This is a genomic window from Blautia sp. MSK.18.38 (assembly GCF_024460535.1).
GTDB classification, from domain to species: domain Bacteria; phylum Bacillota; class Clostridia; order Lachnospirales; family Lachnospiraceae; genus Blautia_A; species Blautia_A fusiformis.
This window is the reverse complement of record NZ_JANFYP010000011.1, coordinates 57,672-114,522: the sequence shown is the minus strand read 5'-3', so window position 1 is coordinate 114,522 and position 56,851 is coordinate 57,672. Positions and strand designations below refer to the sequence as shown.

At 45.6% G+C, this 56,851-nt stretch carries 55 protein-coding genes, 2 tRNA genes and 2 pseudogenes (1 of these 59 running past the window's edge); 11 read left to right on the top strand and 48 right to left on the bottom strand.

The window, feature by feature from the left end; translation table 11 throughout:
* Window positions 1–117 precede the first annotated feature (117 nt).
* Entirely contained in the window at window positions 118–417 is a 300-nt protein-coding gene (locus NE638_RS08925) for a hypothetical protein (RefSeq protein ID WP_173746053.1), read from the top strand.
* Window positions 418–760: 343 nt separating this feature from the next.
* On the opposite strand, the gene NE638_RS08920 is transcribed toward NE638_RS08925, so the two are convergent.
* Together NE638_RS08920 and glgB are read right to left on the bottom strand one after the other, a co-directional pair.
* Window positions 761–833 (bottom strand) — tRNA-Thr (locus tag NE638_RS08920).
* Between the two features lie 126 nt (window positions 834–959).
* Window positions 960–3,233: a 1,4-alpha-glucan branching enzyme gene (gene glgB / locus NE638_RS08915; RefSeq protein WP_173746052.1), complete on the bottom strand. Its 2,274-nt coding sequence runs from the start codon at window positions 3,231–3,233 to the stop codon at window positions 960–962.
* 215 nt (window positions 3,234–3,448) lie between these two features.
* On the opposite strand from glgB, the gene NE638_RS08910 reads away from it, so the two are divergent.
* Window positions 3,449–4,420 (top strand): carbohydrate kinase family protein, encoded by a 972-nt coding sequence (locus NE638_RS08910; RefSeq protein WP_173746051.1) that lies wholly within the window; start codon window positions 3,449–3,451, stop codon window positions 4,418–4,420.
* 183 nt (window positions 4,421–4,603) lie between these two features.
* Here NE638_RS08910 and NE638_RS18430 read toward each other — a convergent pair whose 3' ends face one another.
* From NE638_RS18430 to tgt, 11 genes are all read right to left on the bottom strand, one after another.
* Complete coding sequence (locus NE638_RS18430; RefSeq protein WP_173746058.1) at window positions 4,604–4,804, bottom strand: pentapeptide repeat-containing protein; 201 nt, start codon at window positions 4,802–4,804, stop codon at window positions 4,604–4,606.
* A gap of 512 nt (window positions 4,805–5,316) precedes the next feature.
* The gene (locus NE638_RS08905) at window positions 5,317–6,480 is read right to left on the bottom strand and encodes a phosphoglycerate dehydrogenase (RefSeq protein ID WP_021651414.1); all 1,164 of its coding nucleotides are present in this window, start codon (window positions 6,478–6,480) and stop codon (window positions 5,317–5,319) included.
* Complete coding sequence (serC, locus tag NE638_RS08900) at window positions 6,480–7,562, bottom strand: 3-phosphoserine/phosphohydroxythreonine transaminase (protein WP_015527147.1); 1,083 nt, start codon at window positions 7,560–7,562, stop codon at window positions 6,480–6,482. Before serC ends, NE638_RS08905 begins: the two co-directional genes overlap by 1 nt.
* Window positions 7,555–9,237, bottom strand: a complete 1,683-nt coding sequence (ilvB, locus tag NE638_RS08895; protein WP_092068314.1) for a biosynthetic-type acetolactate synthase large subunit — start codon at window positions 9,235–9,237, stop codon at window positions 7,555–7,557. Before ilvB ends, serC begins: the two co-directional genes overlap by 8 nt.
* Window positions 9,238–9,252: 15 nt before the next feature.
* On the bottom strand, window positions 9,253–10,926 hold the full coding sequence (ilvD, locus tag NE638_RS08890; RefSeq protein ID WP_092068317.1) for a dihydroxy-acid dehydratase: 1,674 nt from the start codon (window positions 10,924–10,926) through the stop codon (window positions 9,253–9,255).
* A 119-nt stretch (window positions 10,927–11,045) separates the two neighbouring features.
* The gene (leuB, locus tag NE638_RS08885; RefSeq protein ID WP_173746050.1) at window positions 11,046–12,131 is read right to left on the bottom strand and encodes a 3-isopropylmalate dehydrogenase; all 1,086 of its coding nucleotides are present in this window, start codon (window positions 12,129–12,131) and stop codon (window positions 11,046–11,048) included.
* A gap of 266 nt (window positions 12,132–12,397) precedes the next feature.
* Window positions 12,398–13,198, bottom strand: a complete 801-nt coding sequence (locus tag NE638_RS08880) for a TPM domain-containing protein (protein ID WP_021651410.1) — start codon at window positions 13,196–13,198, stop codon at window positions 12,398–12,400.
* A gap of 13 nt (window positions 13,199–13,211) precedes the next feature.
* On the bottom strand, window positions 13,212–14,297 hold the full coding sequence (locus NE638_RS08875; protein WP_022426084.1) for a hypothetical protein: 1,086 nt from the start codon (window positions 14,295–14,297) through the stop codon (window positions 13,212–13,214).
* A gap of 84 nt (window positions 14,298–14,381) precedes the next feature.
* Window positions 14,382–15,737: an SPFH domain-containing protein gene (locus tag NE638_RS08870; protein WP_173746049.1), complete on the bottom strand. Its 1,356-nt coding sequence runs from the start codon at window positions 15,735–15,737 to the stop codon at window positions 14,382–14,384.
* A gap of 704 nt (window positions 15,738–16,441) precedes the next feature.
* Window positions 16,442–16,756: a preprotein translocase subunit YajC gene (gene yajC / locus NE638_RS08865; RefSeq protein ID WP_015527154.1), complete on the bottom strand. Its 315-nt coding sequence runs from the start codon at window positions 16,754–16,756 to the stop codon at window positions 16,442–16,444.
* A 157-nt stretch (window positions 16,757–16,913) separates the two neighbouring features.
* On the bottom strand, window positions 16,914–18,065 hold the full coding sequence (tgt, locus tag NE638_RS08860; protein ID WP_015527155.1) for a tRNA guanosine(34) transglycosylase Tgt: 1,152 nt from the start codon (window positions 18,063–18,065) through the stop codon (window positions 16,914–16,916).
* 302 nt (window positions 18,066–18,367) lie between these two features.
* Between tgt and NE638_RS08855 the strand changes: the two genes are divergently transcribed.
* A complete protein-coding gene (locus tag NE638_RS08855) occupies window positions 18,368–22,609 on the top strand; it encodes a 2-hydroxyacyl-CoA dehydratase (protein ID WP_173746048.1) in 4,242 nt (1,413 codons plus the stop codon).
* Window positions 22,610–22,744: 135 nt separating this feature from the next.
* Here the strand turns inward: NE638_RS08855 and NE638_RS08850 are convergent.
* From NE638_RS08850 to NE638_RS08750, 21 genes and pseudogenes are all read right to left on the bottom strand, one after another.
* Window positions 22,745–23,284 (bottom strand): annotated as a pseudogene (locus NE638_RS08850) (manganese catalase family protein); the annotation flags it as partial.
* Window positions 23,285–23,372: 88 nt separating this feature from the next.
* Window positions 23,373–23,867 carry a peptidoglycan-binding domain-containing protein gene (locus NE638_RS08845; protein ID WP_244094814.1) on the bottom strand — a complete coding sequence of 165 codons (495 nt, stop codon included), beginning with the start codon at window positions 23,865–23,867 and terminating at the stop codon, window positions 23,373–23,375.
* Window positions 23,868–23,884: 17 nt separating this feature from the next.
* The gene (locus NE638_RS08840; protein ID WP_059085971.1) at window positions 23,885–24,226 is read right to left on the bottom strand and encodes a DUF2625 family protein; all 342 of its coding nucleotides are present in this window, start codon (window positions 24,224–24,226) and stop codon (window positions 23,885–23,887) included.
* Window positions 24,227–24,254: 28 nt separating this feature from the next.
* Window positions 24,255–24,464, bottom strand: coding sequence for a hypothetical protein (locus NE638_RS08835; RefSeq protein ID WP_059085972.1), 210 nt, complete (start codon window positions 24,462–24,464; stop codon window positions 24,255–24,257).
* 412 nt (window positions 24,465–24,876) lie between these two features.
* Window positions 24,877–24,945, bottom strand: a tRNA-Leu gene (locus NE638_RS08830).
* 114 nt (window positions 24,946–25,059) lie between these two features.
* A complete protein-coding gene (locus NE638_RS08825) occupies window positions 25,060–25,482 on the bottom strand; it encodes a sigma factor-like helix-turn-helix DNA-binding protein (protein ID WP_059085973.1) in 423 nt (140 codons plus the stop codon).
* A 67-nt stretch (window positions 25,483–25,549) separates the two neighbouring features.
* Window positions 25,550–26,473 (bottom strand): SPFH domain-containing protein, encoded by a 924-nt coding sequence (locus NE638_RS08820; protein WP_059085974.1) that lies wholly within the window; start codon window positions 26,471–26,473, stop codon window positions 25,550–25,552.
* Entirely contained in the window at window positions 26,463–26,645 is a 183-nt protein-coding gene (locus tag NE638_RS08815; RefSeq protein ID WP_059085975.1) for a hypothetical protein, read from the bottom strand. The genes NE638_RS08820 and NE638_RS08815 overlap by 11 nt, the downstream gene beginning before the upstream one ends.
* Before the next feature lie 5 nt (window positions 26,646–26,650).
* The gene (locus NE638_RS08810) at window positions 26,651–26,839 is read right to left on the bottom strand and encodes a hypothetical protein (RefSeq protein ID WP_059085976.1); all 189 of its coding nucleotides are present in this window, start codon (window positions 26,837–26,839) and stop codon (window positions 26,651–26,653) included.
* Window positions 26,836–27,255 carry a hypothetical protein gene (locus NE638_RS08805; RefSeq protein ID WP_059085977.1) on the bottom strand — a complete coding sequence of 140 codons (420 nt, stop codon included), beginning with the start codon at window positions 27,253–27,255 and terminating at the stop codon, window positions 26,836–26,838. Before NE638_RS08805 ends, NE638_RS08810 begins: the two co-directional genes overlap by 4 nt.
* Before the next feature lie 216 nt (window positions 27,256–27,471).
* The gene (locus NE638_RS08800; RefSeq protein WP_059085979.1) at window positions 27,472–27,873 is read right to left on the bottom strand and encodes a hypothetical protein; all 402 of its coding nucleotides are present in this window, start codon (window positions 27,871–27,873) and stop codon (window positions 27,472–27,474) included.
* Between the two features lie 74 nt (window positions 27,874–27,947).
* Window positions 27,948–29,204: a hypothetical protein gene (locus NE638_RS08795; RefSeq protein ID WP_059085980.1), complete on the bottom strand. Its 1,257-nt coding sequence runs from the start codon at window positions 29,202–29,204 to the stop codon at window positions 27,948–27,950.
* Between the two features lie 10 nt (window positions 29,205–29,214).
* On the bottom strand, window positions 29,215–31,287 hold the full coding sequence (locus NE638_RS08790; RefSeq protein WP_173746047.1) for a PcfJ domain-containing protein: 2,073 nt from the start codon (window positions 31,285–31,287) through the stop codon (window positions 29,215–29,217).
* Window positions 31,284–31,778 carry a hypothetical protein gene (locus NE638_RS08785; protein WP_173746046.1) on the bottom strand — a complete coding sequence of 165 codons (495 nt, stop codon included), beginning with the start codon at window positions 31,776–31,778 and terminating at the stop codon, window positions 31,284–31,286. The genes NE638_RS08790 and NE638_RS08785 overlap by 4 nt, the downstream gene beginning before the upstream one ends.
* The gene (locus NE638_RS08780; RefSeq protein WP_059085983.1) at window positions 31,779–32,213 is read right to left on the bottom strand and encodes a hypothetical protein; all 435 of its coding nucleotides are present in this window, start codon (window positions 32,211–32,213) and stop codon (window positions 31,779–31,781) included.
* Window position 32,214: 1 nt separating this feature from the next.
* Window positions 32,215–32,973, bottom strand: a complete 759-nt coding sequence (locus NE638_RS08775; protein WP_173746045.1) for a rolling circle replication-associated protein — start codon at window positions 32,971–32,973, stop codon at window positions 32,215–32,217.
* Window positions 32,974–33,158: 185 nt separating this feature from the next.
* Window positions 33,159–33,320 (bottom strand): hypothetical protein, encoded by a 162-nt coding sequence (locus tag NE638_RS08770; protein WP_173746044.1) that lies wholly within the window; start codon window positions 33,318–33,320, stop codon window positions 33,159–33,161.
* On the bottom strand, window positions 33,317–33,496 hold the full coding sequence (locus tag NE638_RS08765) for a hypothetical protein (RefSeq protein ID WP_059085985.1): 180 nt from the start codon (window positions 33,494–33,496) through the stop codon (window positions 33,317–33,319). The genes NE638_RS08770 and NE638_RS08765 overlap by 4 nt, the downstream gene beginning before the upstream one ends.
* A gap of 11 nt (window positions 33,497–33,507) precedes the next feature.
* Window positions 33,508–33,645, bottom strand: coding sequence for a hypothetical protein (locus NE638_RS08760; RefSeq protein ID WP_173746043.1), 138 nt, complete (start codon window positions 33,643–33,645; stop codon window positions 33,508–33,510).
* Between the two features lie 311 nt (window positions 33,646–33,956).
* Window positions 33,957–34,130 carry a hypothetical protein gene (locus NE638_RS08755; RefSeq protein ID WP_173746042.1) on the bottom strand — a complete coding sequence of 58 codons (174 nt, stop codon included), beginning with the start codon at window positions 34,128–34,130 and terminating at the stop codon, window positions 33,957–33,959.
* Window positions 34,131–34,132: 2 nt separating this feature from the next.
* Window positions 34,133–34,336, bottom strand: coding sequence for a helix-turn-helix domain-containing protein (locus NE638_RS08750; protein ID WP_059085986.1), 204 nt, complete (start codon window positions 34,334–34,336; stop codon window positions 34,133–34,135).
* 210 nt (window positions 34,337–34,546) lie between these two features.
* Here NE638_RS08750 and NE638_RS08745 point away from each other — a divergent pair, with 210 nt between their 5' ends.
* Window positions 34,547–34,966, top strand: a complete 420-nt coding sequence (locus NE638_RS08745; protein WP_059085987.1) for a helix-turn-helix domain-containing protein — start codon at window positions 34,547–34,549, stop codon at window positions 34,964–34,966.
* A 63-nt stretch (window positions 34,967–35,029) separates the two neighbouring features.
* Here NE638_RS08745 and NE638_RS08740 read toward each other — a convergent pair whose 3' ends face one another.
* Window positions 35,030–35,194 carry a hypothetical protein gene (locus tag NE638_RS08740; protein WP_244094819.1) on the bottom strand — a complete coding sequence of 55 codons (165 nt, stop codon included), beginning with the start codon at window positions 35,192–35,194 and terminating at the stop codon, window positions 35,030–35,032.
* Between NE638_RS08740 and NE638_RS18225 the strand changes: the two genes are divergently transcribed.
* From NE638_RS18225 to NE638_RS08725, 3 genes are all read left to right on the top strand, one after another.
* Complete coding sequence (locus NE638_RS18225) at window positions 35,129–35,404, top strand: ImmA/IrrE family metallo-endopeptidase (RefSeq protein ID WP_334298093.1); 276 nt, start codon at window positions 35,129–35,131, stop codon at window positions 35,402–35,404. The genes NE638_RS08740 and NE638_RS18225 overlap by 66 nt on opposite strands.
* 18 nt (window positions 35,405–35,422) lie before the next feature.
* Window positions 35,423–37,015 carry an SIR2 family protein gene (locus NE638_RS08730; RefSeq protein WP_059085989.1) on the top strand — a complete coding sequence of 531 codons (1,593 nt, stop codon included), beginning with the start codon at window positions 35,423–35,425 and terminating at the stop codon, window positions 37,013–37,015.
* Between the two features lie 358 nt (window positions 37,016–37,373).
* The gene (locus NE638_RS08725; RefSeq protein WP_173746057.1) at window positions 37,374–38,798 is read left to right on the top strand and encodes a recombinase family protein; all 1,425 of its coding nucleotides are present in this window, start codon (window positions 37,374–37,376) and stop codon (window positions 38,796–38,798) included.
* Between the two features lie 19 nt (window positions 38,799–38,817).
* On the opposite strand, the pseudogene NE638_RS08720 reads toward NE638_RS08725, so the two are convergent.
* The 3 genes and pseudogenes from NE638_RS08720 to NE638_RS08710 all read right to left on the bottom strand — a co-directional run.
* Window positions 38,818–38,916: pseudogene (locus NE638_RS08720) on the bottom strand (manganese catalase family protein); the annotation flags it as partial.
* 3 nt (window positions 38,917–38,919) lie between these two features.
* The gene (locus NE638_RS08715; protein WP_110103245.1) at window positions 38,920–39,198 is read right to left on the bottom strand and encodes a spore coat protein CotJB; all 279 of its coding nucleotides are present in this window, start codon (window positions 39,196–39,198) and stop codon (window positions 38,920–38,922) included.
* The gene (locus NE638_RS08710; RefSeq protein WP_015527159.1) at window positions 39,198–39,443 is read right to left on the bottom strand and encodes a spore coat associated protein CotJA; all 246 of its coding nucleotides are present in this window, start codon (window positions 39,441–39,443) and stop codon (window positions 39,198–39,200) included. Before NE638_RS08710 ends, NE638_RS08715 begins: the two co-directional genes overlap by 1 nt.
* 244 nt (window positions 39,444–39,687) lie before the next feature.
* On the opposite strand from NE638_RS08710, the gene trkA reads away from it, so the two are divergent.
* Both trkA and NE638_RS08700 read left to right on the top strand, forming a co-directional pair.
* Entirely contained in the window at window positions 39,688–41,046 is a 1,359-nt protein-coding gene (gene trkA, locus NE638_RS08705; protein ID WP_118626171.1) for a Trk system potassium transporter TrkA, read from the top strand.
* 12 nt (window positions 41,047–41,058) lie between these two features.
* Window positions 41,059–42,498 (top strand): TrkH family potassium uptake protein, encoded by a 1,440-nt coding sequence (locus NE638_RS08700; protein ID WP_173746041.1) that lies wholly within the window; start codon window positions 41,059–41,061, stop codon window positions 42,496–42,498.
* Between the two features lie 182 nt (window positions 42,499–42,680).
* On the opposite strand, the gene NE638_RS08695 is transcribed toward NE638_RS08700, so the two are convergent.
* Entirely contained in the window at window positions 42,681–43,616 is a 936-nt protein-coding gene (locus tag NE638_RS08695) for a radical SAM protein (RefSeq protein WP_244094816.1), read from the bottom strand.
* 236 nt (window positions 43,617–43,852) lie between these two features.
* Between NE638_RS08695 and NE638_RS08690 the strand changes: the two genes are divergently transcribed.
* On the top strand, window positions 43,853–44,554 hold the full coding sequence (locus NE638_RS08690) for a response regulator transcription factor (protein ID WP_021651384.1): 702 nt from the start codon (window positions 43,853–43,855) through the stop codon (window positions 44,552–44,554).
* Window positions 44,555–44,596: 42 nt separating this feature from the next.
* A complete protein-coding gene (locus NE638_RS08685) occupies window positions 44,597–47,281 on the top strand; it encodes a sensor histidine kinase (RefSeq protein ID WP_173746040.1) in 2,685 nt (894 codons plus the stop codon).
* Window positions 47,282–47,367: 86 nt separating this feature from the next.
* On the opposite strand, the gene NE638_RS08680 is transcribed toward NE638_RS08685, so the two are convergent.
* The 9 genes from NE638_RS08680 to NE638_RS08640 all read right to left on the bottom strand — a co-directional run.
* Complete coding sequence (locus NE638_RS08680) at window positions 47,368–47,862, bottom strand: deoxycytidylate deaminase (RefSeq protein ID WP_173746039.1); 495 nt, start codon at window positions 47,860–47,862, stop codon at window positions 47,368–47,370.
* 38 nt (window positions 47,863–47,900) lie between these two features.
* Window positions 47,901–48,329, bottom strand: coding sequence for a ribose 5-phosphate isomerase B (rpiB, locus tag NE638_RS08675; protein ID WP_015527166.1), 429 nt, complete (start codon window positions 48,327–48,329; stop codon window positions 47,901–47,903).
* Window positions 48,310–49,392, bottom strand: coding sequence for an L-threonylcarbamoyladenylate synthase (locus NE638_RS08670; protein ID WP_059086902.1), 1,083 nt, complete (start codon window positions 49,390–49,392; stop codon window positions 48,310–48,312). Before NE638_RS08670 ends, rpiB begins: the two co-directional genes overlap by 20 nt.
* Before the next feature lie 12 nt (window positions 49,393–49,404).
* The gene (locus NE638_RS08665) at window positions 49,405–49,986 is read right to left on the bottom strand and encodes an HD domain-containing protein (RefSeq protein WP_059086903.1); all 582 of its coding nucleotides are present in this window, start codon (window positions 49,984–49,986) and stop codon (window positions 49,405–49,407) included.
* Window positions 49,987–50,122: 136 nt separating this feature from the next.
* The gene (locus NE638_RS08660) at window positions 50,123–52,381 is read right to left on the bottom strand and encodes a DUF2298 domain-containing protein (RefSeq protein WP_173746038.1); all 2,259 of its coding nucleotides are present in this window, start codon (window positions 52,379–52,381) and stop codon (window positions 50,123–50,125) included.
* Window positions 52,382–52,399: 18 nt separating this feature from the next.
* Window positions 52,400–53,110 carry a glycosyltransferase family 2 protein gene (locus NE638_RS08655; RefSeq protein WP_173746037.1) on the bottom strand — a complete coding sequence of 237 codons (711 nt, stop codon included), beginning with the start codon at window positions 53,108–53,110 and terminating at the stop codon, window positions 52,400–52,402.
* The gene (locus NE638_RS08650; protein WP_173746036.1) at window positions 53,100–55,097 is read right to left on the bottom strand and encodes a hypothetical protein; all 1,998 of its coding nucleotides are present in this window, start codon (window positions 55,095–55,097) and stop codon (window positions 53,100–53,102) included. Before NE638_RS08650 ends, NE638_RS08655 begins: the two co-directional genes overlap by 11 nt.
* Before the next feature lie 69 nt (window positions 55,098–55,166).
* Window positions 55,167–55,889 (bottom strand): N-acetylmuramoyl-L-alanine amidase, encoded by a 723-nt coding sequence (locus tag NE638_RS08645; RefSeq protein ID WP_021651390.1) that lies wholly within the window; start codon window positions 55,887–55,889, stop codon window positions 55,167–55,169.
* A gap of 82 nt (window positions 55,890–55,971) precedes the next feature.
* A protein-coding gene (locus tag NE638_RS08640; RefSeq protein WP_173746035.1) for a glycosyl hydrolase family 18 protein crosses the window boundary here: on the bottom strand, window positions 55,972–56,851 show its 3' portion. It continues 770 nt past the right edge of the window; the window shows 880 of its 1,650 coding nt (coding positions 771–1,650); its start codon lies beyond the right edge, outside the window; it ends in the stop codon at window positions 55,972–55,974.

Sequence of the window (56,851 nt, the reverse complement as noted above, 5' to 3'; positions counted from 1 at the left end):
AGTTCCGTAGCCCGAAGGCCCTCCCCCTGCACCCCCACCCTCTTGGGCACGGAAGTAATTCTTCGTTGTTGTGTGTGCTGCGTTGTTGACTTTTGTCTGTATGCTGCGGTACTCAAAATGGAACGTTGTGCCGATCTGGTTTCTGTATTCTTCGGTACTTATGGTGGTACGCTGTGCCGATCTGCGATCTGGTTCTGGGATTCTTCGGTACTTATAGTGGTACGCTGGGCCGATCTGGTCCCTGTATTCTTCGATATTTATGGTGATACGCTGGGCCGATCTGCGATCTGGTTCTGGGATTCTTCGGTACTTATGGTGGTATGCTGTGCCGATCTGGTTTCTGGATTCTTCGATATTTATAATGGTACGCCGTGCCGATCTGGTTCCTGTATTCTGGATTCTTTGATGTTTCTTTGATGTTTGCTTCTGTCCCATGCTCTGGCTTTTTTCTTGTCGGCTGGAAGCGTCAGCCAGAGGAAGGTGGCATCGGGCCGGGCTGCTGCGGAGGAGGGGTGATTACTACTTGGGCTGCGGGAGACGGCGTTATTGCGGCAGGGTCTGCTGTCTGAGCCGCAGGCGAGTTCTGGCCCTGCCGCAATGCTTTTAGCCGTCTCACGGAGCCCTAGTAGTATCCCCCGACGGAGTCCCTGCCCGGAGCGATGCCACCTTCCTCTGGCGTCCCTCAACCACATCCATACACACAAAAAAAGCCCGGCATCTTCATATTCCAAAGACACCGGACTCCTATCAGTCATATATAAGCTGGAAATGAGACTCGAACTCACGACCCCTTCATTACGAGTGAAGTGCTCTACCGACTGAGCTATTCCAGCTTGTGCTAAACACAACTGATATTATACCGTATTTTACAAAAAATGCAAGCACTTTTTCCTACAATCCACTCAAATCCTCACCACCCCAATCACCCCCAACCATATTCCCATTTAATTCACAAACCATCACTCATCCCCGGAAGCCCCCTTCCTGCGAGAAGCCACCCGTTTCACAACCTTTACCCCATCCTTTACAGCCACAGATTTTTCAACCACCGTCATTTTCGCTTTATCCATACGCTTTCCCCTGCTTTTCCCCACAGTCTTTTTCACATTTCCTTTCTTCACAGAGTTTTTCTTCACATCCCCCTTCTCCGGTGTACACCCAAATACCGCCACACCATAAGCCGGAAGCTTCAGCTTCAAAGAAAACTCCCTGTTATCACACTCCATATGAATAGCCGCTTTCGCCCGTGCGTTCACCACACCCTGTCCGCCAAACTTTTCACTGTCACTGTTGAAAATTTCCTTATATTTCCCCGCAAAAGGCACACCAACCCGGTAACTGTCATAAGATACCGGTGAAAAATTACACACCGCAAGAATCGTTTCTTCCTGCTTTTCCGTCTTACGAAGAAACGCAACCACATTCTCATCATAGCTGGTAAACTGGATCCACTCAAACCCATCCGAATTACCATCCATTGCATACAACGCCGGATGATTCCTGTAAAGTTCATTCAGATCATGCAGATACGCCCTCATTTCCGGCCCCACATCCCCATCCGGCGCTGTCATCTTCACACCCGGATGAAGCATCAGATAGCCATACGCAGCACGCAGCTGAGCATCCTTCTGCCTTGAAGATCCCGGAAGCTTCTCCTGAAACTCTTTTAACGTACCCACATCTCTCTTCCCCAGAGTCAGTACATAATGCTCACTATATGCATACATCATGGAAAGCGTCAGCTGATCATAATAATTTCGTCTGTCCAAAGGCTCTGCTTCCAGGTAAGAAAGAAGATCCTTTGTCCAGCCACCACTCCATTTATAGTCAAACCCCAGATGATCATTCTCCACACTGTCTGTAAGCTGCGGCCATAAACCATCCTCCTGTGCGATCAGAAGAATCCCCGGATACTGCTTCTTCACAATAGAATTCAGATGCTTCAGAAACTCCATTGCCTGAAGGTTCTCATTGGAACTATAAAGATTAGCCGTCCACTGTCCCGCCTCTCTTCCAAAATCCAGATACAGCATCGCATCTACATCATCCATCCGAAATCCGTCCACATGAAATTCATCCAGCCAGAAAAACGCATTGGAAATAAGGAAATCTTTGACCATAGGACTTCCGTAATTATAAAGCATGGTGCCCCACATCGGATGAACGGCCATAGCCGGATCCTGTACTTCATAAAGAGGAGTTCCGTCAAATTTCTCAAGCCCTGCATCAAACCGCGGAAACTGAGCCGGTGTCCAGTCCAGGATCACGCCAATCCCTGCCTGATGAAGATCCTCTACCAGTGTCCGGAAATCTGCCGCAGTCCCAAAACGGGTAGTCACAGCATAATACGCAGACGTAGAATATCCTCCTGAACTTCGGTCAAGATACTCCATCACCGGATGAAATTCTACATGCGTATAACCGGTTTCCTTCAGAAACTCCACCAATTCACCACTGTTTTTCCACTCTGTTACATCCGTTTCATAAATAGAAACCGGAACTTCACGGCTGGCAAACCTTTCACGTTCCTTCATCCACGCTTCATCCTGCCATAAAAACTCCCCCAGCTCTGTTACAACAGAAATCACAGACGGCGCTCCCTGGGTTCCATTTCCGTAAGGATCAGACTTCCGCTGTACATTGCCGCCTTTGATCTTGATCTCATACTGGTAAGAGGCCCCTGCCTGTACACCTGGAACAAAAATCTCAAAAATTCCGGACATTGGCATCCGATGCATCGGAAGACGCCTTCCATCCCACCTGTCAAAATCACCGACCACACTGACACGGATTGCATTGGGTGCCCAGACAGCAAAATATGTTCCTTCTACCTCGCCACAGGTCCCCGGATGCGCTCCCAGCTTCTCATATGCCTTGTAATAGACACCGGCACAAAAAGCTCGTTCCTCCTCTTCCGTGATCTGGCATGGACATTCATACGCATCGTAAAAAGTCTCTTTCCTGCTTCCTCTTATCACACGGAAACGATATTCCGGAATCCTTTTCAATGGAAGCATTACAGCATAATAACCAGCCTCATCTTCCAGGATCATCGGATAACTCTTTTCCCCTACAACAACCTCTGCAGCATCCGCTCCCGGAAAAAATCCCTGGATCAGAACGCCATCCTCTGTTACCCTTGGCTGCATCACATCACGAGGTGATGCCTCCTCCCCATAAACGATCGCCTCGATCCGGGGCCAATCCATATATTCATACGCTTTATCAGCCATAATCGTCTCCTCCATCATATTTGTTGTTTTATAGACTAAGTTTACCACCATTTTACAGAAAAATAAAGATAACAGTTCTAATCTTCGCAAAAAGCGCCACAAGTAACCGGTAACAGAACAGAAAATAATTCGATTTGGTTCTTCCCAAAATCATGTGTAACGATTATAATATGAAGCAGAATATGAAACAAATAACTTATCAGGAGGAATCATCAATGGAAAACAGACAGTATGATGTAACAGCTCTCGGCGAGCTTCTGATCGACTTCACAGAAAACGGTGACAGTTCCCAAGGAAACCCTACTTTCGAGGCAAACCCGGGCGGAGCTCCCTGTAACGTTCTTGCCATGCTGAACCGTCTTGGCAAAAAAACTGCATTTATCGGAAAGGTCGGAAACGACATGTTCGGCAAGCAGCTGAAGGCTGCCGTAGAAGAATGCGGCATTGATACCAGAAATCTTGTCATGGACGATGAAATTCACACTACCCTTGCTTTTGTACATACTTACCCGGACGGAGACCGTGATTTTTCTTTCTACCGTAATCCAGGTGCAGATATGATGCTGACAAAGGATGAGGTAGATGCCGATCTGATCCGCAATTCCAGGATCTTCCATTTCGGTACGCTTTCTTCCACACATGAGGGTGTCCGTGAAGCAACCCGCTATGCTCTTGACGTGGCAAAAGAATCCGGATGCATCATCACCTTTGACCCGAACTTACGCCCTCCACTCTGGAAGGATCTGAACGATGCCCGCAAAGAAATCGAATACGGCATGGAACGCTGTGATGTACTGAAGATTTCTGATAATGAAGTGGAATTTCTTTTTGACACAACAGATTATGATAAGGGTGCTGCTCTTATCGAAGAAAAATATCATATCCCGCTTGTGCTGATCACAATGGGAAAAGACGGAAGCCGCGCTTATTATCGCGGACGGAAGGTCGAGGCTGCTCCTTTCCTTCAGGAAAAAACCATTGAAACCACCGGTGCAGGAGACACCTTCTGTGCAAGCACCCTGAATTATGTGCTGGAACACGGTCTTGAGGATCTCACTGACGAAAACCTTGCAGAGCTGCTTACTTTTGCAAATGCAGCAGCTTCTCTCATCACAACAAAGAAGGGAGCACTCCGCGTAATGCCTGAAAGAGATGAAGTTCTTGACTTCATCGCATCCCGCAAGTAGTGTATGTTTTTCTTTTATTGAATTATTTTTTTGTTTATTGGCTTTGAAAAGCTGAGAAAACACCGCAGGGGGAGAAAGCACTCAAAGTTACGAAGCCCGTTTTTCTCCCCCTGCACCCCCTCTTTCCGGGCACGTACCGCAGAAACGACGCTTCGCGCCTATCCGCCAATTGTTGTGTATTCTTCATATTTTCCCTATTATATCATATATTTTTATTAATATCTTATCGTATAAAAATTTACAACCAATATCATTACGCATATTATATTTGCACATTATATTTGTATTTGATATATTTACATTTAATATATTTGCATTTAATATATTTGCATTTGATATATTTGCATTTGATATATTTGAATTTGATATATTTACATTTGATATATTTACATTTGATCATTTGATATATTTGAATTTGATATATTTACATTTGATATATTTACATTTGATCATTTGATATATTTGCATTTGATATATTTACCGCTCAAATTCACTTCTATATTATTCCAAAAAATCCGCAGATGTGCCCCGCACATCGAGACCTACCAACGCCCTCCCACCCTCACTCTCGGCTCAACCTTCCACATCCAATACCGTCACATACCTATAACGGCCTCAAGACTTTTTCACTCTCAACAACCCCGTCAGGCCGTTCTCCTCCATCGGCTCAACCTTTCGTTCCCAGCACCGTCGCATACAGACACAAGTCAACCAAACTCCCGTCCTCCACAACCAAGCACTCCTAAAAAAAGCCCGAGGGGTGTGCAGAGGGGCCGCGGCTTTGCGGCCCCTTTGCGGTTTTCCTTTTTTCCTCAAAAAAAATACTGTGCGTCATTCGCCAAAAAAGCAAACGCCACACAGTATTTAAAAAAAAGTATTTCTAACCTCTTGTTCCTTTACTTAACAACACGCACCCTGTACATTCCCTCAATCTCCTTGAGTTCATCCAACGCCTTAGCAGACGCCGCACTCTCAAGATCAATAAGAGTATAAGCAAACTCCCCTTTACTCTTATTCGTCATATCCGCAATATTCAGTCCCTCAGATCCAAGGATCTTGGTAACCTGACTGATCATATTCGGTGTGTTGCTGTGCGCAAGAGAGATTCTTCCGACAGCCACACAGGTACCCATATCACAGTTCGGATAATTAACAGAATTTTTGATATTACCATTCTCAAGGTAATCACGGATCTCTTTTACAGCCATCTCTGCACAGTTCTCTTCAGATTCCTCTGTAGACGCACCAAGATGCGGAGTTACCAGAATACCCTCGCGTCCTGCAACTGTCTCATTTGCAAAATCAGTTACATACTTCTTAACCTTGCCACTCTCAACAGCCTCGATCAGAGCATCCTCATCAACAAGAAGATCTCTTGCAAAATTCAGAAGAACCACGCCGTCCTTCATCTTATCAAAAGCTTCTTTGTTGATCATCTTCTTAGTGCTGTCAAGAAGCGGCACATGAATGGTGATATAATCGCACTGGCTGTAGATCTCATCCAGGCTCTTGCTGTGCTTGATGGTTCTGGACAGATTCCATGCCGCATCAATAGAAAGATATGGGTCATAACCATATACTTCCATGCCAAGACCGCATGCTGCGTTTGCCACCATGGCTCCAATGGCTCCAAGACCGATAATACCAAGCTTTTTGCCGCTGATCTCGCATCCTGCGAACTGTTTTTTCTGCTTCTCGGCAAGCTTGCCGATGTGCTCTTTATCTTTCTCCTGTGCAACCCACTCGATACCTCCTACGATATCTCTGGATGCAAGGAGCATACCTGCAAGTACCAGCTCTTTTACGCCGTTTGCGTTGGCTCCAGGCGTGTTGAATACAACAACACCCTTCTCTGCATACTCCTTAACCGGAATATTATTGACGCCTGCACCTGCACGTGCAACTGCGCAAACGCTCTTCGGCAGCTCCATGTCGTGCATTTTTGCACTTCTTACAAGGATTGCATCACACTGGTCAGCGGTCTCTGTTTTTTTATAATTATCGCCAAAAAGTTTCAGACCTTTTTCAGCGATAGGATTCAGGCAATGATACTGGAACATTATGCATTCTCCTCCTCGAATTTTTTCATGAATGCAACCAGTGCCTCTACGCCGGCCTTTGGCATGGCATTGTAGATGCTGGCACGCATTCCGCCAACAGTACGGTGTCCTTTCAGGTTTACAAGTCCTGCTTCAGTTGCCTCTTTAACAAACTTGGCATCCATTTCCTTGTCACCGGTTACGAACGGTACATTCATAAGGGATCTGTCTTCCGGAACTACAGTTCCTTTGAACAGCTTGCTGGAATCCAGGTAATCATAAAGGATTTTGGCTTTTTCCTCATTGCGCTGTTTCATCACTTCCAGACCGCCCATCTTCTTCAGCCATTTAAATACTTTTCCGCATACATAGATGCAGTAAGCATTCGGCGTATTGTAAAGAGAGCCTGCGTCTGCATGTGTCTTATAAGTAAGCATGGTTGGGGTTCCCGGAAGAACATCCTCTGTGATCAGGTCCTCACGGATGATCACGATAACCATGCCTGCCGGTCCGATGTTCTTCTGAACACCGCCATAGATAATACCATATTTGCTTACATCCACCGGCTCAGACAGGAAGCAGGAGGATACATCTGCTACCAGAGTCTTACCTTTTGTGTTTGGAAGTTTTTTGAATTTTGTGCCGTAAATGGTGTTGTTCTCACAGATGTATACGTAGTCTGCATCCGGGCTGATCGGCAGATCACTGCAGTCCGGAATATAGCTGAAGGTTTTATCTTCAGAAGAGGCGATCTTGTTTGCTTTTCCGTATTTCTGAGCTTCCTGATAAGCTTTTTTTGCCCACTGTCCTGTTACGATATAATCTGCGACCTTGTTTTTCATAAGGTTCATCGGGATCATGGCAAACTGCTGGGATGCTCCTCCCTGAAGGAAAAGTACCTTGTAGTTATCCGGAATGTTCATAAGCTCGCGAAGATCTTTCTCTGCAGTATCAATGATCTCCTGAAAAGCTGCACTTCTGTGGCTCATTTCCATAACAGACATTCCTGTGCCGTTATAATCCATCATCTCATCCGCTACTTCTTTGAGTACTTCCTCTGGAAGCACTGCCGGTCCGGCAGAAAAATTATACACTCTACTCATGTTTCTTCATATCCTCCTCGTCAAATACATCATCAAGGTTCGCACCAGCCGGTACCATCGGGAACACACTCAGATCCTGATCGATCCAGCAATCCAGAACGACAGGCCCCTCTGCTGCCAGTGCCATCTTAAGTGCAGGCTCCACATCCTCCATCTTTGTCACACGAATGGCTTTTGCACCCAGCGCCTCTGATAATTTCACAAAATCAACGGCGTCATCCAGTACTGTGGAAGAGTACCTCTTTCCATAGAAAAGCGTCTGCCACTGACGCACCATTCCCAGTACATGATTGTTCATAACAATCTGGATCAGCTGTCTGCCACAGCGTGCAGCTGTTGCCAGCTCATTCATATTCATACGGAAGCATCCGTCACCTGCTATATTTACAACTGTTTTTTCCGGTCTGCCCATCTTCGCGCCAATTGCAGCGCCAAGGCCGTAGCCCATGGTTCCAAGTCCGCCGGAAGTAAGAAGAGTTCTCGGCTCTTTGTATTTATAATACTGCGCCGCCCACATCTGATGCTGTCCAACATCTGTGGAGATGATCGCATCACCGTTGGTCAACTCATAAAGTTTCTCTATAATATACGGACCTGTAAGCTGTGTGTGATCATAATTCAGCGGATATTTTGATTTCAATTCCTGGATATGTGCGATCCACTCCGGATGTTCTTTCTTCGGAATTTCCTCCAGAAGGCGTTTCAGCACTTCCTTCACATCACCGATCACACTGGCATCCACTTTGATATTTTTATTGATCTCCGCAGCATCCACATCGATCTGAAGGATTTTTGCATTATGTGCAAAAGTTTTGGTATTTCCTGTTACACGGTCACTGAAGCGTGCACCGAGAACAATAAGAAGATCGCACTCTGTTACGCCAAGATCGGAAGTCTTGGTTCCGTGCATACCTACCATACCTGTATAGAGAGGATCTTCTCCCGGGAAGGTACCCTTGCCCATCAGAGTATCGCAGACAGGAGCCTGGATCCTGCGAGCCAGCTCACGTACTTCCTGGTCAGCACCGGAGATCACACATCCGCCGCCAACAAAAATAAACGGTTTCTCTGCCTCTCTGATCATTTCCAGTGCCTGATCAATATCTTCTTTACGGATACTTTTGATCTCACGGTTAACCATAGCCGGATGGCATGGCTCATATTCATATTTCATTCCTGTGATATCCTTCGGGACATCCACAAGCACCGGGCCGGGTCTTCCGCTTTTTGCAATATAAAATGCTCTTCTTAACGTATCTGCAAGATCTTCGATATTCTTTACGATGAAACTGTATTTTGTTACAGGCATTACGATACCTGCGATATCAACCTCCTGGAAAGAATCTCTTCCCAGGAGTGGTCTTCCTACGTTTGCAGTAATGGCTACCATCGGTACGGAATCCATGTATGCAGTCGCGATCCCTGTTACCAGGTTAGTTGCTCCTGGACCGGAGGTTGCCAGGCAGACACCTACCTTTCCGGTCGCTCTTGCATAACCGTCAGCAGCATGGGATGCACCCTGCTCGTGGGAGGTCAGTACATGTGTGATCTCATCTTTGTATTCATATAAGGCATCGTAAACATTCAGGATCGCGCCGCCCGGATATCCAAATACGGTATCAACGCCCTGTTCCTTCAGACATTCTACGATGATCTCTGCACCTGTAAGCTGCATATCTTTCGTTCCTCCTTATTTTGCTTTCGGTACTTCCAGGATCGCACCACGGTTTCCGGATGTTACCATGGAAGCGTATCTTGCCAGATATCCGGTTGTCACCTTCGGCTCTCTTGGCTGCCATTTTTCTCTTCTAGCCTGCATCTCTTCATCTGAAACCTTGATCTCCAGTTTCAGCTCCGGAATATTGATGCTGATGATATCGCCTTCCTCAACCAGTGCGATCGGGCCGCCTACTGCTGCCTCCGGTGATACGTGTCCGATAGCGGCTCCTCTAGATGCACCGCTGAAACGTCCGTCGGTGATCAGGGCTACGGAAGAACCAAGTCCCATTCCCACGATGGCAGATGTAGGGTTCAGCATCTCTCTCATTCCAGGGCCACCCTTTGGTCCCTCATAGCGGATAACCACAACATCCCCCTCTACGATCTTACCGCTCTTGATGGCAACAATTGCGTCATCCTCGCTGTCAAATACACGTGCAGGACCCTCATGTACCAGCATCTCCGGTACAACAGCAGAACGTTTTACAACACCACCATCCGGTGCAAGGTTTCCTTTCAGTACGGCAAGTCCGCCTGTCTTTGTATACGGATTGTCGATCGGGCGGATAACCTCCGGATTCAGGTTTACACAGTTTTTGATATTCTCACCTACTGTTTTTCCGGTTACTGTCATACACTCTGTATGGAGAAGTCCCAGCTTGTTCAGCTCATTCATGACCGCATAGACACCACCGGCCTCATTAAGATCTTCCATGTAGGTCGGGCCTGCCGGTGCAAGGTGGCAAAGGTTCGGGGTCTTCTCACTGATCTCATTTGCAAAGCTGATATCAAAATCCATTCCGATTTCATGTGCGATAGCCGGAAGATGAAGCATACTGTTTGTGGAGCATCCAAGTGCCATATCTACTGTAAGTGCATTTAAAACTGCCTCTTTTGTCATAATGTCTCTTGGGCGGATGTTCCTTCTGTACATTTCCATTACCTGCATTCCTGCATGCTTTGCAAGACGGATACGTTCAGAGTATACTGCCGGGATGGTACCGTTTCCTTTCAGTCCCATACCGAGAACCTCTGTCAGGCAGTTCATGCTGTTCGCAGTGTACATACCGGAACATGATCCGCAGGTCGGGCAGGTTTTGTTCTCGAATTCTTCCAGATCATCTGCTGTGATGGTTCCTGCTGCATAGGATCCTACTGCCTCAAACATACTGGAAAGACTGGTTTTGTGTCCTTTTACATGGCCGGCAAGCATCGGACCGCCGCTTACGAATACAGTAGGAACGTTGATCCTTGCCGCTGCCATCAGAAGGCCAGGTACGTTTTTGTCACAGTTGGGAACCATGACCAGAGCATCGAACTGATGAGCCAGTGCCATGGCCTCTGTGGAATCTGCGATCAGGTCACGTGTTACAAGGGAATATTTCATTCCAACGTGTCCCATTGCGATTCCGTCACATACTGCGATCGCCGGAAATACAACCGGTGTGCCGCCAGCCATTGCAACGCCGAGCTTTACAGCATTTACAATTTTGTCAAGGTTCATATGTCCCGGTACGATCTCGTTATAAGAACTTACGATTCCTACCAGTGGTTTGTCCATTTCTTCCTTTGTCATTCCAAGGGCATTGAACAGGGAACGATGTGGTGCCTGCTGTGTGCCTTTTCTTACGGTATCACTTTTCATTTTTAAGGTCTCTCCTTTTTATTCTTTACGATAGGATCCGGTATCTGTTTATAGACTTCCTCTTCCAGGTACCGGTTTTTTCTGTTCTGTTTCGTTTTCTTCTCTCTGTCCCGCTTTATTTATGCAATGGCATCTGCGATCAGATTGCCCATCTCTTTGGTTCCGACAAGCTTGCATCCGTCAGACATGATATCTCCTGTTCTGTAACCCTCTGTAAGAACCTTCTGTACTGCTGTTTCCACAGCATCTGCTTCTTTATCAAGATCCAGAGAATATCTCAGCATCATAGCAGCGGAAAGAATGGTTGCGATGGGGTTTGCCTTGTTCTGGCCTGCGATATCCGGTGCAGAACCATGGCTCGGCTCATAGAGACCAAGCTTTGTCTCATTTAAGCTTGCGGAGGAAAGCATTCCGATAGAACCGGTCACCATACTTGCCTCATCAGAGAGGATATCTCCGAACATGTTTTCTGTAAGGATAACATCAAACTGCTTCGGATCACGTACCAGCTGCATTGCACAGTTATCAACCAGCATATGCTCCAGTGTTACATCCGGATAATCCTTTGCCACATCCTCCACTACACTTCTCCAGAGTCTGGAAGAATCAAGAACATTGGCTTTATCTACACTTGTAACCTTATTTCTTCTCTTACGTGCGATCTCAAATGCCTTAATGGCAATACGGCGGATCTCATTCTCATTATAAGAAAGAGTATCTACTGCTGTGCGGACTCCGTTCTCCTCAGTAGTCTTTCTTGCTCCGAAGTAAAGACCTCCTGTAAGCTCTCTTACAATGATCATGTCAAAACCATCTCCGATGATCTCATCACGGAGCGGGCATGCATCACGAAGCTCATTGTAAAGATAAGCCGGACGAAGGTTTGCAAACAGGTTCAGCGCCTTACGTATCGCAAGAAGACCTGCCTCCGGGCGTTTGGACGGCTCCAGCTTGTACCACGGGGATGTCTTGGCATCGCCGCCAATGGAACCCATCAGTACTGCATCAGAAGCTTTTGCCTGGGCAATGGCTTCCTCTGTAAGAGGTACTCCGTGAGCATCAATGGATGCCCCTCCTAAAAGAACCTCTGTGTATGAAAATTTATGACTGTATTTCTCACATACTCTGTCTAAAACTTTTTTGGCCTCGGCAACAATCTCCGGACCGATTCCGTCTCCCGGAATCAGGGCAATCTTGTACTCCATTTTATTCACTCCTCCGATTTCCCCTGTGCTGTAAAATTTTAACGCACTGGTGTGGATAATTGTTATTATCATAACGCACTTTTCGACGGATTTCAACCTATTAAATAGATAAAGTTATTTCCGGAATGCAAAAAATAAACGGCAATTCCCTGTTTCTGCCGCCACAGAGACATACTTTCGCACACAGAAAAAAGAAAAACTGCCCTACCATTCCGGTACAGCAGTCTTTCTTTTTTTATCATATTCTGTTTTTCCTGATGATATTCTCAGAATTTCCCGCTGGAACCACCGAAGGTATCACCGGAAGATGAGGTATGGGTGCTGGAACCACCGTTATTATCCTCATTTTTCGGTTTTGCGGATTTTGATACCGTACTGTAGAGGTAAAAATCATTACTTCTGGTCACATTCATACTGCCCTGCCGCACATAAGAAGCCGCCCGATCCTGTTTTCGCACAGTTTTCAGCTTTCTTCTCATATTTCCGGTCACCAGTAATCCTGCCACAAGCCCCACAGCAAGAGCGATCAGCAGGTTTATCCCAACCGCAAAAGGCTCATCCGGAAGGTTTTCCACATCGTATGGCTCTGCCTCATCTGCCTGCGTGATAAAATCATCGCATTCCGTGGCAAACTTATGAAACGCTTCGTTATAATCACCGTCACTTAAATAAGGCTTCACCTGATCCATGATGTAGGACTGTCCGGCATCCGTAAACACTTCTATCGCATATCCGTGTGTTGCAATGGCCCAGTTACGGTCTCCCATATCCAACAGGAATAAAATACCGTCACCATTTTCCCCCTGTCCATATCCATGGTCAATAAAATAATCCTCCGCATACGCCTGGGCTGTTTTTCCCTCAAGACTGTTAACGGTAACGACCACAACATCTACCTGATCCCGCTCACTGATCTCATCCAAAGTACTGCTCAGGCTCTCCTGCTGCTCTGCATCCAGAAGTCCCGCCTGGTCATCCAGACGGCTTACGGTGCCTGCCCATACCGGAAAAGCACATGCCAGACACAAAAGGATCGATATCAAAAATACAGATATTCTTTTTTTCATGGCATCCACCTCCCTACAAAGCCCAGATCAGATACAGGATAATATAAGTGATCACACCCACGACCCCCGTTGTTCCCAGGAACCATCGTGCAAAAGCGTTCTTGTCTGTAGGCAGATTTCCCACAAATTTCCCTGTCTGACCATTCATGGCAAATATGTAATTATCACCCTTCCACTTCGTCTGCAGGATCCATACGGGATATAACGCATATTTCGTTGTCCCGTTATGAAGCCGGATACTGGTATTCTCCGGTACCACACTGGCGTATCCTCTCACCGTATCCCGGAATGCAGCCTCTGTGCTGCGGCGGATACGCTCATTGGCACGTTCCTCACACTCGCTGGCTGTCACATCATATTTATCTGCAAAATATCCAGCCAGATACGCAGTCTGAAAATCCACCGCTTCTTTGAAATCAAAAGGCTCTATAGACTCCATCAGATCATTTTCCATGCTGGCAGAGCCATCCACCGGTACATGATCAAAACCAAGAGAACCACTTCTGTGTACTGCATAATAGCTGGTCTCCGTATAATCATAATCACTATCGCTCCAGAACCGGGTCTTTGTTGCACGGTAACGGATATCTGCATCTGCGTCTGTGTCATACAGCCAAAACGGAACGTAGATGCCCTTAACCTCGCTGATATGATTCTCTGACTTAAATGCTTTCGGCAAAAGCCTCTTACCGGTAAGATGCTTTTTCAGCCTCTCCTTTGCCGCTTTCTTGTCCAGCTTAAACGGGATCACATAATCCGGCTTCAGTGCACCGGACAGCTGCCCGGTCATTACCACCGGACTTCCGCAAAACGGGCAGGCCGTTGCTGCCGTGTTGGCATCTCCCACGATCTCACCGCCACAGGACTTGCACACATAGGTACGCAGCCCCTCACTCTCCCCGTCCTGCCACTCACTGCCGGCCTCATCCGACCAGCTCATATCCTCAGGCTGTTCTTCCTCCACAGTCTGAGCATATTCCGATAACGTACCAACATCAAACTCCGTATCACAAAACGGACACTTCATCTTCTGCACAGAACTGTCAAACTCTATGGAGCCACCACAGCACGGACACTTAAACTCCTGCATCTTCGCCATATATTCACCTCACTTCATCATTCTGTATCCAACAACCGGCAGGAGTTACCCTGCATTTTGCTCCTGACCATCTCTCTTTCTGATCTATACTGCATCCTCCGGTCCGAACGGATCACCGCACTCCGGGCAGAATTTCGGTGGATTCTCCGGATCTGCCGGTTCCCATCCGCACCTGCTGCAACGATACTGCATCTTCTTCTCCGGCTTCTTCGCTCCGCAGTTCATACAGAACTTTCCTTTATTCACCGTACCGCAGGAACAGGTCCAGCTGTCCTCCACCGGACGCGATGCACCACACTCCGGACAGAATTTCCCCGAAGAAACCGCACCACAGCTGCAGGTCCAGGAACCAGCCGCAGCCCCTGCTCCGTTCCCTGCCGGCGAAACCGGCTGCACTGCCTGCTGCTGTACACTCTGCTGCTGCGCCTGCTGCTTCTGGCCCATCTCAAACAACTGCTGCGCATTCAGACCACCTGCATTAGCAGCCATACCCATGCCCATAAAACCAGTCATAGCCCCTGCTGAATTAGAAGCCGCAGCCTTCATAGCATCCGCCTGGGCCCCGGTCAGAGTAGCCGCAGCCATAGCAGGATCACGCATCATAGCCGTACGCTGAGCCTGCTTGATCATCTCGGCATCCTCATCCGGCAATGTCACAGAACCAAGTGCCACACTGACCACCTTAAGCCCACGAAGCTCCTCCCACTTGGCAGAAAGCACCTCATTCATGGCATTCTCCAGCTCCGTATTATGAGTCACGATCTGATTCGGACGCAACTCCAGCTCCGAAAGCCTTCCGAAAGCAGGCTGCAGCGCACTGATAAACTCCGCCTTCAGCTGTCCGTCCAGCTCCTCTCTGGTATACTCCCGCTCCACATTTCCACACACATTCGTATAAAAAAGAAGGGGATCCGCAATCCTGTAGGAATAAACACCATGACACCTCACAGCCACATCCACATCCAGCCCGATCCTGGAATCCACAACCCGGAACGGGATCGGATTAGCAGTACCAAACTTGTTATCCACAAGCTCCTTAGTATTAAAATAATACACCCTCTGATCCTTACCCGTATCACCGCCAAAAGCAAACCTCTTCCCGATCGTATCAAAGGTCTTCCTGATTCCGTCACCCAGACTACCTGAAAAAATACTCGGCTCCGTAGAAGCATCATACGTATACTCTCCCGGATCCGCACAAACCTCAACAACCTTTCCCTGCTCCACGATCATCATACACTGACCATCCGCCACAGCGATCCCGCTGCCGCTGGAAATAATATTATCACTCCCATGCTTATTGGAAGACCTGGAAGAAGACCTCTTCATCCCCTTCACAACCATCACTTCTTTATCCATAGCCTCACAGTAAAAAAACTCCTTCCACTGATCCGCCAACGTACCACCCGCTGCACCCACAGCCGCTCTGATAAGACCCATAAATCCAACCCCTTTCTGAAAATTCATTCTTATTTACAATTTTACGATATTCCAAAGCCATCGTCACTCTCATTTCTGATAGTAACATCATTATTACACGAATTTTACCAAAAATCCACTTATTTCTATACAATATTACAATTGTCATATTCCCATCACATCCACACTCCCAGCACATCCACACAGTCCGTCTGCGCTGGCATCAAAGGCTATTCTCCCATCACATCCGCAATTCTAGCACATCCGCAACCCCAGGCTGACAGCGCAGCGCCTCAGCCGTCCCCCCAACCCAACACAAACTCAGCCATTGCAGTCGTCCAGCGCAGCGCTGACGACCCACAACCAACCGTCAAACGACACTATTTCTCACCGGAAGCACCAGCCGGGGAAGGGGATGCTGGATGGCTCTGCTTCTGCAGGAGGGGAGCTGATTCTTGGACGGCGGGAATCTGCGTTGTTTTTCAAAAGTCCGCTGTCTGAGCGGCAGCAGGCCGCGAGTTCGGACTTTTTAAAAACGCTTTTAGCAGATTTCCGGCGTCCTAGAAGCCAGCCCCCGACGAAGCCGCAGACCAGCCAGCATCCCCTTCCCCGGCGTCCCTTCATCCGTTCGTTCGTCCATTCGTCCACATACAAATACAAAAAAAGACACCACGTCACAAAAAACGCAGTGCCTCTCTCATATTCAAGTTATTGCGAAAAAAGCATCAAGCAGAAGCCTGATCAGCCTTCTCAACCTCAGCAATCGCCTGCTTCCTCATAGGAATACGGCAATTCTTATTATTACCAAACTCAACAATAACATCTTCCTCAGTCATATCAATAACAACACCATAAAAACCACTGGTAGTAACAACACTGTCACCAACCTCCATGCTGTTCAACATAGTCTGAGTTCTCTTCTGCTCCTTCTTCTGCGGACGGATCATCATAAAATACATAATTCCAAACAGAACTACAATCCAGACAATACCAAGACCCGCGCTAAGTCCGCCAGCTGCCGCTGTAGATGATGCGATCATTTCAAATTCCTCCTGCTAAAAACAAATAATCTGCGGTACCCCCGCCGTTACTGACCTCTAAAAGTGTCACTTCGTACTATCATACACAAAAACCAAAAAACCTTCAAGAGTTTTCTTATAAAATCAAAGTAATTTACACAAATTTTATAAATAAAACTTACCGGTTCCCGTTGATCCTGCCTTCCTCAAAGCCTTCCAGACGCATCTTCTTATAAGCCGCAAAATTCCCTGCATCCAGCGCATCCCTGATCTCTTCCATCATATGATTATAGAAATACAGATTATGCAGAACACAAAGCCTCATGCCAAGCATCTCCTTCGCCTTCAGAAGATGACGGATATACGCTCTGCTGTAATGACGGCAGGTCGGGCACTGGCACTCCTCATCGATCGGTTTGGAATCCAGCTCATACTTTGCATTAAAAAGATTCATCTTGCCATGGTTGGTATACACGTGACCATGACGGCCGTTACGGCTGGGATATACACAGTCAAAAAAGTCAATACCACGCTCAACCCCCTCCAGGATATTGGCCGGGGTACCAACCCCCATAAGATACGTCGGCTTGTTCTGCGGCAAATGCGGAACCACCTCATCCAGGATCCGGTACATCTCCTCATGACTTTCACCAACTGCAAGGCCGCCCACTGCATAGCCGTCCAGATCCATCTCCGCGATAGCCTGGGCATGCTCAATACGGATATCTTCATAAACAGCCCCCTGGTTAATGCCAAAAAGAAGCTGGTTCTTGTTAATGGTATCCGGCAGACTGTTCAGACGAGCCATCTCATCCTTGCATCTTTTAAGCCAGCGTGTTGTACGCGCTACCGATTTCTGTACATAATCCCTGTCTGCCACACTGCTTGGGCACTCATCAAAGGCCATTGCAATGGTAGAGGCCAGATTTGACTGGATCTGCATGCTCTGCTCCGGTCCCATAAAAATCTTATGACCATCGATATGAGAGTTAAAATACACGCCCTCTTCCTTGATCTTACGAAGCTTCGCCAGCGAAAATACCTGGAATCCGCCGGAATCGGTAAGGATCGGTCTGTCCCAGTTCATAAATTCATGAAGACCTCCCAGCTGCTTTACCACCTTGTCTCCAGGGCGCACATGAAGATGATAGGTATTGGACAGCTCTACCTGTGTACCGATCTCATGAAGATCCACAGTGGAAACTGCACCTTTAATTGCTGCAATTGTTCCTACATTCATAAAAACAGGAGTCTGGATCGTTCCGTGGACCGTCTTAAACTCGCCCCTTTTCGCTCTTCCTTCTGTTGTGATCAGTTTATATTCTGCCATTTCATTTCCCTTCTAAAAACATTTTAAAGTTGTCTCTGCCCGGCATCTGCGTCGCAGATACAGCCATAACCAGCTGCCGATGCAAATATCTTTCAAAACTTTTAGTCAATATCATAACACATTTTTTTCTTTACGGCTACTGATTGTTAAACTTTTACATTGCCATTTTTTAAACGATATCGTATAATATAGAATATTCGCTTAAAAATCCTTTATAATAAGAAGAAACAACTCCCATCTGACAGAAATGTCAGAGTCGGGCAACCCCTGTATAGATACAACGAGGAGGAAATCAATTTTTTATGAAGAAACACACACTTGGAATTGACATTGGTTCCACCACTGTTAAGATTGCGATCTTAGACGAAAACGATACGCTTGTCTTCTCCGACTATGAGAGACATTTTGCAAATATCCAGGAAACCCTTGCAGATCTTCTTCAGAAAGCTGAGGATCAGCTTGGTGAACTGACACTCTGTCCGGTCATTACAGGTTCCGGCGGACTGACACTTGCCAATCATCTGGAAGTACCTTTTGTACAGGAGGTTATCGCCGTATCCACTTCCCTGCAGAAGCTGGCACCAAAGACGGATGTTGCTATCGAGCTTGGAGGCGAGGATGCCAAGATCATCTATTTCGAAAACGGAAATGTAGAGCAGCGTATGAATGGCATCTGTGCCGGCGGTACCGGTTCCTTCATTGACCAGATGGCATCTCTGCTCCAGACCGATGCACCAGGTCTTAATGAATACGCCAAACATTACAAGGCACTTTATCCCATTGCGGCACGTTGCGGTGTTTTCGCAAAAACAGATATCCAGCCACTGATCAACGACGGAGCAACTAAGGAAGACCTTTCTGCCTCCATTTTCCAGGCAGTTGTCAACCAAACCATTTCCGGTCTTGCCTGCGGTAAACCGATCCGCGGACACGTTGCCTTCCTTGGCGGGCCTCTTCACTTCCTTTCTGAGCTGAAGACTGCTTTTATCCGAACCCTGAAGCTGGATGATGAACATATTATCGCACCGGACAACTCTCATCTGTTCGCAGCCATCGGCTCCGCCCTGAATGCAAAGCAGGATGTTACCGTTTCCCTGACTGAACTGAAGGAACGCATGCGGACTACCATCAAGCTGGATTTTGAGGTAGAACGTATGGAGCCGCTTTTTGCCACAGAGGACGACTACCAGGCTTTCCATGACCGTCAGAGTGCCTACAGGGTAAAAACCGGAGATCTTTCCACCTATAAGGGAAAATGCTTCCTGGGGATCGACGCCGGTTCTACCACAACAAAAACCGCGCTGGTAAGCGAAGACGGAACTCTTCTTTATTCCTTCTACAGCAGTAACAACGGAAACCCGCTGAAAACCACCATCAACTCCATCAAGGAGATTTACAGCCTTCTTCCGGAAGATGCAGAAATTGCTTTTTCCTGCTCCACCGGTTACGGCGAAGCCCTGATCAAAGCGGCACTTCTTCTTGACGAAGGTGAAGTCGAAACCGTTTCCCATTATTACGCAGCTGCTTTCTTTGATCCTGAAGTAGACTGCATCCTGGATATCGGCGGTCAGGATATGAAATGTATCAAGATCCGTAACCAGACTGTTGACAGTGTACAGCTCAACGAAGCATGTTCCTCAGGCTGCGGTTCCTTTATCGAAACCTTTGCAAAATCTCTGAACTACACAGTACAGGACTTTGCAAAAGCAGCTCTTTTTGCAAAACATCCCATTGATCTTGGAACACGCTGTACTGTATTTATGAATTCCAAAGTTAAGCAGGCCCAGAAGGAAGGCGCTGAGGTTTCCGATATCTCCGCTGGTCTTGCCTACTCCGTTATCAAAAACGCCCTCTACAAGGTTATCAAGGTTTCCGATGCTTCCGAGCTTGGCAAGCACATCGTTGTACAGGGTGGTACCTTCTATAATGACGCAGTTCTCCGCAGCTTTGAGAAGATTGCCAACTGCCAGGCCATCCGCCCGGATATCGCCGGGATCATGGGTGCTTTCGGTGCTGCTCTAATCGCAAGGGAGCGCTATCAGGAGGGTGAAAAAACCTCCATGCTTTCCATCGATCAGATCAACAGCCTCCAGTACACCACCTCCATGGCAAACTGCCGCGGATGTACCAACAACTGCCGTCTGACCATCAACAAATTCTCCGGCGGCCGTAAATACATCAGCGGAAACCGCTGTGAGCGCGGACTTGGAAAAGAAAAGAACAAGGATCATATCCCGAACCTTTTCGATTACAAATATAAGAGGCTCTTTTCCTATGAACCACTTTCCGCAGATAAGGCTACCCGTGGACAGGTTGGTATCCCACGTGTTCTGAACATGTTTGAAAATTACCCGTTCTGGTATACCTTCTTTACAGAGCTGAAATACCAGGTGGTACTTTCTCCTACTTCCACACGTAAGATCTACGAGCTGGGTATCGAATCCATCCCAAGTGAATCCGAATGCTACCCGGCCAAGCTTGCTCACGGACATGTCACATGGCTGATCCGTAACGGTGTGAAGTTTATCTTCTACCCATGCATCCCTTACGAACGCAACGAGTTCCCGGATGCGGTCAACCATTATAACTGCCCGATTGTTACTTCCTATGCGGAAAATATCAAGAACAATGTGGACGAGCTCAGTGATCCGTCCATCACCTTCCGCAACCCGTTCCTGGCATTTACTTCCGAGGATATCCTGACAAACCGCCTTGTGGAAGAATTCCAGGATATTCCTGCCGCCGAGGTCAAAGCTGCTGCCCATAAGGCCTGGGAAGAACTTGCAGCCGTACATACGGATATCCAGAAAAAGGGTGAGGAAACCCTGCAGTACCTGAAAGAAACCGGCCGCCGCGGAATCGTTCTTGCAGGCCGTCCATACCATATTGACCCGGAAATCCACCACGGTATCCCGGATATGATCAACAGCTACGGAATCGCCGTATTTACCGAAGACTCCGTTGCACACCTTGGACATCTGGAGCGTCCCATCCGTGTCAACGACCAGTGGATGTATCACTCCCGTCTCTACTCTGCCGCAAATTTTGTAAAAACAAGAGAGGATCTGGATCTGATCCAGCTGAATTCCTTCGGATGCGGACTTGATGCCGTTACCACCGATGAGGTTTATGAGATCCTGGATGGAAGTGACAAGATCTACACCTGCCTGAAGATCGATGAGGTCAACAACCTGGGTGCGGCAAGGATCCGTATCCGTTCCCTGATCGCTGCTATCCGTGCAAAACAGGCACAGAATAAAAAAAGGAACATCAAGCCGGCTTCCATTGAGAAGATATCCTTTACCAAGCAGATGCGTAAGGAGTACACCATTCTCTGCCCGCAGATGTCTCCATTCCACTTCGGAATCTTTGAGGCTGCTTTTAAAGCATCCGGCTATAACCTGGAAGTCCTCCCCAACGACAACAAGCATGCTGTTGATGTGGGTCTTAAATATGTAAACAACGATGCCTGCTATCCGTCCCTGATGGTTGTGGGACAGATCATGGATGCTCTTCTTTCCGGCAAATATGACCTGAACAAAACTGCAGTCATCATGTCTCAGACAGGCGGCGGCTGCCGTGCCTCCAACTATATCGCATTCATCCGCCGTGCTCTGAAAAAAGCCGGCATGGAACAGATTCCGGTTATCTCCCTCAACTTAAGCGGACTGGAGAGCAACCCTGGCTTTAAGCTGACACTGCCGCTGATCAGGCGCATCGTTTACGGTGCCGTATTCGGTGATATCCTGATGAAATGCGTATATCGCATGCGTCCTTACGAGCTGGAAAAGGGTATCGTAAACCGCAAACACAAAATCTGGGAGCAACGCGTCATTGCCTTCGTAACAGGCAGCAGCGTCAGCCATGGTACCTTCAAAAAAATGTGCCGTGAGATGGTCCATGATTTTGATACGATCCCGATCTCCGATGAGAAAAAACCTCGCGTTGGTATCGTAGGTGAGATCCTTGTCAAGTTCCTGCCTGCTGCCAACAACCACCTGGCAGATCTTCTGGAGGCAGAGGGGGCAGAACCGGTTGTTCCGGATCTTATCGACTTTATCTGCTACTGCTTCTACAACCAGAATTTCAAGGTTGAAAAGCTTGGATTCAAGAAATCCAAGGCAACCATTGCAAATCTTGGTCTCAGAGCCATCGACTGGCTGAGAAAAACAGCAAATGAGGCCCTGGAGCAGAGCCGCCACTTTACACCGGCCGCAGATATCCGTGATCTTGCAAAAATGGCTGCGCCCATCGTTTCTGCCGGAAATCAAACCGGTGAAGGATGGTTCCTGACCGGAGAGATGATGGAACTCATCCACGGCGGTGTCCCGAACATCGTCTGCATCCAGCCTTTTGGATGCCTGCCGAACCACATCGTAGGAAAAGGTGTCATCAAGGAAGTTCGCCGTGAGCATCCGGAAGCCAACATTGTTGCCATCGACTACGATCCAGGTGCCAGCGAAGTAAATCAGCTGAACAGGATCAAGCTTATGCTTTCCACAGCACAGAAGAATCTGCATAAAGACGATAAAAAAGACGCATAACAAGAAATGCAGGTTACAAACATCTTTTTCCCAAAAAACAAATTCAAAGCTGCACAGCCGCAGGATCCCTGCCGGCTGTGCAGCTCTTTTTATTTCAGATATGATTCCTGTCAGATAGATTTTTTCTCTGATCCATCACTCTTCACAGGAGGCTTTGCACGGAGCATCAAAGCTCGGGTTAAAGGCATAGAAATTCTTGGCATCCAGCTGCTCCTGCACGGATCTCAGTGCTTCACCGAAACGCTGGAAATGGACTACCTCTCTTGCCCGAAGGAAACGGATGGGATCTGCAACCTCCGGGATATTTTTCACCACCCGGAGGATATTATCGTAGGTGGAGCGTGCCTTCTGTTCTGCTGCCAGATCTTCAAACAGATCCGTGATCGGATCACCCTTACTCTGAAATTCGCAGGCATTAAATGGCACTCCACCTGCAGCCTGCGGCCAGATTCCCACCGTGTGGTCAATATAATACGGCCCAAGTCCGCTGTTCTCGATTTCTTCCATAGAAAGATCCTTTGTCAGCTGATGGACAATGGTAGACACGATTTCCAAATGTGCCAGTTCTTCTGTTCCCACATCATTGAGCACTGCCGCGACCATCCGGTTCGGTGCGGTAAAACGCTGGGAAAGATACCGCATGGAAGCTCCTATTTCTCCGTCCGGCCCACCTGAGTACAATAACAGATAATTTAACTTTCCGAATGATGATACAATCTGTCCGGCAGATGGGTACCTGCCGGGAACTTTTTATATAAGGAAACTATTTTGTATTGGCCTTCACATGTTCGATCACCTTTTTCCAGGAATCAATACCGCAGGTTCCATTTGCCTTTACGCCTGTGTTTTTCTGGAAAACTTTCAGGGATGTTTCTGTATCGTCTCCGAAATTGCCATCCACAGTAACACCAAGTACAGACTGCAGCACAGAAACTGCAACGCCGGAATTCCCTTTCCGGATGATTGGAAGCTGGGTCTCAAACTTTCCCGTCAGAACTACTGCCTTTTTTGAAGTCTGTACCGGATACACTGCTTTTCCGTTCCAGTCATAGATGGTGTACCCCTGTTTCCACTCTTTCTTTGCATTCTCAAGGCTCTTGTATGCTCCGATCTGGCTCTTGCTGTCAGCCCAGGACTTTCTTGTGCGATAATACTTATCTACCGTCGGTGTGGCGGTCTTAGCTCCGATCAGCTGCTTGAACCGGTTCCAGTCACCTTTTGCACGCCTGGCATTGTGTAACCATATAATCTGCTGCATCGCTTGTCCTTGCCATATCAATCCCACCTTTCCTCTGTCAGAGTTTCTTTCTTCTCTGGTTTCCTGTATCCATGCACTGCCTCATGGCAGTCGTGACACAGACTGACCAGGTTCCTTTTCCGTACACCATGCCACTCATACCATATCTCCAGTGCCATATCCGGATGTTTCCTCACGTAGTTCACGTGATGCACGGTCGTTGCCGGTGTGTATTTGTGATGTTCTCTGCATCTCTGACACTCACTGTGATCCATCTTCAATACCTGCTTCCGGATCTGTTTCCATCGTGTCCACGTGTAGAATCTATGTATGTCGTTCTCCACGCACCAGCGCGTAAATTCTTTTTCCTGTTCTGTCATTCTTCTTCAACAGCAAAGAGCACCCGGATCATTCCGAGTGCTCTTCGTTCATTTTGTCTGTAAATTCTTTCATCATTTTCATTAGTTGTCCTGCCTGGCTGACGTTTGCTTTCCTGCAGGCTTCGGCGTATTGTTCTGCTATATCCCGTTTCAGTTTATAGCTCTTTGATATCCATCCGGCTTTGTCCTGATATTTCTTTGACGCTACCGTCTGTGGCTTCGGATTACCTGTTGGCACTGTTATCCCTCCGTTTCCGGATGAGATAATACACCAATTTGGCTAAACCGATCGCTACAAAGAATATTCCCAGTTTCCACAGCATACTTTACACAGATGAGTTATTGTGTTATATTTTGTTTAAGAGAAGGGCTTTCGCCCCTCTCTGCTAATTTAATAGCTTATCGAGAATCAGTAGAATGATTCCGATGACCAAGTCCGTTATCGCTCCGAGTAGCCAGCTCTTTAAGTCGATATCGGACTTTTTCTTTTCCGGATGCTTCCGGTTCTTGTTACTCATCTGTTTCTCACCTCCTTATATTTATATTATACAATATGGTGCACCATATGTCAAGTAATATCATAAAAGCACCTAACATAATGTCAGATGCTTTACAGAGGTGTGCTATTGGCCAGATATGGGTATATCTGATCGGAATGGCAGGATTCGAACCTGCGACCTCACTTTTGTAGTGCGCTCTTCCACCTGAGCTACGTTCCGAAACCACTGTCTGTGGGTTGACAGTGGAATTTGCGAAAGGAGGATTTCATTTATTTTTCCTGAAATCCATTGTAATAATAACACAGATATTGTGTGTACTTCCATGTACTCTTTTCAGATTTTAAAATTTTGTAATGCTCGACCATGAATCTTATGTATCCATTTCCAGCTATAATTCATCTTCAAGGCTACTTCCTCCCATTTCAGTCCTGTTATATATCTCAATCTCAGCACTTCCTGTTCATCCTCATTTTCCATCTGTTTGATTTGCCTTTCAATCTTCTGATAACATCTGGCTTTTTCCAGGCGTTCTACCTTCAGGAGCTCGATCTGCTCATCCAGAATAGCTATGTAGTCTGACAGATCGGACTGGTTGCTGCCTTTTGGCATCCCGTCATTGGCCACGGCAGGGAACATCTTGTCTGCCCTCAGTCTCTGGATCTCGTCAAGGATATCTTTTTCTCTCTTCACTGCTCTTCGATAGGATTTCAGATATTCTTTTTTCTCTTCGTTTTCTTTCTGGATTTCTGTTTCCACTGGTATCCTCCCCTTTCGATGCTTTTAGTCGGGAGCATACACGTTCCCGGCTTTCTCTGCATTTCTTTTATTTATCCGCGATCACGGCATCGGCTCCCTGGACTGTAACCCAGCCATTTTTGTAATGTGCTTCTGCTTCCTTCATTTTGATCAATTCATCTGTAATGGATGCACTGAGTTCTTTATTAGCCTCTGCCTGTGCTTTTGCCTTGGTTTTTGTGTTTTCTGCTTCAGCTGCTGCTTTAACCTTAGCTTTCTTTGCGTCTGCCTCTGCCTTGGTCAGTTCGATCTGAGCGTCCGCTTCTGCCTGGAGCTTCTCTGTTTCCTTCTGGACTTTTACTTTTTCCTGCTCTGCCTGCGCCTGCTGTTTTTCCTGCAGGGCAGTAACACGATTATCAATGGCCTGTTTCAGCTTTTTATCCGGATGCACGTCCACGATGGAAGCATCCAGGACTTCAATGCCGTATTTTTTATGAAAATCTTTGTTAAGATATTCCGTGATAGCGTTATTCAGCTCAGATCTGTTTCCGGAATAGATGTCCATCATTGAATAATCGGTTGTAACTTCAGAAATCTTTGACTTCAAAACAGTTTTGACACGGTTTTCGATAATATCTTCCCCGTCCATTCCCTTGAAACGTTTGTATGTATCAATCACTGTATCTGGATCGTATCGGTAACTCATCTGGAAAGATACTGTAATGCTGGCATCGTCTGATGTGGCTACTTTGAAAGAATCATCCTCTTTACTGCCATCCCTTTTGTCCTTTGTGAGAACGAGGATCTCATTGCTGGTACTGAATTCTTTTACTTTGTTCATCGGTGCGATAAAATGCATTCCCGTGGTGAGTACTGTGTCCTGTACTCCATCTTTATAGTTGTAGACGATACCAACTTTACCTGTGCCGATAAAATCCATTCTTGATACAGTGTATCCTCCGCCAAGAACTGCTACTGCTGCCACGATTCCGATAATAATCTTACTTTTCATTTTTGTTCTCCTTTTCTTTGATAGCTTCTTTTACTTTGTTATATGTTTCATCTTCAATCTCGAATTTCTTCTGCTGCCGCCTGATCGACAGGATCACTCTGCTTCCAATCCAGGCCAGCACCAGGGCTGCGATTCCGAACACCATACCGGAACCAAGAAATATTACCCACATTGTTCTCACCTCCTCTGTGGCCATTCTTTTCCCGTTTTCTTATCTCTCAGGCCCATGATTTCCAGTCCATGGAGCCCCGCCACAGCATTTAAGGCGCAGCTGACATTATAGATGTATGTCGGCATCCGGCCTGCTGCCTGGACTGCCTTACCAGCTGTCGGATCTGGATAACCTTCATTGTTCTTGTAGCTCATTTCACACCTTCTTTCATTTCCGCAAGTCTTTCTTCTGCATCCTCTCGGCTAGAAAATATGATTTGCTTGACTTTACCAGCCTTTATGTAGTGAATCGTGTTTCCTGTCAAATACGGATAGTGTATCTCCTGCCAGTCTTCTGGAGGAAGATTTGATGTACCTGGGCAGTGCTGGTACAGGATGCAGTTACTGCAGGTTCCATCTTCACTGGCCGGCTGGCTTCTACAGAACTGGATCAGTGTGTTGTATGCTGCCAGTGCCAGCTCTGGAGTAATGTCCAACTTCTTTTCATGTTTCTTCATTCTGGGTTTCTCTGCCTTCCGATACCGGTCACAGTGGTCTCCGTCTTCTACAAGGATTCCTTTACGATCACAAAGACCATCGTCGTTATCGATACAGTTTTTGCATGTCTTCATACCTTTCCTCCTTACGATATCCTGATTGCTCTGTTTACCCGGCGCTGGCCTTTTGGCCTGGGTGTGAAAATCTCTTTTTCTTTACATTCCATCGGACTGCAGCCCCTTGGGTGACCTGTGATCAAAAGATATTCGCAGAACCTGGAACCAGTCGTGTTTGTGTCTCCGCCTCTGGAAAAATACAGGCATTTCTCGCAATGTTTCTTTTTGTTATGATTAATCTCTCTTTCTGTCAGTTCTGACCATTTCTTCATCATTCTCTCCTGACGGACCTAAAAAGTTTCGTCCGAACACTTCCATAAATTTTGCGTGATCATATCTCTTTTCAAATTCTCTCTGTGCCATGCGCTGCATCTCATGCCGGATCCGGGCGTTGTTGTGTACAGCCTCCGGGCCGTAGATGTGATGATCATTGCACAGGTATACTTTCAGACCATATTCCTCGGAGTTCTTCCGGTTTGGTCCTCCGAACACATGATGCTCATCAAGGATCCTGTGTTCATTCCAGTTATCGTGAAGCGCAACACAGAGATAGCAGGTCCGGCTGCTCTTGTCATGCAGGATGCTGGCTGGATGGCGCATTCTCTTTTTCTTACTTTTTTGTTTTGGAAATAACATTTCTGCCCCTTCCCGGGGAGGTCAGGGCCTCCCCTTATGTAGTTGTGATATATTTGGATTTTCAAAAACACCCTTTACTCAATCCATGGACGTCCTTTTTTGTCCACTTTTCCACGCAGCCATTCTTCCCAGAAGCTGATCTCTCGTAACCTGGAGAATGGTATGCTTCCAAAGGTCCGCATTGCTGCTGCCACGTAATCCGCCCAGCCGTATAATGTGAGCGTTTCAAGATATTCTTTCCGGGTTATTGCTTTTTCCGGAATAGCTTCCGGAATAGTTTCATTGTTTTCCGGTACTGGGTCGGACTTCTGTTCTTCTTTATGGATCCCCGGTACAGAATCTTCTGGTTTCTTCGGGATATCTGGTTCTTGCACCGGTTCCGGCATATATTCCGGATGCTGATCGATACTGTCCTGTCCAGGAATCTGTTCTTCCTGTTGCGCCGGCGCAATCTCTGGTTTTTCCATCACCTTCTCCGCCGAAATATCCCCATGTACATTCCCGATGTTTTTACCGCTATGCTCTGGCATTTTCGGTTCCACAGGTTCTTCCTGCTTCTGGGCTGTTGTTCCCTCGTCCGGCAGTACCCCGAAGCATTTCTCCCAGGTATGGGCCCCTGCATCGTACTCATCGAACAGGCTATGCACAACATCGAGGAAATATCGATATGTGATATCCACCGGCGTCTCTCCGAACACCTTGACCATGATCCCTTTTGTTTCCTCGTAAAACATCAGATACACAGTGCCTTTCCGGTAACTCCTGCTGCCGGACGGGCTGATCATCTCTGCCAGGTCTTTTGGTTCCATAATTGAGCTGTACACTGCGTTGAGGATATCTTTATTCTCCCTGCAAAACTCCTGTATCGTTGCTTTCAGCTTTTCTTCCGGGCTTTTTGCATCCTTCCAGTCAAGCAGCCGGGCCGGATCTGCTTCATTTTCTTTTTCAAACCTCTGGAATTCTCTAATATCCTCCCTTTTCACTTCCGGCGTGAACATCTGCCGGTCTGCTTCCTGGACCTGCAGGAGTTCGGTCAGCTGCGAGAACTTAAATTCCCGGTACTGTTCTTTCAATTCCGGTGTATCCCCATCTGTAGAATATGTTTCATATACGTTCATAAAACGGCTTACACCGGTCCTGGTCATTCCATATTCTGCGGCCGCAAATTCGGCTATGCTGCTGTATCCGTCATTTTTATAAGCACCTGACCGGTCGATCCTCGTCAGCTGCCATCCGATCCGGACAAAACTCTTTACGATACCCCCAAGATTATTTTTGATGTCATTTTTACTCTGGATGTATTCATCCATGCTCAGCTGTACATATTCCATGCTTTCCTCCTTATGCGGTCACTGACTTTATCTGATCTTTTTCCTTTAATGCTTTTATGTATCTTCTCAGATGCCTTTCTATCCTGATTTCATCTGGCTTTGTATCCCGGATCCCATACCACTGTAGGATCTTTGTCCCGCAGATCTCTATTGTGATATACGGTGTTTCCGGCGCTAACTTTGAACGCAGGAAAAGGATCGTGCTCCGGCCGGTGTTATGCTTATTCAGATAGCTGTCCCCGCCGACGCAATGATGGAGGATCCTTCCTTCTGCAACGATCTCTTCTGCTGATCTTGCCGGCCGTATCAGATAATCCTCGTCTTCGTAAATATATTGATTCCTCAGACCCCTGTAGTTCTTTCGGATGTCCGGATATTTTTCGCTAACTGCCTGCTCTCTCTTGCGGATCTCTTCCGCATTTGTCTCAATGACCATCTGGTCATGGGCAAGCCTCAGGTCTCTCGGAAAAAGGAAAATCTGGTTATGCAGGTCATACCCCCTCTGTATCCGCATATGCAGATAATCCACATAAGTGCGGGTTACGCCGCTTACAGCACCTGCTGCCCTTCCACACATGGGTTCCTGCATAGTATCAGGGATCTCACACCCGGAATACTGCTCTATCCTGTGCATGAATTTTGCTACTGTGGTATATTTCAATATTTCTTTCAGATCGTTCTGCCGTACCTGGCTTTCCGCAAGGAATATGCTTTCCTGTACTGTCACGTGGAGTCCCATCCGTTTCTCCATCTGCCACACTTTCAGATAGTCAGGGTTTCCCTGCAAGGTCTTCAGGTCCCTGAGCCTTCTTTTATAGATTCCAAGAAAACATTCCGGCTTTATGGCATCCTTGTCTGCTATGATCCCGCAGTAGCCCTCTACTATGGATTCCGCTATATGATGTAATCCCATTTTCACAAACATCTCTATCTGCGGCCATTGGATATATCTTTCGAGGTATTCTTTCAAGTTGTACATGGTCTTATGTTTTCCATACATCTCTGCTGCCGAATATCTCAGGAATGTGGTCCGGAGTTCTTTGTAGCTTTCCGGATATATCTTTGCTGCTTTGATCGAAATGTTGTTCATTCCGCACAAATTGCAGTCATCCCAGAATTCTCCGGAGTAAGAACTAAATTTATGATAATCTGTCTGTGGCCTTTTTCCTTTTTCCAGGTAAGTTCTTGCGATCTCAGTTATGATCATCTTTTCGCCTGCGCCTGTCATGATCTCTTTTTCATCCAGGTAAGTATCCAGTCTGTATATCTTTTCTATCTCCACGTATCTGATCACTGCTCCATCGTCCTTATATCTCTGTGCAATAAAGCAGTTCATCCCATGCCCCCATACTCCTTTGGTCTTTCCCTGGGCTTTATATATACCTGTAGCACCACAATGAGGGCACGTTCCCACCGAATCATGTTGCGGGACCGGGATTATCTTTTCAAACTGTCCCTCGTAGGTGTCTTTGCTTCTGACCGCTGCCTCCGTCACCTGTCCGCATGCAGAGCAGGCTATATCCGCATATCTTCCATGGCGCTTGTAGTACAGGAAGCGTTCTGTTCCGATGCCTGTTTTTTTCGCCCAGTCTTCCAGCCCTTTCGGAAGCGGCGGGGTGTTCTGTTCCCGTTCTTTAAGCCTGTCCGCACGTTTGTCTTCCCTTTTCTGGACTCTTTGCGCTTTGATGTTATAGATCAGACTCTGCAGGGCACCTACCCAGGTGGTGTATTTCCGTTCCCACGTATCTCCGGCAAACTTCCACACTATATCTCCCTGAGACCTAGCCATATAACACTTGTTGTCTCTTTTTTTGCAGTTACTGCCGATCTTTTCCCTTTCTTCATCCAGCCCTGCTGCTGACCAGACACCTGCATCCGGATAATACAAGCCCCAGTCCTTCTGGGTAAACACCATCCGGATCCACGGGGTCTGCAGCTCCTGTTTTTTGTTTTCGTAAACTTCAACAAACAGATGGTTCTCTCCACGGATATCCTGCAAAAATGCAACTGCTGTGTTACGATACTGTTTGTCTGCCCTGACACCGCCCCGGAATGGGATCTTTTCTATCTCCTTTTTCTTCATTTCCTGCTACCTCCCAGATAGTAATCGCGGATCAGTTTTTTTGCAGTACCCATGTCTGGGTCTCCGAAGGTCACTTTTCCGGCGTTGACTCCTGCAGCCTTTATGATCTCCTTGTCCACAGGCACCTGGTTCTTAAAGGCATACTTCAAAATCTCTGCGATGCACTGCTTCAGGCTCTTTCCCTTCTTGCGGACCTGGTGTGCGACCATCTCATCCTCCATACAGAGCCCACGGATATACTCCACCCAGTCATTCATCAGACCGGCCAGTTTCAGAGATCCGCATTCCACATCCAGTTTCCCCATGGCGGCCGTCACAGCATCGCAAAGATACGGGATATCACCGGACTGATACATCTCAACATAGTCTTCCGGGATGCCATTCTCCTGCGCCATCACTTTCAGGCTCTGGATATCTCCTTCATTCAGCAGGTTCTCTGCAAGCTCGTTGATCTCCCTGCAGCTGCTCATCTCTCCAAATCTTTCGAACATTTACATCTTCTCCTTTCGTTTTTTCATAGCTTCCTGAAGCCAGTTTGAGTAACTATGCTTCCCGGCTTTTGCTGTTAATGTTAAGCGATGCTCTTCTATCAGCTCCCAGATCCTTTTCCAGAGTTCTGCGTTCCCAATCCTGGTGCCTCTGGCATCTTCCCAATTGGCTGCTGCCATTTCCGGAAGTTTCCGGATACGGGAGACCACATAAACATCTTCTGTATGGACGCAGACATTGCTTGTCTTTCTGATCCGCGATAATGCTGCCACCAGATTTTGAAGGGTTGCACTATGGTATGTTCCAGAAATACATTGGAACCCTTCTGCTGTTTTAATTGCGCCGGCGCAAATCGTTTCCAGGATATATGCACATTTTCTCTCTGTATTCTTCTGGGCCTTGCTGTCTGCCTCCAGATATATGTCTACTTTCCACATGTCAATCCCTTCTATTCCCTGTTCTGACCAGTATGTAATGCCGGTATGCGTAGCCTGTCACCTTGTTTTTCCCATGTTTTACTGAACCAGGAACAATCGCCCATCCCTTTGGTGGTTTCGGATCTCTCGGTATCCCCTGCCTGTCCACCAGGCTCCGTTTCTTTATCTCTTCTTTCTCCGGATCCTTGCGGATCAGGTTTCTGGATGGGTGGTACCGTTTCAGGTCCTCTGGCTCATGTTCTTTTAACGGCTTGGTTATGTATTCTGCCAGTTCTCCGGAATCTACGTCATATACTCTCTTCGTCTGTGCATGGCCATGGTTCCATAACATTTCCACTAGAAGCCCTGTATCTGTCTCATTGTTTGATTTCCGGTTGACCAGGATATGTACGTGGGGTCCGCCCTGCTTTCCAATCTCCAAGCGGTATATGTACTTCAACTCCCATCCATATTTTTTATACTTGTCCCGGAGCTTTCGAATGAATTTTGACATATCTTTCTGCATCTGTTTCCAGGGCGGCCGTGAGCCTTTCTTGTACGTCAGCGTGAACCAGTAATCTCCTATTCCGAAATTCCATTTAATCAGACGGCGGACATCCCGTTCCCTTTTCCATTGGTTCTGTTTAGCGATCTCTTCCGGAGTGGCTTTTCTCCTCTTCTGTCTTTTCTGTCCCCTGGCTCCATATCTGCCCGTATGCTTTTCTTCAACTTCCCTGGTGTTCCCACAGTCCCAGATCCATCTTATATATCCACACCTCATAAGCAATCCTTGTCCTATCTCTAATACGTTTAATCAAGCCTGTAAGGGGATTCATACCCCAAAAATAAATACGGGCTTTTCACCCGTGCCGCTTGACTGTTCTCCTCCCAGATGCTATGATGATGTTGAACGTTTACATCTGGGATTTTTCCCTTTGCCAGCACACTGCTATGTGCTGGCATTTTTTATCTTCGTTTCTTATACCCCGTCCCGACCACGGCCACAAACGCCACCTGCCAGAACAATCCTACCATCAGGAGCATCTCTGCCGGGCTTCTCCACTGCCAGAACGGCAGATTTGCCACCGGGAGGGCTATACACAGGGATATGATCGCATCTCGTTTCATTTCTTGCCTCTTTTCTTATGTTCTTCATCCACCAGAGGGCTGAGCTCTGCAAGTTCCTTCTCGATCTGGTTCAATTCCAGGCCGTATTCCGGTTTCCAGTCCACTCCACTGTGGTTCAGGATCTGTGTCCGTCTGTTTACCAGCTCTATGTATCTGCTTACCTGCTGTGCTGTCATGTGTTCCTCCTTTATGCTGTCTTTTCGTAGTTCATTCCTTCCAGGGCTTCTTTTACACGCCGGAGGATCAACTCCGACGCTTCTTCTTTTGTGAGCTCTCTTTTTTCTCCGTTTACCTGGATTCTTGTGATAAATTCAATATCTTTCATGTTTATCACCTCTGTTATATCTTATGAATGTATTGATTTTTGTGTTTATAAAATTTTCACTACTTTGTCGAACGCTTTTTCTTGCAGTTTCGACGGTGTGCTCCTATTCTGTATATACAGGACACTGCCATGCCTGAGTAAAATGAAAGGAGCGATTTCTATGGAAAAAATCACAACCAATGATCTTCGCGAACATCTTGACCATTATTCCGCAGAGTTTCAAAAAATGATCAATAATCCTTCTATTCCACCTGAATATCAGAGTCTTTTTGACACTCTTTCCAGGAATTGTCACTATATGTTCTCTGAAATTATTGATTATCTAAATCAGGCCGAATAGCATCTGATTCTTTTTCTGTACCGCCTACCTCAAATTCAATTTTTGTTGGCATGTGGTACAGAATCTTTCCAGCTTCATCAATCAGCTTTTTTGCTTTTTCCAGATCCTGTAGCACTTCTGTTTTTCCTCTTATATTAATCAGCATTTTCAACTCGCCTCCTTCTGATCTGACAAAAGATATTCCATGGTTACTCCTAAGTAGTCAGAAACTTTCTTGAGTTTCCCTATTCCAGGCTGATGTGTATCCCATTTATAAATAGTACTTCTCGCAAATCCTAAATCGGCTTCCAGCTTTGTTACCGAAATACCTTTTTGTTTACAGGTTTTCTTTATATTTGTATAAATTGGCATTTTGCACCTCCTTTGTTTTTTTCGCAAAATATTGCGTTTTTCATTGACAAATTGCGCAAAATATTCTATATTAAAAGCGTGACCAATATAATATAGAACGCTATTTTTTATCTTTGACTTTCGCAATATCTTGCGCAACTTGTAATTTTATTATACACAAGATATGGCGTATGTCAATAGTAAATTGCGCAAAATTTGGAGGAACTTACTATGGGACTTTACGAAAACGTAAAGGAAGCCGCCAAAGCAAAGGGATATTCTATAAACAGACTGGAAAAAGAACTTGGATTTGCAAGAAGTTATATAAGTAAATTCAAAAATATAACTCCCAGTGCTGACAAAATTCAAAAGATTGCAGACTTCCTTGACGTAACATCTGAATTTCTACTGAACGGAAAAGAAAGCAGTTCTGAATCCGTTCTTACTTCAAAAGACAACCGTGACATCGCCAAAGACCTGGACAACATCATGGAGAAACTCACTGCCGGTGAAGATGGCCCTGCCAGTTACAACGGTGAAGAGCTCAGCCCAGATGCCGCAGAGCTGTTCCGGGATGAGTTAGAGATTGCCCTGAAGCGATTGAAGATCATCAACAAAGAAAAATACACGCCAAAGAAATATAAGAAGTAGGTGAGATGCTTGAATCGTGACATCAAGAAGATCGTTTCGTACTATAAAAGAAAAACAGGAACATCAGACCCTTTCGCCATTGCCGATCAGCTTGGTATTCTCTACCAGATCTGTAACCTGCAATTCGAAGGATGCTACATGTTCCTGAAAAATCACCGCTACATATTCATTAATAGAAATCTTCCGGAACACGAACAACGTCTGGTCATGGCTCATGAGCTTGGTCATGCTCTCCTGCACCGGAAAGAGAACTGTTACTTTATTAGAAATAAAACGCTTTTATTAAATTCAAAGAAGGAAATCGAAGCGAATAAGTTTGCTATGGAGCTACTGTTGCCGGATTCATTCTTAGATGAATACAGAGACTTTACTATTGATCAAATTTCCAGAATGACTGGATATGAACAAAAATTAATCCAACTTCGCATTGAAAATTAGTATTTATTGGAGAATATTATGGAAAAGAACGTATTAGATAAGATTGTTGATAGTAAGAAACTTCCTGTTTTGTTTATAGGGTCTGGAATATCCAAAAGATATTTATTTAATTATCCTACTTGGGACGAACTGCTTGAATTATCATTTAAAAAATATAATTCAGATATTTTCCAGTTGCAAAAACATAAAGATGCCCTATTTCGCCAAAATTTATCCGACTTTGAAATAAATGCTAAACTAGCATCTATCATAGAAAATGAATTTAATGCCGCGTTTTTTGACCGAAAAATAAAATTAAATATCGGTAACGCCAAAAACCCCGAATGGGTAAAAAGAGGGATTTCACCTTATAAGATGTTTCTTTCTTCATATTTTAAAAAGATGCATTTACGCAGAGGTCATTTAATAGAACAAGAGCTTGAACGCTTTAAGCAACTAAAGAACAAAATTTCAGCAATCATTACAACAAATTACGATTTATTTCTTGAAACATTTATTTTTCCCGATGACTATACAGTATTTACAAACCAAACTCAGCTTTTCAATTCGGATAGTTACAATATCGCTGAAATATATAAAATACATGGTTCTGCAACTGATGCTAATTCTATTATCATTACTGAACAAGATTATAGAACTTTTAATGATTCTCGCAAACTTATTATTGCCAAAATGTTAACATTATTCGCTGAATCTCCAATTGTATTCTTAGGATATTCTTTTACTGACGAAAATATTCAAGGAATAATTAGCGACTTTTTAGGTTGTTTATCACCAATTCAGCTTCAAAGTATTCATAACCACTTTATTTTCATTAGCTATAAAAAAGGAGAATTAAATTTACAACAAATTCAACGAACCATTACCACTCGTCAAGGAAACGAAATTCCTATTACGGAAATTCAAACTGATAATTATTTAAAGGTATATGAATCACTTAACAAAATTACACCCGGTATTTCGCCTGTCAAAATCAGAGCAACAAAACGAATAGTTAAAAACATCGTTGATAACAATTTATCTTCTGATAATGTAGAAGCAACTATTGTAGGATTAGATGATTTAAATAATATGAATTTTTCTAATAAACCTCTAGCAATTGCAATTGGTTATCGTGAAAGTATATTAAACAAATTTGGATATGGCATTTTTGATGATACACTGATATTTGAAGACATTTTATATGACAACAAACATTTTGATGCTGACTCCATGTGCTCGGATCGATTTAAGTCAATTCCTCATACAAGATTACTTCCTGTATTCAAATATGTAAAAGCAACAACTTTACATATAGATCCACTTTCACACTTAGGTGCCTATATAGAAAAACATAATTCTATTGACTTAATTATTACTAAAAAAATTCAAAAATCATTAAAGAACGTTCCAACCATTAATAATTTTAATGATCTTTTAGCTGAAATAGATAATGTAACAGGTCTTAATAAAAAAGCCGGACTATTATTAAAAAATATTACTTCTTTTAATATTTCAAAGATACGAGAAATATGTAAACGCTTATATTCCTCTGATAAAGAAGAAATTAAAACCTCTACTCATTTCAAAAGATGTGTTATGTATATTGATTTAATGGAAAATTATTTCTAAGCAACAGAAAAAGTCAGTAAACCTTTTCTGGTAAACACCAAAAACATTACTGACTTTTTCTAAATAATTATTCAGAACACTTGAGGTTCTGTGTTCTACTTAATCAACTGTCAACAAAAGGATAAATCCTTTTTTTCTCTTGACAATCTGAATAATACTCTTTTTATATCAATTTGTCAAGAAATTTCCGTCGACAAAAACCGGCTCCTGCGCCAACAGGAACCGGCATGTAGCTTCCGAAGATGCTACTCATTTCGCAAAAATATTGTATCATCTTCGGAGCGGCTGCACAATCAGAACGTTTGTGTGGTCGTTATTTTTGTACCCATTTTTACATAATTTTAACCGAGGTGATAAAATGCAAAAAAGAATGGCTGCTTTATATGTCCGTGTTTCCACGGAGGATCAGGCAGAATTGTCTCCGGATGCTCAAAAAAGATTGTTGCTGGAATACGCAAAGAAGAACGATCTCATAACCTGTGAAGAATTTATTTTCTGTGAGAGTGTTTCCGGCCGTCACGCCCAAAAACGTCCAGAGTTTCAGAAAATGATTGCAATGGCAAAACAATCCTCTCATCCCTTTGATGTGATACTGGTATGGAAATTCTCTAGGTTTGCTAGAAACCAGGAAGAATCCATCGTATATAAAAGTATGCTCAAGAAAGATGATGTGGAAGTTATCAGTATCTCTGAGCCGCTCGTAGACGGTCCGTTTGGTTCTCTTATCGAACGTATTATCGAATGGATGGATGAATATTATTCCATACGGCTCTCCGGTGAGGTAAAGCGTGGCATGAAAGAGAAAGCTTTGCGCCATGGTTATCAGAGTACCCCTCCCCTTGGTTATAAGGCGGTCGGCGGCGGAAAGCCATTCGTGATTGACGAAGCCAGCTACGCTATTGTGTCCTATGCTATGAATTTATACGATTGCGAAAACATGGATGAAACCGCTATAGCAAGGAAGTGCAATGATCTAGGATATCGCACTAAGCGTGGAAACCTCTTTGAACGAAGAAGTATTGACCGTATTTTACGAAATCCTTTTTACTGTGGGACAGTCACATGGAATGGAATGGAGTTTGAAGGTTCTCATGAGGTCAGAATCTCGAAAGAACGTTTTCAAGAGCGTCAAAAGCTGATCCAGGCCAGGATGCGCCCAGCTAAGTCCCGTAGCGTATCCACATGTAGACACTGGTTGTCTGGGCTTTTAAAATGTTCAATCTGTGGTGCCACTCTTGCCTATACCGGTGGCGGCAAAGATGGCTATCATTATTTCAACTGCTGGCAATATGCAAAGGGCTATCACAGAGGCACTTCTTCTATTCCGGTAAAAAAGGCTGAAGAAGCTGTTATTGAATATTTTGACAAGATTCTTGAAGGTGCTGACTTTTCTTATGTCCGGAAAAGTAATTGTTCTGTCAATAATGAAGTTACAGTTGATCAGATTCACAAAGAGTTATCCCGGATAGATATGAAAAGCAAACGAATCCATGATGCTTATGAAAGTGGAATTGACTCTCTTCAGGAATACAAAGAAAATAAAGAACGTCTGAATGATGATCGATCAAAGTTAGAGTTTGAACTTCACAACCTACTGCACAAGAAAAAAGAAAAGTTTACAGATAAATCAGAGGTGTTGAAAGAGATCAAATCTGTGAATGACGTACTCAAGGATCCGGATGTTGGATATGAAGAAAAAGGCATGCTTATCCGGACTATTGTTGATCAAATCGTCTGGGATAAAGAAAATAACAAGATGTATTTTGATATTATTGTACATTGATTTTTTATCTGCTATTGCACTCCGGTCCGCCATACTGGCTGGATATAAACTGTGCCAGCTTTGCGTTGGGCGTCTTGATATTTACAGGATACTGGAGTCTTTTTTCATAATTCCACATACCTTATCTGCACCCTCCTTCCTGTTCCCATGGAAACGGCTGTTCCATCCACTGCCATGACTTAAGATTGCTGTCGTTTCCGGTATCAATGGTCAGCGGTCCATAAAATTTTGCATATTTTTCCAGGAGCTCATTTCTTCTGGCTGAAAGCTCACTGTAATATTCAAGAGCTCTTTTTTCTTTTGGATGCGTATCCAGAAAAAGGAGAAGATCGTCAATGGCAAAGCTTACCTGGTCAATAAACTGCAACAGTTCTTTTTTGGAAGTACAATTTCCGGACATCATCGACTTCCTCCTCTCCTGCCGCAGAACGGCTTGCAAAGCTCAGGAAAGATAGTTCCGACCTGAAGAGCTTTTTTCAACTCAAAGGTAGGCGCAAATTCCTGGTATGGCACATACGCCATTGCAGGAACCTGTTTTGCCATATCAGAAAATGATCGATCCGTCCGGCCTGCCATCCCGCTATTCATCCCACAGGTATACTGATATGGCCGGCAGCCCGAACGATTCATCTGAAATCGGTCCATAATCGAAATCCTTTCATTCATGATCACGCTATATTTTATGACGTTTTTTTAAACTTGTGAAAACAGGAATGTTCACTTTCCTTCATATATATCTATCTTTCTGCCATTTTTTTCTATATATACAGGAAAATATTACTGTTTAAAAATCAGATATACAGTGCTATAATATCCTTGCCTATCTTTACACGGATGGGCGCTTTTACTTATGATTTGTAGCCCTGACCGGCTATTGAAGGAGGAAATTATGCAGGTAATTATTGTAGGCTGCGGAAAAGTCGGTAGAAATCTTGCAGAGCAGCTTCAGGCAGAGGATATTGATATCACTCTTGTCGACGTTATTGCCGACAAGATCAATGATCTCTGCGAAAATATCGACGCTATGGGAATCGTCGGTAATGGTGCCAGCATCAATACTTTAATGGAGGCAGGTGTTGATACTGCAGATATTCTGATCGCAGTTACCGCTTCTGACGAGTTGAACCTTCTCTGCTGTCTGATCGCGCAGAAGGCCAACCACTGTCAGACCATCGCCCGCGTCCGTAACCCCATTTATGAAAAAGAAATCGGATTCATCAAAGAACGTCTTGGTGTTACCATGATCATTAACCCGGAGTTTGCCGCTGCCCAGGAAATTTCACGGCTTCTCCGTTTTCCATCTGCGATCAAGATTGACACCTTTGCACGTGGTCGTGTAGAACTTCTCAAGTTTAAAGTTCTCCCGGAATTCAAGCTGGACGGAATGAGCGTTTCCCAGATCTCAGATGCTTTCCGAAGTGATATTCTGGTCTGCGCGATCGAGAGCCGTGACAATGTATCCATTCCTGGTGGTGATCACATTATACACGACGGAGATATGGTTTCCATTCTGGCCTCTCCGCTTAATGCAGCGGCATTTTTCCGTAAGATCGGTCTCAAGACCAATCAGGTCAAAAACTGTATCATCGTAGGTGGCGGAACCATTTCCTATTATCTTGCCCATGCACTTCTGGATATGAAGATCAGTGTCAAGATCATCGAGCAGAACAAAAACCGCTGTGAGCACTTAAGCGAACTGCTTCCAGATGCGACTATCATCAATGGTGACGGAACGAACCGTTCTCTTCTGCTAGAAGAAGGACTTTCCGAGTCCGAATCCTTTGTCACTCTGACAAATCTGGATGAGGAGAATGTCTTTCTTGCTCTCTTTGCCAAAAGCATCTCCGATGCCAAGCTGGTTGCCAAGGTCAACCGTCTGGAATTTGATGATGTCATCGACTCCCTGGATATCGGAAGTGTCATCTACCCGAAAAATATCACTGCTGATTATATCCTGCAGTATGTCCGTGCCACTCAGAACAGCATCGGCAGCAACGTAGAAACCCTTTATCATATTCTGGATGGCAATGCAGAAGCACTGGAATTTGCGATCCGTGAGGAATCTGCCGTAACTTATATCCCTCTTGCAGAGCTGAATCTCCGCAAGAATCTTCTGGTGGGATGCCTGAACCGCAACGGCCGCATCCGCATTCCCCGTGGTCAGGATACCATTCAGGTAGGCGACACGGTCATCATTGTAACCACTCACAAAGGCCTCCGTGACATCACAGACATACTTGCAAAATAGAGGTACTGAAAGATGAATTATTCAATTATTGTTTATATCCTGGGATGGATCATGAACGTGGAAGCAGTCTGCATGTTGGTTCCCAGTATCACAGCCCTTATCTACCGTGAAAAAGCCGGAATCGCCTTTGTGATCACAATTCTGGCATGCCTGGCGATCGGTGTTCCACTGGTCAGCCGCAAACCGTCCAAGAAAGCGTTTTACGCCCGTGAAGGCCTTGTGACTACTGCTTTAAGCTGGATCGTCCTCAGTATTGTCGGTGCTGTGCCGTTTGTGCTCAGCGAGGCTATCCCGAATCCCATTGATGCTTTTTTTGAGATTGTTTCCGGTTTCACTACAACCGGTTCCAGTATTCTCTCCGATCCATCACAGATGCCTTACAGCATCAATATCTGGAGATGTTTTTCCCACTGGATCGGTGGTATGGGTGTTCTGGTATTTATCCTGACACTGCTTCCGCTTGCAGGTGGCTATCATATGAACCTTATGAAGGCAGAAAGCCCCGGTCCTTCCGTAGGAAAGCTTCTTCCAAAAGTCCAGTCAACTGCCAAGATCCTGTACAAGATCTACATTGCACTCACTGTTGCACTGATCATCCTCCTGCTTCTTGGAGGGATGCCTCTTTACGACAGTCTCTGTGCAGCATTTGGAACTGCCGGAACCGGTGGGTTCGGAATCAAATCCGACAGTATGGGAAGCTACAGCTTATATATTCAGATCGTCATCACCATCTTTATGATCCTGTTTGGCGTAAACTTCAATGTCTATTTTCTTCTTCTCACCAGGAAGTTTTCTCAGGCATTGAAATCTGAAGAGGTCCGCTGCTACTTCTTTGTGATCATCGCCTCTGCCCTGATGATCACTTTCAACGTCCGGCATCTGTTTGACAATGTGTGGGAAGCACTTCAACAGGCATTTTTCCAGGTTGGTTCTATTATCACCACCACCGGTTATGCCACTACGGATTTTAACCAGTGGCCTGCGGTATCCAGAACGATTCTGGTACTGCTTACCTTCTGTGGTGCCTGTGCTGGCAGTACAGGCGGCGGAATCAAGATTTCCCGTCTTCTGCTTCTTGCAAAATCCGTCCGCAAGGAACTGCATCTTTATCTGCATCCCAATGCAGTAAAAAAGATCAAAATGGACGGAAAAGCGGTGTCTCACGAAGTTATGCGTGCCACCAATATTTATATGATCGTTTATCTGATGATCGTGGCTGCATCTATCTTTATCATCAGTTTTGATGAATTTGATCTTGTAACAAATTTCACAGCCGTAGTCACCACTTTAAACAATGTGGGTCCCGGTCTTTCCCTGATCGGTCCTACCGGAAACTTCGGGATCTTTTCTCCGCTGTCCAAGCTGGTCCTTTCTTTCGATATGCTGGCCGGCCGACTGGAGCTATTTCCGATCCTGATCCTTTTCCTTCGTGAAACCTGGAAGAAATTCTGATAAATATTCGTCATATTTTGCTATGTTTGTGGCATAAATTGTTCTTTTCACATTTATTTCAAATGTTAGACACACTTTCTTCACATTTTTACTGTATATTATAAGCCATAGAAGGTGATGAACTTTCTATAATATTTTTCTTTTTCATACGCGCCGGTACGAAAGTACCGGCCTCCTTCCATTTATGGAGTATTTTTTTCCACTCCCTCATAATCGAAATCCGGAATAAAGCTTTCTGAAGCAGTTTCTCCTTCCTGGATAAATCCATTCTGAATCCCCATATCCACAGCAGCATCCAGAACTTTTTCATACTCTCTTTTTGTAACTTTCCGGTTTAATTCCTTAAATTCCACAAATTTTCTCACCGGCGTATACTGATTCATAATACTGATATAAATATCTTCCCCATAGGTTTCATGAAGATACCTCAGAGCCTTTATGGAATTTCCTGTATGTCCCGGCAGGATCAGATGACGGACAATGGTTCCTTTCCGGATGTATCCATCCTCTCCAAACTCACATTTCCCGGTCTGACGCACCATCTCTCTAATTGCAGCCTTTGCAGCCTGCACATAATCCGGCGCATAAGAAAATTTCTGTGCAAGCTCCGGATCCAGATATTTCAGATCCGGAAGATAAATGTCCACATATCCTTCCAGAAGCTTCAAGGTTTCTGTTTTTTCATACCCGCTGGAATTATACACCACCGGAATATCCAGACCCTTCCTCCGGGCCATATCCAGTGCCTCTATGATCTGTGGTACATAGTGTGCACCTGTTACCAGATTGATGTTTGCAGCTCCTTTTTCCTTCAGTTCCAGAAAAATCTCTCCAAGCCGTTCCACACTTACAGCCCGTCCCCTGCTCCCCATAGCAATATCATGATTCTGGCAGAAACAGCAGCGCAGCCCGCACCCGGAAAAGAACACTGCCCCGGAGCCTTTTGTTCCGGAGATACAGGGTTCCTCCCACATATGAAGTGCAGCCCTTGCCAGATAAATTCTCTCATCCATGCCACAGAAGCCTTTTTTCCCTGCACTCCGGTCTGCCAGGCATTCTCTTGGACAAAGAGCACAAGCTGACATAATTTCTTCCGTACAGTGCGCGCTCCCTGCCATACTGCTGATTTTATTTTCATTCTCCACTTTCACTTTTCTCCTGATCTTTCTTCCAATATCGTTATTTTCTGTTATCTAGTACTAGTTTAGCACATCACGTCTGCTGCCAACAAGGCTTTCTCTGTTTACACTATATACTTAATATAGTACAATGGATTTCATGGAATCTTAAGAATTTACCCCTTTCGTCTTAATTTCCGGCTGCTATTCTAATAACATCAGGGAGGTACAAAAAAGTGGCTAACATACTTGTTTGCGATGACGACAAAGACATCGTGGAAGCTATCGAAATCTATCTTACGCAGGAAGGCTATCACATTCTGAAAGCCTATGACGGACAGGAAGCACTGGATATCCTGAACAGCGAAACTGTAGATCTGCTGATCATCGATGTGATGATGCCCCGTCTCGACGGGATCCGGGCAACAGTCAAGATCCGGGAAAGCAATCCTCTGCCCATCATCATCCTGTCCGCAAAATCTGAAGACACGGACAAAATCCTAGGCCTTAACATCGGTGCAGATGACTATATCACCAAACCTTTCAATCCTCTGGAGCTGATCGCCAGGGTAAAATCCCAGCTGCGCCGGTACACACAGCTTGGCTCCGCTGCACCGGTAGCATCAGAACACATCTACACAACCGGAGGTCTTACGGTAAACGATGACAAAAAAGAGGTGCTGGTAGATGGAGAAGCGGTACGGATGACGCCCATCGAATATAATATCCTGCTTCTTCTCATGAAAAATCCCGGACGTGTTTTTTCCACCACACAGATCTACGAGAGCATCTGGAATGAAGATGCTCTGGCCGCGGATAACACGGTAGCCGTCCACGTCCGTCACATTCGCGAAAAGATTGAGATCAACCCCAGGGATCCCCGCTATCTGAAAGTTGTCTGGGGCCTGGGTTATAAAATCGAAAAACTGAGCCGGTGAGCCAGCCGGCCATGAAGTATCTGTACTTCAGAAAGGGGTATTATGAATAAAAATAAACATACGGAAAAAAACCGTTCATTTATGCGCATTCCTGCTCTTGTCCTTGCCCTTATCCTGCCTCTGATCATGGTCTTTTCAGCGGCACTGGTGATCCAGGCAGGTATCCGGATGGACTCTGCCGAGGATCTTAAAACAAAGGATTATTTCCAGACCTCTGCTTTTGCTGACAGCTTTTACTCAAAAGCTTCCGCGATCCTGTCCGGAATCTCAGCCAGAGAAATCCTAGATAAAACAAACGAAGATGCATACATTGATCTCGGAGAGCTTTATAACGGAGATTCTCTCTCCTTCAAAAACACCTCCGGACTAGCCTATTCCTTCAATGATCTTAAGGAATGGAGCTCACAGACGATCCATTCCAATGATGACTGGATCGTCCTGGGCCTTACCACCCCGGAGGGTGAAACAAAATATATGTACTATTCCGATTTCAAAAAAGCTCTGGAAGACGGAACCCTGCAGCTAAATGCCAACTCCGGTGCCCTGAAACACGAGGGAATTTCCCAGAAAGACTGGACTGAGAGGATTCTTTCCGCTCTGAGCGCCGAATATGCAGACGGCGGCATCCAGTCACAGGAACCTTTGAAAAACATCACAGACAAAAACGGAAACGTGGTTTACACAGATGTGGCAGATATGCTCACTCCGATCTTTGAAATCCCCTGTGCACCGGAAGGTTACGACAGTCTCCTGGATTACATGAATTCCACCTCATCCAAAACCAGGAATTTCAAGGGGAACCTGAACGATGCCTTTGAGCAGCTGGATAATGCCCGGGATCTTTTTTCCAGCTGGACAGAAGCTGCTCAGACACTGGAGGAGTACAGCAATGATAATTCCAATCTCCATTATGCCTATACGGATAACACCTCACAGAAAATCTTCACAAATACAGATGCAGCCTATACTTCCGACCTGACTGATATTTCCGGTTTTTCAGACAAAAAGCCTTACGTGTTCCTAAGTGTCAACGAAGCTGCCACAGATGAGAAAAATGCCCGGAATGGTCTTATGAATCTGAACCTTTCCGCTGCTGCAAACCATTCTGTAGGAAACTGGATCGATCTCCTTCGAAATTCCACATACGATGAAAACTGCAGTTTTCTTGCCTGGATCGATGATACCAGCCTTCCTGTACAGGATTCCATTAAAACTGACAGACAGCATTTCCTGACTTACCGTACTTTATTTATCCCGGCTACTGTGATCACCATGATCAGTTTTCTGCTCTTTATCATAGATTTTATCTGGCTTACTGTCCACACCGGAAGAAGAAATTCCGATAGCGGTAATGCAGACACGGCTCAGCCAGAACTGAACTTTTTTGACAGGATCTATACGGAAGCAGCAGCCGGACTCGTGTGTATCCCGGCACTTGGTGTATTGACCGCAGGACTGAGCATGCAAGCTTGCACCTATAACCTTGTCTCCTCCCTGATCATCCTGGGTATCACGATTTTCCTGATCACGTGCCTGTTCTGGATCGGCTATTTAAGCCTGATCCGCAGGATCAAAGCTCGCACCCTGTGGAAAAACAGCCTGCTTCGCAAATGCCTGAAGCTTCCCCGTCTGTGTCTTTGTAAAGCCAGTAAGCTGATCGATTTTTTCTCCAGGAATACCATCAGCAGAATACGTATGGTAGTGGGACTTGGCGTATTTCTATTCCTTGAATTTTTCTTCAGTGCCCTGCTCGCGGCATCTGATGGATGGTTCCTGATGTTTTTGCTTCTATTCCTTCTGGATCTGGGTGCGCTTTTCTGCGTCTACAAAATTGCTCTTGGACGGGAACTCCTCCTTGATGGCCTGAAACGGATCACCGATGGAGAGCTCACTTACAAGATCCCGGAAAAGGAACTCCGTGGTGATCAGAAAGCAATGGCACAGTATATCAACCGCATTGGTGACGGGCTGGACGCTGCCGTGGAAAAAAGCCTCAAAGATGAGCGTATGAAAACCGAATTGATCACCAATGTCTCCCATGATCTGAAAACGCCACTGACTTCCATCATCAATTACATTGATCTGCTGAAAAGGCTGAACCTCAAAGATCCGGAAGCACTGAAATATCTTGAGATCCTGGACTCAAAGGCACATCGTCTGAAAAGTCTGACCGAAGATGTAGTGGAAGCTTCCAAAGCCAGTACCGGAAATCTTTCTCTGGAAATGACGGAACTGAACTTTGTGGAAATGCTTTACCAGGTGATGGGTGAATTCGAAGAACGGATGAAAAGCAGACATCTGACCCTGATGACACATCTGCCTGATTTTCCTGCCATGATCTATGCCGATGGCAGACGGATGTGGCGTATCCTTGAAAATCTTTTCGGCAATATTCTGAAATATGCCATGGAGAACACAAGAGTCTATGCAGAAGTTCTTCTGGAAAAAGATCAAGTCATCTTTACCCTGAAAAATATTTCCGCACAGCCTCTGAACATTCCGGCTGAAGAACTGACCGAACGTTTCATCCGCGGCGATGTTGCCAGAAATACAGAAGGCAGCGGACTTGGATTATCCATCGCACAGAGCCTTACCCAGCTTCAAGGTGGCACCTTTAAACTTTATCTGGACGGTGACCTTTTCAAAGTCTGCTTAAGTTTTCCACAGAAGATCTCTCCCACAGCCTTATCCGCACCGGAAGATCCTCATTCCGAAGCACATTCTTAACCATTCATAAAAAACAGCAGCGGAAGCCCTGATGATATGATGGATCAGGAGCCAGGCTGCTGTTTTTCTCTTATTTTTGTTCTCTTTTACACTTTAATGGTGATCTCACGGTCTGTCCGGTTATATTTATAATACCGGACTCCGGCTGCATCCAGCATTTTTTTGGATGCGATCACCGACGGAGTATCTGCATATTTATCACAGTCGTATACGATAGTCCTGATCCCTGCCTGGATAATAGCCTTGGCACATTCGTTACAAGGAAACAGGGACACATAAAGCTTGGCACCTTCCAGACTTCCTCCTCGGTAGTTCAGGATGGCATTGAGCTCACTGTGTGTCACATAAAGATATTTGGTATCCAGCGGATCTCCTTCTCTTCCCCAGGGAAACTCATCATCGGAACATCCATTTGGAAATCCATTGTACCCCATTGACAGGATCTTGTTATCTTCACTTACGATACAGGCACCAACCTGTGAATGCGGGTCCTTGGAACGCATGCCGGAAAGCATGGCAACACCCATAAAATACTCATCCCAGGAAAGATATCCCTGTCGTTTCTGTCCTTTTTTATCCATACAGAATCCTCTTTTTCTATTGGTTTCTTACTGATCGATCAATCCTCGATCATGTTGATCCTTCTGATATGACGCTCATCCCCGGAAAATGGTGTATCCAGGAATGTATCCACGATCTTCAGAGCAAGTCCCGGTCCTACTACACGACCGCCCATGGCCAGAATGTTGGCATCGTTATGAAGTCTTGTTGCCTCTGCAGTAAAGCAATCTGTACAAAGTGCAGCACGGATTCCCTTGAATTTATTAGCAGTGATGGAAATTCCGATACCTGTTCCGCAGATCAGGATTCCTTTCTCACACTCACCATCCACGATCGCCTGTGCTACTTTCTTTCCATAAACAGGATAGTCTACAGATTCCGGACCATTGCATCCAAAATCTTTGTACTCCAGTCCTCTCTCTTCCAGATGCTTCTTTACCTCCTGCATCAGCTCATAGCCGCCATGATCACATCCCAGTGCTATCATTTTCTTTCTCCTCCTCAACGTTGATAATTTTATGACCAGCCGCTTTCAGTAAGCGGTTCATGATCGCCTGTCCCATTCTTGGTGTAAAAAATGCCTCTGAATAAATGGCACTTACATTACAGCTGTCAAAATCACGCAGGACCTCGTACAGATGATGCGCGATGGTTTCTTCCTGCTCCCGGCTTCCGATACTCTTTACGATTCCATGTGAATATCGGCCTTTTGTTTCATCTGTTGCGATGATCCCCACCGTCAGTCCCTTCTCCTCAGCCTCTCCGGCTCTTTTTTCGATCTCCGCGATCACACCCTCTGTGGCCCCCTCCACAATGGCAAGATCTGCCTTTGGTGCATAATGACGGTATTTCATTCCCGGTGCTTTTGGATGGACCTTGCTGTCCGGTTTGATCAGCCCCTTATCCATCCTTACATCTCCAAGTGTTTCCCGGAGCATTTCCAGGGAAATATATCCCGGCCGCAGGACTACCGGTATGTCTTCTGTAAAATCTACGATCGTAGATTCCAGACCGATATTTACCTGTCCTCCATCAATGATCATATCAATGGCTTCTCCCAGATCCTCTGCCACATGTCCCGCTGTCGTAGGACTTGGTCTTCCGGAAGTATTGGCACTTGGCGCTGCCACATATCCGCCAGCCGCAAGAATCAGCTCCTGTGCGATAGGATCACTTGGAAAACGTACTGCCACACTGTCCAGTCCTCCGGTTGTTTCCTTTGGCACGATATCTGCCTTGGGAAGGATCATTGTCAGCGGACCCGGCCAGTATTTCTCAGCCAGTATTCTGGCTTTTTCAGGAACCTCCGTAACGATCTTATCCAGGTCACGGATATCTGCGATATGTACGATCAGCGGATTGTCCGAAGGTCTTCCCTTGGCTGCATAGATCTTCATTGATGCTTTCGGATCCAGGGCATTTCCTCCAAGGCCGTATACAGTCTCTGTGGGAAATGCCACAAGCCCGCCGTTTTTCAGGATCTCGCCACCTCTGGCAATTGCCTTTCTGTCTATATTCTCCGCTGTCATAACTGCTATTTCTGCTTTCATTTTACGCTCCATTTACTGTCTGATATAAATCCCCTGCTCTTCAATAAAATCTTCCAAATCCTGAAGGGCATCCTGTGCCCAGGTTTCGGATTTCTGAAAAGTCTCCGGAAAAAACATGTCTTTTACTATTTTTTTACCTGTTTCTGTTTTAAAGATCTTCTCTACACTTTTCTTTATATGTTCTTTATCCAGTCCATCTTCAAAATAATTAACCAGAAAATCAGCTTCCACAAGGATCTGATAATCCAGCCCGTCAATATCCTTATAGGTATGATGATGTCCTACCAGATATTCCACTCTGCGGATCACCCTCTCCTGAAAGCCCAGTGCGGTAAGCATCTCTCTGGCAGCTGCCGGACCTTCTGCTTCCTGCGTCTTTCCATCAGAGCGTCCGTATTTTTCCATACCGACTTTGATCCCGATATCATGAACGAGAGCCGCGGCTTCCAGAACATACATCGTATCTTCATCCAGACCCTCACTCTGGCCGATCAGCCTTGAAAGATCATGCACCTTCACAAAATGCTGGATATGCTTCGGATCCCCCTGATAATAATGGATCATTTCCATATAAAGTCTGTCGATTCTGTTCATAATATCCTCCTCTCTGCTGCCATCCTGCAACTGCCACTTTTTTCAGTATACTGCTCAGCAGAAATCTCCTGCTGAGCATATCCGTTAACAGATAGCCACATAATAGTTACATTATAGCGTTATTATGGAAAAAATGTCAATCCTGCTCCACTTTCACAATGTAGGTTCCTGACATATCATCTTCAAAGACAATGCTTCCCAGACTCTGAAGAACACGGTCATTAAGCTCTGTTCCGTATTTTTCTTTTTCCTGTCCTCCTACAAAGATATAGGAAATATCATAACGGCTGATCAGTTTTTTTACCGTCTCTGCATCTGTAGATGTATAAATAGTCTGGATGTCCGCACTTTTTTCATTGAGGTCAGGTACATTATTTCTCCAGAGCCATTCATGCACATACCATCCCAGTACGGTCGGAAGCCCCGTAGATGCAGAAACTCTCTCATATCCGGTATAGCTGTCCCCGTTAGCCTCGAGCACCACAGGAGAGCCCTTGATATTCTGCTTCAGCCAGCGGATCGCCGACGCATCCTGAGGAAAATCCTGCTCAAGAAATGTAGTTGCATCCAGTCCCTGATACTCCGAAACCTTCCAGACATCCCCAAACCAGGAATGCACGGCATTTCCGAAATAGCCCACGGTCCAGAGCAGTACAAAAAGCCCCACCCCTGAAAGAATCCGGATGATCTTCTGTCTGGATATCACCAGCATACGATAAATCCCATATCCCATTGTCATTCCGAAAAGTATATATGCCTGATACGTCAGCTTGAACATAGTATTGGCTCGGGCATTTCCATTTTCATAAATATCCCGCACATATACAAGCTCCGGGATCAAAACCAGTCCGATAGCACATAAGCCCATGATCACTGCAAAAAGATCCGGAACTGTGATCGCCTCCAGCAGCCTGTAAAGACTTTTATGCTTCAGTCCCTTCATTTTTTCTGTGATAACAGACAGGATCAGCAAAACAGTAAGGAGCACCGGAAGCCCCCAGAGGATCAGAAGCTGATACCACAGTGAATGATGCTGTGCCAGTGCCACTCCCTGTACCATCGTATCAAATTTCAATGTAAATGGCAGGATCACCAGATAAGAGAGACCTATGATCTCCACTGCCTGAACGATCGTCACTGCCAGGATCCTGATTATCTTTCCCTCAAATCGTATGATATTTGCGATCAGGACAACTCCACCGGTCACTACAAAATAGATCACAAAATCCCAGTAATTGGTCCACTGGAACATACCAAGAAAAACGGACGCCAGAAGGATGTGCGGCATCAGAAGCTGCCCCAGCCAGAAAACACTGCGTTCCTGTTTTTCAGGCTCAGGCCCTCTTTTTCGGATCATTTTCAGCCATGCATAGAGCATTCCCACCAGAAATGTCACAAACATCACATTTACCACATGGGCATGAAGATCTCCCAGAACAAAGGAATAGCATGGGAATTCATGTATGGTCTTATCACTGTCATTCACCGGATTATACCCTATGTAACGAGTTGCATCCGGGAACCAGTAGCTGGCTGTTTCTGCCACTCCCTGTATCTTCCGGATCAGCGGCAGTACACAACGGTAGACGATATAATGTACATTTCCCGCGATAGATACTGCAATACCTGCAGTAACTCCTGCCAGTGAAGGAATATATTTCTTCTTTCCATCCAGCCGTCCATACAGCCTGTCCTTCGTCATCTGACGGACCAGGGAAAACGGATACACAAAGGCAAACGCTGCCACAAAGGTACGCATCAGATTATAAGTCACTTCCACTCTGCTTCCTGTAAGCTTCGTAAGAAACACTGCAAAATACTGCCCGCCATAGTAATAATTGATAGTTCCCTGCGAATACCAGAGATCACGTGCAGGAAGAGTTTTGCTCCGCATCATGGCCTCCATGAAGCCATAATCCATAAATTTCTCTGTTCCATATGCCTGTGGCCGGAATCCTGCCAGATAAGTCCACAGCAGAAAGATCCCAAAGAACAGAAGCTCCTCCCGAAAGATCAGCTGCATCTTTCCTGACGGATAACATTCAATGCCATGCTTCAGCTGAACATGAAAAAGTACAGCACATAAAATGCCAACAGCCACAGATACTCCTACACACACTGCTGCTGTAAAAGAAAGGATTTCCACCGCTACCAGAAGCCAGGTGAGAAATCCGGTAACCGCAATGGCAAGTACCTTTGAAAAAAGCCAGCCCCGGTCTTCAAAACCACCAAAAAGCCTTCCTGTGACCGGCATTGCCACCATTCCCATAAACAGCGCAAGCAGCCACCAGGTCCAGAATGTCCATACATCTCCTCCCAGGAGATACGCAGAAAGTACTGTCAGGAGCACTGCTGCAGTCAGCTCCGGAAATAATTCTCTGATCTTTTTTTTCATCCTTCTGTCCCTCCTGTATCAGATTCTGCCCCGCAGACGGATAAAGTCCGCAAATGCCTGTCTTCCGATCTTTATGATCCGTTTCATGTTGATAGAGTTTTTTCCGGCCTGTCTCGGTCGGAATGTGATGGGGATATATTCCACATAAAGATGATGTTTTTCATAGATCACTGTCATCAGCACATTGGAAAGGAAAAATCCGCCTGGGATACGCTTCAGTACTTTGGCGAGCTGTTTTCCCTCCATCAGCCGATATGGCGTATTTGCATCTTTTACCCAGGTTCCAAAAATAAGGAAAAGCACAAGCCGCAGTATTCTTGTCACAAAAATCCTGGAAAGCCCGTCCTCTCTCTTCTGCCGGTAACCGATAAGAAGCCCGCACTTTTTGCGTTTTTCCCAAAACTGCCAGAATTCCTCCGGAAGTGTCTGGCCGTCTGAATCCGTCTGAAAAATATAATCGGCACCTTTTTCTACTGCGTAACGATATCCCCGAAGGATTGTTCCTCCATGTCCTTCATTCGGTTTATCGATTCCGATAAGACGGTCATGATTTTTCTGATAATTCTGTATTTTTTTGTAGGTCGCATCTTTGCTGCCATCATTCAGGATCACCAGGCGGCTGTCCCCGCCGATCCTCTCCACTACCGGATACCATTGCTCGATCACGGTCCCGATATTTTTTTCTTCATTATATGCCGGCATAATGATATATAAGCTGTCATGTTTCATAGATTCTTATTCTCCCATCCTCTGAGGTATACACCAGTGGATATGTCTCCCTGATGATATCCTCACGACATTCCTGCTGTTCAAATTCCATATCCTCCTCAAACAGGATATATGTGATCTTTTCCTGTTTTACGGTAGCTTTCAGTAGCTCCGGATCATCCGTGGTATACATGAGCACTGCCTGGCCGGCACGATAGCCCGTATCGTACCCTGCAGACCATGCATAATAAGGCCATCCGCAATACAGCATGGCACCGGACATAGTGACCTCGTTCATGGTATATTCCGGTGTCAGCAGAAGATCATTTTTCTTAAGATTTGCACTGAGCCAGTCCGTCAGGCTGCTTTCCATATTTACAGTCATCCTGTGTGCGGAATCGTTGTCTCTTAAGATGATCACGTAATCATAGATTCCCGTTGCACTAAGACAGATACAAAGGACCGCTGCCGCTGCGCGACCGGCCCATTTCTTCCAGCTGTTTTTCCCTGCAAGGAAAACACATCTTACGATCCATCCCCAGAAAACTGTCACAAAGGCATAGGAAATCATCACATATTTATGATTGACATTGATGTCCGGAGTCAGAGATACCAGAAATGCAAATGCCATTGGAAGCAAACAGCCCATCAGCACTGCCCGCTGACCTCTCTTCAGAAATACTGCTGCCACGATCATTCCCACAAAGAAAAATCCACTGATCTCCACCAGATACCAGAGTACACCGGAAATGCTTTTATTGTCTGCCAGAAAGCCCCAGTAAAAGGATGGACTCATAACACTTCCCGACACAAAGATCTTCGACTGCAGTTCCGAAAAAAGCACTGCCAGTCCGGCACAGATCGCATAATCCAGCTTACCGTCAGAAAACACTGCCAGTCCGGCAAGGATCAGAAGGCCGCCGATCAGCGCAGCCCCGTTCCAGAAGGCAGTTAATCCCAGAAACAGCCCCAGAAGGATCGCCGTACCCACATTTCTGCAGATCCAGGCTTCTTTTGTAAAAAAGCGATTACGGACCCACAAAAAGCCCTGCTCCTTGTGACTACATCCGGCTTCCACCCAATCCATAAAGATCCATACCGCTACAGCTGCCATCAGAAGGCCGAAAGCCAGATGACGCTGGTTCAGATATACATTGAAATTCCATAATCCCCAGTTTTCATTGGTAGTATAACCGATAAACGCCGTATTTTCTTCCAGAGTCCGTACAAGGTCCCTCGCCTGAAGATGTTCCCACAGATAACGCCAGAGCGCTGTTCCGCTGCGAAAAAAAAAGAAAACAATGGCAGCTGCCCCTGCCCAGAAGCTTTTGAACATCCGGTAGCTGATCCCGTAAAGCACCATAAGAAATCCCGCCAGAGACAGGATGCTTACCAGATTATATCCCAGATCAAGACGAAGGCCCAGATACTCCAGATTTCCCACAAGGAACTGGAACATAAAATGATATTTCACATCCTGCCCGCCATAATGCGGATACTGGGTAGGAAAATTATTTCCCCTTGAAAAAGATCGCATCATTGCCGTGTGGGGTGCATAATCTCCGTATACCGAAAAGCCGGAGTACAGAATGCCGTCTTTCATATGAAAAACGTAAAACATCATCCAGGTCACAAAAACCGTCAAAATGCCAAAAAGCAGAAGCTCTTTTTTCAGGATCCATTTTCTGCTGATCATCCGTTCAGATATCACAAACATTTTTTGCTGTTTTTTCTTTTTCCACCGGAAGATTCCCGAAAGCAGCAGGATATCTACCAGAAATACGATCAGATTTCCATAAAAAAGAGGATGCTCTGCCCCCGCGCATATGCTGAACATCCAGGAAAGAATATAGACTGCCCAGGTCAGCATCAGGATTCCCATCCCAAACGCTGCCGGCAGGACCACCCATATCCTGTTTCCTCTTTCAGTTGTTTGACGCGGAAACAGACATCCTGCCATTTCCATTCCTGTTAACATACATAATATAAGATAAATGATTCCAAGCATAGGATTCTCCTTAATTCACGTAAAGTATAGCAGAATCACCTTCCTATGAAAAGGCTATTCACATTTTTTTCAATTATTTTCGTTTTCCTTCTGTTTTTTCAGATATGTAACGATTCCATCAGCCACAGCCTCTGCTACCTTTCTCTGATACTTCTCTGTCTGAAGCAGGGCGGCTTCCTCCGGATTTGTAAGAAATCCACATTCTACGATATTGATCACACCCGGACTTCTCTTCAGAAGATAATAGGTTCTGTTTCCTTTTGCCACCCGCGGCCGTGCAATGGAAAGCTTCCGGTTCATGTTTTCCTGGATCGCAAGTGCCAGTTCTTTTCCGCCTTCCGAATCCTCATAATAAAATACCTGCGGGCCTTTTACTCCGGGATCACTGTAGCTGTTCTGGTGGATACTCACAGAAAGCACCGGTTCATATTTCCGGATCTGTTCAATACGATTCTGCAGATCCTGTGCTTTCATATTTTTTGTACCATTTTCATAAAGACCTTTATCTTCTTCCCGGGTCATTACTACGGCAAGGCCTTTTTTTTCCAGGATCGTTTTTAGCTTCATGGCAATATCCAGATTGATTCCTTTTTCCTTCAGTCCACCGATTCCCACCATTCCGGAATCCACACCGCCATGACCGGCATCCACCAGGATCACCTGATCTGCTTTTATATTTCCAGATACATCTATAAGTCTGCCTGCAGTTTCTGCCGCTTCCCATGACAGAATATAAAAACAGACCAGCATAAGAACTGCCATTGCCAATTCTATGAAATGTTTTTTCAACACAAAACACCCCCGGCATATTTATTTTAATATATGTTGCCGGGAGTGTTTTTAGCATTGTGAAGATCACAATGTTTTCTTCTGTTTATGACAGGTTTTCTGTGATCACGCTCCAGATCCCGCTGTTCTCGAATCCAAGCTTCCACTCTGCCACACCTGCCAGTTTGTATTTTTTGATCAGTTTAACCTTTTCCGCAATAGACTTAGAGTCCTCCAGCCAGATCTGGTATGTGGCACCGTCCCCTTCATAGGTTCCATAATTCTGACTTGTCTTCTTGTCCCAGTATGTTTCTGCTCCGTTATCACTGATCGTCTGCTGTGCCTGATCCATACCGATGGCCTCACTTGTCAGTGCACCGCCATCTGTAGTCTTCCAGAGCCTTGTGTAGAACGGAATCGCAAGGATCGTCCGTTGAGCCGCTACTTCTGAAAGCGTATCCTTAACCCCCTGTTCTACCCATGGCAGAGATGCCACAGAACCGGCATCGGAGCCTACGTAATGCTCATCATAGCCCATAATGATCACATAATCCACAACCTTGCCCTGCTCCGCACGGTCATAATGACTGGTAAAATCTTCCGGAACCGGATTATCTACAGACAGTACCAAATTATTGGCGTGACACTGGATAGAAAGTTCTCTTAAAAACTGAAGGAAATGGATTCCTACTCCTTCGCTCAAAGATTCAAAATCAACATTGATTCCATCCAGTCCTGCTTTCAGTGCATAAGTGATCAGCTGATTCTCCAGATTCTGCCTTGAACTGGTTTTTGAAAGAACTTCTGTGGTACTCATGTTCTCATTAAAATTATCCACCAGTCCCCATACCTTCAGTCCTTTTTCATGTGCCTGCATCACATACTCCCCAGATGCAAGACTTGAAATATTTCCGGAGTTATCTGTTACAGAAAACCAGGTTGGAGAGATCACATTCACGCCTGTCATATTCTGTACCGCATCTGCG

Bases quoted from the DNA above. Each gene is read 5' to 3' on its own strand.
- NE638_RS08925 (WP_173746053.1), top strand. From the start codon at position 118: ATGGAACGTTGTGCCGATCTGGTTTCTGTATTCTTCGGTACTTATGGT.
- glgB (WP_173746052.1), bottom strand. From the start codon at position 3,233: ATGGCTGATAAAGCGTATGAATATATGGATTGGCCCCGGATCGAGGCG.
- NE638_RS08910 (WP_173746051.1), top strand. From the start codon at position 3,449: ATGGAAAACAGACAGTATGATGTAACAGCTCTCGGCGAGCTTCTGATC.
- NE638_RS08905 (WP_021651414.1), bottom strand. From the start codon at position 6,480: ATGTTCCAGTATCATTGCCTGAATCCTATCGCTGAAAAAGGTCTGAAA.
- serC (WP_015527147.1), bottom strand. From the start codon at position 7,562: ATGAGTAGAGTGTATAATTTTTCTGCCGGACCGGCAGTGCTTCCAGAG.
- ilvB (WP_092068314.1), bottom strand. From the start codon at position 9,237: ATGCAGCTTACAGGTGCAGAGATCATCGTAGAATGTCTGAAGGAACAG.
- ilvD (WP_092068317.1), bottom strand. From the start codon at position 10,926: ATGAAAAGTGATACCGTAAGAAAAGGCACACAGCAGGCACCACATCGT.
- leuB (WP_173746050.1), bottom strand. From the start codon at position 12,131: ATGGAGTACAAGATTGCCCTGATTCCGGGAGACGGAATCGGTCCGGAG.
- NE638_RS08880 (WP_021651410.1), bottom strand. From the start codon at position 13,198: ATGAAAAAAAGAATATCTGTATTTTTGATATCGATCCTTTTGTGTCTG.
- NE638_RS08875 (WP_022426084.1), bottom strand. From the start codon at position 14,297: ATGGCGAAGATGCAGGAGTTTAAGTGTCCGTGCTGTGGTGGCTCCATA.
- NE638_RS08870 (WP_173746049.1), bottom strand. From the start codon at position 15,737: ATGGGTCTTATCAGAGCGGCTGTGGGTGCAGCGGGTGGTACGTTGGCG.
- yajC (WP_015527154.1), bottom strand. From the start codon at position 16,756: ATGATCGCATCATCTACAGCGGCAGCTGGCGGACTTAGCGCGGGTCTT.
- tgt (WP_015527155.1), bottom strand. From the start codon at position 18,065: ATGGCAGAATATAAACTGATCACAACAGAAGGAAGAGCGAAAAGGGGC.
- NE638_RS08855 (WP_173746048.1), top strand. From the start codon at position 18,368: ATGAAGAAACACACACTTGGAATTGACATTGGTTCCACCACTGTTAAG.
- NE638_RS08845 (WP_244094814.1), bottom strand. From the start codon at position 23,867: ATGCAGCAGATTATATGGTTACACAATGCCAGGCGTGCAAAAGGTGAC.
- NE638_RS08840 (WP_059085971.1), bottom strand. From the start codon at position 24,226: ATGACAGAACAGGAAAAAGAATTTACGCGCTGGTGCGTGGAGAACGAC.
- NE638_RS08820 (WP_059085974.1), bottom strand. From the start codon at position 26,473: ATGAAAAGTAAGATTATTATCGGAATCGTGGCAGCAGTAGCAGTTCTT.
- NE638_RS08815 (WP_059085975.1), bottom strand. From the start codon at position 26,645: ATGTGGGTAATATTTCTTGGTTCCGGTATGGTGTTCGGAATCGCAGCC.
- NE638_RS08810 (WP_059085976.1), bottom strand. From the start codon at position 26,839: ATGAGCTACAAGAACAATGAAGGTTATCCAGATCCGACAGCTGGTAAG.
- NE638_RS08805 (WP_059085977.1), bottom strand. From the start codon at position 27,255: ATGAAGACATGCAAAAACTGTATCGATAACGACGATGGTCTTTGTGAT.
- NE638_RS08800 (WP_059085979.1), bottom strand. From the start codon at position 27,873: ATGTTATTTCCAAAACAAAAAAGTAAGAAAAAGAGAATGCGCCATCCA.
- NE638_RS08795 (WP_059085980.1), bottom strand. From the start codon at position 29,204: ATGGAATATGTACAGCTGAGCATGGATGAATACATCCAGAGTAAAAAT.
- NE638_RS08790 (WP_173746047.1), bottom strand. From the start codon at position 31,287: ATGAAGAAAAAGGAGATAGAAAAGATCCCATTCCGGGGCGGTGTCAGG.
- NE638_RS08785 (WP_173746046.1), bottom strand. From the start codon at position 31,778: ATGTTCGAAAGATTTGGAGAGATGAGCAGCTGCAGGGAGATCAACGAG.
- NE638_RS08780 (WP_059085983.1), bottom strand. From the start codon at position 32,213: ATGTGGAAAGTAGACATATATCTGGAGGCAGACAGCAAGGCCCAGAAG.
- NE638_RS08775 (WP_173746045.1), bottom strand. From the start codon at position 32,973: ATGAGGTGTGGATATATAAGATGGATCTGGGACTGTGGGAACACCAGG.
- NE638_RS08770 (WP_173746044.1), bottom strand. From the start codon at position 33,320: ATGAAACGAGATGCGATCATATCCCTGTGTATAGCCCTCCCGGTGGCA.
- NE638_RS08765 (WP_059085985.1), bottom strand. From the start codon at position 33,496: ATGACAGCACAGCAGGTAAGCAGATACATAGAGCTGGTAAACAGACGG.
- NE638_RS08760 (WP_173746043.1), bottom strand. From the start codon at position 33,645: ATGAAAGATATTGAATTTATCACAAGAATCCAGGTAAACGGAGAAAAA.
- NE638_RS08755 (WP_173746042.1), bottom strand. From the start codon at position 34,130: ATGCTGATTAATATAAGAGGAAAAACAGAAGTGCTACAGGATCTGGAA.
- NE638_RS08750 (WP_059085986.1), bottom strand. From the start codon at position 34,336: ATGCCAATTTATACAAATATAAAGAAAACCTGTAAACAAAAAGGTATT.
- NE638_RS08745 (WP_059085987.1), top strand. From the start codon at position 34,547: ATGGGACTTTACGAAAACGTAAAGGAAGCCGCCAAAGCAAAGGGATAT.
- NE638_RS08740 (WP_244094819.1), bottom strand. From the start codon at position 35,194: ATGACCAAGCTCATGAGCCATGACCAGACGTTGTTCGTGTTCCGGAAG.
- NE638_RS08730 (WP_059085989.1), top strand. From the start codon at position 35,423: ATGGAAAAGAACGTATTAGATAAGATTGTTGATAGTAAGAAACTTCCT.
- NE638_RS08725 (WP_173746057.1), top strand. From the start codon at position 37,374: ATGCAAAAAAGAATGGCTGCTTTATATGTCCGTGTTTCCACGGAGGAT.
- NE638_RS08715 (WP_110103245.1), bottom strand. From the start codon at position 39,198: ATGTCCGGAAATTGTACTTCCAAAAAAGAACTGTTGCAGTTTATTGAC.
- NE638_RS08710 (WP_015527159.1), bottom strand. From the start codon at position 39,443: ATGGACCGATTTCAGATGAATCGTTCGGGCTGCCGGCCATATCAGTAT.
- trkA (WP_118626171.1), top strand. From the start codon at position 39,688: ATGCAGGTAATTATTGTAGGCTGCGGAAAAGTCGGTAGAAATCTTGCA.
- NE638_RS08700 (WP_173746041.1), top strand. From the start codon at position 41,059: ATGAATTATTCAATTATTGTTTATATCCTGGGATGGATCATGAACGTG.
- NE638_RS08695 (WP_244094816.1), bottom strand. From the start codon at position 43,616: ATGGCAGGGAGCGCGCACTGTACGGAAGAAATTATGTCAGCTTGTGCT.
- NE638_RS08685 (WP_173746040.1), top strand. From the start codon at position 44,597: ATGAATAAAAATAAACATACGGAAAAAAACCGTTCATTTATGCGCATT.
- NE638_RS08680 (WP_173746039.1), bottom strand. From the start codon at position 47,862: ATGGATAAAAAAGGACAGAAACGACAGGGATATCTTTCCTGGGATGAG.
- rpiB (WP_015527166.1), bottom strand. From the start codon at position 48,329: ATGATAGCACTGGGATGTGATCATGGCGGCTATGAGCTGATGCAGGAG.
- NE638_RS08670 (WP_059086902.1), bottom strand. From the start codon at position 49,392: ATGAAAGCAGAAATAGCAGTTATGACAGCGGAGAATATAGACAGAAAG.
- NE638_RS08665 (WP_059086903.1), bottom strand. From the start codon at position 49,986: ATGAACAGAATCGACAGACTTTATATGGAAATGATCCATTATTATCAG.
- NE638_RS08660 (WP_173746038.1), bottom strand. From the start codon at position 52,381: ATGAAAAAAAAGATCAGAGAATTATTTCCGGAGCTGACTGCAGCAGTG.
- NE638_RS08655 (WP_173746037.1), bottom strand. From the start codon at position 53,110: ATGAAACATGACAGCTTATATATCATTATGCCGGCATATAATGAAGAA.
- NE638_RS08650 (WP_173746036.1), bottom strand. From the start codon at position 55,097: ATGCTTGGAATCATTTATCTTATATTATGTATGTTAACAGGAATGGAA.